Source organism: Pseudomonas putida, from assembly GCA_041071465.1.
Taxonomy (GTDB): domain Bacteria; phylum Pseudomonadota; class Gammaproteobacteria; order Pseudomonadales; family Pseudomonadaceae; genus Aquipseudomonas; species Aquipseudomonas putida_P.
This window is the reverse complement of the sequence record CP163498.1, coordinates 1,846,124-1,902,467: the sequence shown is the minus strand read 5'-3', so window position 1 is coordinate 1,902,467 and position 56,344 is coordinate 1,846,124. Positions and strand designations below refer to the sequence as shown.

Annotated in this window: 51 protein-coding genes and 5 pseudogenes (2 of these 56 cut by a window edge); 31 read left to right on the top strand and 25 right to left on the bottom strand. The window is 62.9% G+C overall.

Annotation, left to right across the window (positions count from 1 at the left end; genetic code table 11):
- Positions 1-1,340, bottom strand: a pseudogene (locus AB5975_08790) (penicillin acylase family protein); it reaches 1,023 nt to the left of the window's first position.
- Between the two features lie 87 nt (positions 1,341-1,427).
- Between AB5975_08790 and AB5975_08785 the strand changes: the two are divergent.
- Positions 1,428-1,994: a sugar O-acetyltransferase gene (locus tag AB5975_08785; protein XDR21902.1), complete on the top strand. Its 567-nt coding sequence runs from the start codon at positions 1,428-1,430 to the stop codon at positions 1,992-1,994.
- Here the strand turns inward: AB5975_08785 and AB5975_08780 are convergent.
- On the bottom strand, positions 1,973-2,542 hold the full coding sequence (locus AB5975_08780; GenBank protein XDR21901.1) for a DUF6436 domain-containing protein: 570 nt from the start codon (positions 2,540-2,542) through the stop codon (positions 1,973-1,975). The genes AB5975_08785 and AB5975_08780 overlap by 22 nt on opposite strands.
- 248 nt (positions 2,543-2,790) lie before the next feature.
- On the opposite strand from AB5975_08780, the gene AB5975_08775 reads away from it, so the two are divergent.
- The gene (locus AB5975_08775) at positions 2,791-3,717 is read left to right on the top strand and encodes an alpha/beta hydrolase (GenBank protein ID XDR21900.1); all 927 of its coding nucleotides are present in this window, start codon (positions 2,791-2,793) and stop codon (positions 3,715-3,717) included.
- Here AB5975_08775 and AB5975_08770 read toward each other — a convergent pair whose 3' ends face one another.
- On the bottom strand, positions 3,718-4,470 hold the full coding sequence (locus AB5975_08770) for a DUF2059 domain-containing protein (protein XDR21899.1): 753 nt from the start codon (positions 4,468-4,470) through the stop codon (positions 3,718-3,720).
- 113 nt (positions 4,471-4,583) lie between these two features.
- Here AB5975_08770 and AB5975_08765 point away from each other — a divergent pair, with 113 nt between their 5' ends.
- Entirely contained in the window at positions 4,584-5,216 is a 633-nt protein-coding gene (locus tag AB5975_08765; GenBank protein XDR22946.1) for a 2OG-Fe(II) oxygenase, read from the top strand.
- Positions 5,203-5,706, top strand: coding sequence for a DUF523 domain-containing protein (locus AB5975_08760; GenBank protein XDR21898.1), 504 nt, complete (start codon positions 5,203-5,205; stop codon positions 5,704-5,706). The genes AB5975_08765 and AB5975_08760 overlap by 14 nt, the downstream gene beginning before the upstream one ends.
- Positions 5,707-5,767: 61 nt before the next feature.
- Here AB5975_08760 and AB5975_08755 read toward each other — a convergent pair whose 3' ends face one another.
- The gene (locus AB5975_08755; GenBank protein ID XDR21897.1) at positions 5,768-6,259 is read right to left on the bottom strand and encodes a transporter substrate-binding domain-containing protein; all 492 of its coding nucleotides are present in this window, start codon (positions 6,257-6,259) and stop codon (positions 5,768-5,770) included.
- 223 nt (positions 6,260-6,482) lie between these two features.
- Here AB5975_08755 and AB5975_08750 point away from each other — a divergent pair, with 223 nt between their 5' ends.
- Positions 6,483-6,959, top strand: a complete 477-nt coding sequence (locus AB5975_08750; protein XDR21896.1) for a DUF4399 domain-containing protein — start codon at positions 6,483-6,485, stop codon at positions 6,957-6,959.
- Between the two features lie 44 nt (positions 6,960-7,003).
- Here the strand turns inward: AB5975_08750 and serA are convergent, their stop codons facing one another.
- Positions 7,004-7,816: a phosphoglycerate dehydrogenase gene (gene serA, locus AB5975_08745; protein ID XDR22945.1), complete on the bottom strand. Its 813-nt coding sequence runs from the start codon at positions 7,814-7,816 to the stop codon at positions 7,004-7,006.
- Between the two features lie 5 nt (positions 7,817-7,821).
- Positions 7,822-8,232 (bottom strand): annotated as a pseudogene (locus AB5975_08740) (phosphoglycerate dehydrogenase).
- A gap of 171 nt (positions 8,233-8,403) precedes the next feature.
- On the opposite strand from AB5975_08740, the gene AB5975_08735 reads away from it, so the two are divergent.
- The 4 genes and pseudogenes from AB5975_08735 to AB5975_08720 all read left to right on the top strand — a co-directional run bounded on the left by AB5975_08735 (position 8,404) and on the right by AB5975_08720 (position 12,579).
- A complete protein-coding gene (locus tag AB5975_08735; GenBank protein ID XDR21895.1) occupies positions 8,404-9,801 on the top strand; it encodes an FAD-binding oxidoreductase in 1,398 nt (465 codons plus the stop codon).
- A 21-nt stretch (positions 9,802-9,822) separates the two neighbouring features.
- Positions 9,823-10,488 carry a fumarylacetoacetate hydrolase family protein gene (locus AB5975_08730; GenBank protein XDR21894.1) on the top strand — a complete coding sequence of 222 codons (666 nt, stop codon included), beginning with the start codon at positions 9,823-9,825 and terminating at the stop codon, positions 10,486-10,488.
- Between the two features lie 181 nt (positions 10,489-10,669).
- Positions 10,670-11,587, top strand: a complete 918-nt coding sequence (locus AB5975_08725; protein ID XDR21893.1) for an SdiA-regulated domain-containing protein — start codon at positions 10,670-10,672, stop codon at positions 11,585-11,587.
- 90 nt (positions 11,588-11,677) lie between these two features.
- Positions 11,678-12,579: pseudogene (locus AB5975_08720) on the top strand (SdiA-regulated domain-containing protein).
- A 115-nt stretch (positions 12,580-12,694) separates the two neighbouring features.
- Here AB5975_08720 and rpiA read toward each other — a convergent pair.
- The gene (gene rpiA, locus AB5975_08715; GenBank protein XDR21892.1) at positions 12,695-13,369 is read right to left on the bottom strand and encodes a ribose-5-phosphate isomerase RpiA; all 675 of its coding nucleotides are present in this window, start codon (positions 13,367-13,369) and stop codon (positions 12,695-12,697) included.
- Between the two features lie 133 nt (positions 13,370-13,502).
- Between rpiA and ilvA the strand changes: the two genes are divergently transcribed.
- Both ilvA and AB5975_08705 read left to right on the top strand, forming a co-directional pair.
- Positions 13,503-15,017, top strand: coding sequence for a threonine ammonia-lyase, biosynthetic (ilvA, locus tag AB5975_08710; protein XDR21891.1), 1,515 nt, complete (start codon positions 13,503-13,505; stop codon positions 15,015-15,017).
- 38 nt (positions 15,018-15,055) lie between these two features.
- A complete protein-coding gene (locus tag AB5975_08705; GenBank protein ID XDR21890.1) occupies positions 15,056-15,481 on the top strand; it encodes a DUF2269 domain-containing protein in 426 nt (141 codons plus the stop codon).
- A 72-nt stretch (positions 15,482-15,553) separates the two neighbouring features.
- Here AB5975_08705 and AB5975_08700 read toward each other — a convergent pair whose 3' ends face one another.
- The gene (locus AB5975_08700; protein XDR21889.1) at positions 15,554-16,210 is read right to left on the bottom strand and encodes an HAD family hydrolase; all 657 of its coding nucleotides are present in this window, start codon (positions 16,208-16,210) and stop codon (positions 15,554-15,556) included.
- Between the two features lie 141 nt (positions 16,211-16,351).
- Between AB5975_08700 and AB5975_08695 the strand changes: the two genes are divergently transcribed.
- Positions 16,352-16,831 (top strand): RNA pyrophosphohydrolase, encoded by a 480-nt coding sequence (locus tag AB5975_08695; protein ID XDR21888.1) that lies wholly within the window; start codon positions 16,352-16,354, stop codon positions 16,829-16,831.
- A gap of 22 nt (positions 16,832-16,853) precedes the next feature.
- Entirely contained in the window at positions 16,854-19,133 is a 2,280-nt protein-coding gene (gene ptsP / locus AB5975_08690; protein ID XDR21887.1) for a phosphoenolpyruvate--protein phosphotransferase, read from the top strand.
- 32 nt (positions 19,134-19,165) lie between these two features.
- Here the strand turns inward: ptsP and AB5975_08685 are convergent, their stop codons facing one another.
- Positions 19,166-19,912, bottom strand: a complete 747-nt coding sequence (locus tag AB5975_08685) for an NRDE family protein (protein ID XDR21886.1) — start codon at positions 19,910-19,912, stop codon at positions 19,166-19,168.
- A 129-nt stretch (positions 19,913-20,041) separates the two neighbouring features.
- Between AB5975_08685 and AB5975_08680 the strand changes: the two genes are divergently transcribed.
- Genes AB5975_08680 through AB5975_08670 form a run of 3 tightly spaced genes read left to right on the top strand, consistent with a single transcriptional unit; the run spans position 20,042 to position 22,670 of the window.
- On the top strand, positions 20,042-20,824 hold the full coding sequence (locus tag AB5975_08680; protein ID XDR21885.1) for a sulfite exporter TauE/SafE family protein: 783 nt from the start codon (positions 20,042-20,044) through the stop codon (positions 20,822-20,824).
- A gap of 16 nt (positions 20,825-20,840) precedes the next feature.
- A complete protein-coding gene (lgt, locus tag AB5975_08675; GenBank protein ID XDR21884.1) occupies positions 20,841-21,647 on the top strand; it encodes a prolipoprotein diacylglyceryl transferase in 807 nt (268 codons plus the stop codon).
- Between the two features lie 51 nt (positions 21,648-21,698).
- The gene (locus tag AB5975_08670) at positions 21,699-22,670 is read left to right on the top strand and encodes a thymidylate synthase (GenBank protein ID XDR21883.1); all 972 of its coding nucleotides are present in this window, start codon (positions 21,699-21,701) and stop codon (positions 22,668-22,670) included.
- 41 nt (positions 22,671-22,711) lie between these two features.
- Here the strand turns inward: AB5975_08670 and cadR are convergent, their stop codons facing one another.
- The gene (gene cadR / locus AB5975_08665; GenBank protein XDR21882.1) at positions 22,712-23,155 is read right to left on the bottom strand and encodes a cadmium resistance transcriptional regulator CadR; all 444 of its coding nucleotides are present in this window, start codon (positions 23,153-23,155) and stop codon (positions 22,712-22,714) included.
- Positions 23,156-23,237: 82 nt separating this feature from the next.
- On the opposite strand from cadR, the gene AB5975_08660 reads away from it, so the two are divergent.
- The 6 genes from AB5975_08660 to AB5975_08635 all read left to right on the top strand — a co-directional run bounded on the left by AB5975_08660 (position 23,238) and on the right by AB5975_08635 (position 31,055).
- Entirely contained in the window at positions 23,238-25,490 is a 2,253-nt protein-coding gene (locus AB5975_08660) for a heavy metal translocating P-type ATPase (GenBank protein XDR21881.1), read from the top strand.
- A gap of 9 nt (positions 25,491-25,499) precedes the next feature.
- Positions 25,500-26,369, top strand: coding sequence for a LysR family transcriptional regulator (locus tag AB5975_08655; protein ID XDR21880.1), 870 nt, complete (start codon positions 25,500-25,502; stop codon positions 26,367-26,369).
- Positions 26,370-26,603: 234 nt separating this feature from the next.
- Entirely contained in the window at positions 26,604-27,662 is a 1,059-nt protein-coding gene (locus AB5975_08650; GenBank protein XDR21879.1) for a putative 2-aminoethylphosphonate ABC transporter ATP-binding protein, read from the top strand.
- 1 nt (position 27,663) lies between these two features.
- Positions 27,664-29,388 (top strand): putative 2-aminoethylphosphonate ABC transporter permease subunit, encoded by a 1,725-nt coding sequence (locus AB5975_08645; GenBank protein XDR21878.1) that lies wholly within the window; start codon positions 27,664-27,666, stop codon positions 29,386-29,388.
- 18 nt (positions 29,389-29,406) lie between these two features.
- On the top strand, positions 29,407-30,432 hold the full coding sequence (locus AB5975_08640) for a putative 2-aminoethylphosphonate ABC transporter substrate-binding protein (protein XDR21877.1): 1,026 nt from the start codon (positions 29,407-29,409) through the stop codon (positions 30,430-30,432).
- A 74-nt stretch (positions 30,433-30,506) separates the two neighbouring features.
- On the top strand, positions 30,507-31,055 hold the full coding sequence (locus AB5975_08635; protein XDR21876.1) for a phosphonate degradation HD-domain oxygenase: 549 nt from the start codon (positions 30,507-30,509) through the stop codon (positions 31,053-31,055).
- Positions 31,056-31,072: 17 nt separating this feature from the next.
- On the opposite strand, the gene AB5975_08630 is transcribed toward AB5975_08635, so the two are convergent.
- On the bottom strand, positions 31,073-32,437 hold the full coding sequence (locus AB5975_08630; GenBank protein XDR21875.1) for a GTPase/DUF3482 domain-containing protein: 1,365 nt from the start codon (positions 32,435-32,437) through the stop codon (positions 31,073-31,075).
- Positions 32,430-33,821 (bottom strand): DUF2868 domain-containing protein, encoded by a 1,392-nt coding sequence (locus AB5975_08625; GenBank protein XDR21874.1) that lies wholly within the window; start codon positions 33,819-33,821, stop codon positions 32,430-32,432. The genes AB5975_08630 and AB5975_08625 overlap by 8 nt, the downstream gene beginning before the upstream one ends.
- 54 nt (positions 33,822-33,875) lie before the next feature.
- On the opposite strand from AB5975_08625, the gene AB5975_08620 reads away from it, so the two are divergent.
- Entirely contained in the window at positions 33,876-34,391 is a 516-nt protein-coding gene (locus tag AB5975_08620) for a dihydrofolate reductase (protein ID XDR21873.1), read from the top strand.
- A 35-nt stretch (positions 34,392-34,426) separates the two neighbouring features.
- Here the strand turns inward: AB5975_08620 and AB5975_08615 are convergent, their stop codons facing one another.
- Positions 34,427-35,818 carry an L-cystine transporter gene (locus tag AB5975_08615; GenBank protein ID XDR21872.1) on the bottom strand — a complete coding sequence of 464 codons (1,392 nt, stop codon included), beginning with the start codon at positions 35,816-35,818 and terminating at the stop codon, positions 34,427-34,429.
- Positions 35,819-36,062: 244 nt separating this feature from the next.
- On the opposite strand from AB5975_08615, the pseudogene AB5975_08610 reads away from it, so the two are divergent.
- From AB5975_08610 to AB5975_08595, 4 genes and pseudogenes are all read left to right on the top strand, one after another.
- Positions 36,063-37,117: pseudogene (locus tag AB5975_08610) on the top strand (haloacid dehalogenase-like hydrolase).
- Positions 37,118-37,177: 60 nt separating this feature from the next.
- Entirely contained in the window at positions 37,178-37,627 is a 450-nt protein-coding gene (locus AB5975_08605; protein ID XDR21871.1) for a DarT ssDNA thymidine ADP-ribosyltransferase family protein, read from the top strand.
- Positions 37,624-38,118 (top strand): annotated as a pseudogene (locus AB5975_08600) (DUF4433 domain-containing protein). Before AB5975_08605 ends, AB5975_08600 begins: the two are co-directional and overlap by 4 nt.
- Positions 38,118-39,215, top strand: a complete 1,098-nt coding sequence (locus tag AB5975_08595; GenBank protein ID XDR21870.1) for a macro domain-containing protein — start codon at positions 38,118-38,120, stop codon at positions 39,213-39,215. Before AB5975_08600 ends, AB5975_08595 begins: the two are co-directional and overlap by 1 nt.
- 51 nt (positions 39,216-39,266) lie before the next feature.
- Here the strand turns inward: AB5975_08595 and ilvD are convergent, their stop codons facing one another.
- Together ilvD and AB5975_08585 are read right to left on the bottom strand one after the other, a co-directional pair.
- On the bottom strand, positions 39,267-41,108 hold the full coding sequence (ilvD, locus tag AB5975_08590) for a dihydroxy-acid dehydratase (GenBank protein XDR21869.1): 1,842 nt from the start codon (positions 41,106-41,108) through the stop codon (positions 39,267-39,269).
- Between the two features lie 271 nt (positions 41,109-41,379).
- Positions 41,380-42,576: a class I SAM-dependent rRNA methyltransferase gene (locus AB5975_08585; protein XDR21868.1), complete on the bottom strand. Its 1,197-nt coding sequence runs from the start codon at positions 42,574-42,576 to the stop codon at positions 41,380-41,382.
- Between the two features lie 182 nt (positions 42,577-42,758).
- Between AB5975_08585 and AB5975_08580 the strand changes: the two genes are divergently transcribed.
- Entirely contained in the window at positions 42,759-43,577 is an 819-nt protein-coding gene (locus AB5975_08580) for an HDOD domain-containing protein (protein ID XDR22944.1), read from the top strand.
- A gap of 3 nt (positions 43,578-43,580) precedes the next feature.
- Positions 43,581-44,393: a bifunctional DNA-formamidopyrimidine glycosylase/DNA-(apurinic or apyrimidinic site) lyase gene (mutM, locus tag AB5975_08575; GenBank protein ID XDR21867.1), complete on the top strand. Its 813-nt coding sequence runs from the start codon at positions 43,581-43,583 to the stop codon at positions 44,391-44,393.
- Between the two features lie 148 nt (positions 44,394-44,541).
- Here the strand turns inward: mutM and AB5975_08570 are convergent, their stop codons facing one another.
- The 5 genes from AB5975_08570 to AB5975_08550 form a co-directional block, all read right to left on the bottom strand.
- A complete protein-coding gene (locus AB5975_08570; protein ID XDR21866.1) occupies positions 44,542-44,793 on the bottom strand; it encodes a YfhL family 4Fe-4S dicluster ferredoxin in 252 nt (83 codons plus the stop codon).
- 107 nt (positions 44,794-44,900) lie between these two features.
- Positions 44,901-45,380 (bottom strand): pantetheine-phosphate adenylyltransferase, encoded by a 480-nt coding sequence (gene coaD / locus AB5975_08565; protein XDR21865.1) that lies wholly within the window; start codon positions 45,378-45,380, stop codon positions 44,901-44,903.
- Between the two features lie 112 nt (positions 45,381-45,492).
- A complete protein-coding gene (locus tag AB5975_08560; protein ID XDR21864.1) occupies positions 45,493-47,091 on the bottom strand; it encodes a GMC family oxidoreductase N-terminal domain-containing protein in 1,599 nt (532 codons plus the stop codon).
- A 20-nt stretch (positions 47,092-47,111) separates the two neighbouring features.
- Positions 47,112-47,597, bottom strand: coding sequence for a twin-arginine translocation pathway signal protein (locus AB5975_08555; GenBank protein ID XDR21863.1), 486 nt, complete (start codon positions 47,595-47,597; stop codon positions 47,112-47,114).
- Between the two features lie 10 nt (positions 47,598-47,607).
- Complete coding sequence (locus tag AB5975_08550) at positions 47,608-49,038, bottom strand: coniferyl aldehyde dehydrogenase (protein XDR21862.1); 1,431 nt, start codon at positions 49,036-49,038, stop codon at positions 47,608-47,610.
- A 151-nt stretch (positions 49,039-49,189) separates the two neighbouring features.
- On the opposite strand from AB5975_08550, the gene AB5975_08545 reads away from it, so the two are divergent.
- Together AB5975_08545 and AB5975_08540 are read left to right on the top strand one after the other, a co-directional pair.
- Entirely contained in the window at positions 49,190-49,855 is a 666-nt protein-coding gene (locus AB5975_08545) for a TetR/AcrR family transcriptional regulator (protein XDR21861.1), read from the top strand.
- Between the two features lie 35 nt (positions 49,856-49,890).
- Positions 49,891-50,745, top strand: a complete 855-nt coding sequence (locus AB5975_08540; GenBank protein XDR21860.1) for a sulfurtransferase — start codon at positions 49,891-49,893, stop codon at positions 50,743-50,745.
- A gap of 12 nt (positions 50,746-50,757) precedes the next feature.
- Here AB5975_08540 and AB5975_08535 read toward each other — a convergent pair whose 3' ends face one another.
- The 5 genes from AB5975_08535 to AB5975_08515 all read right to left on the bottom strand — a co-directional run.
- The gene (locus AB5975_08535; protein ID XDR21859.1) at positions 50,758-51,750 is read right to left on the bottom strand and encodes a hydrolase; all 993 of its coding nucleotides are present in this window, start codon (positions 51,748-51,750) and stop codon (positions 50,758-50,760) included.
- Positions 51,751-51,810: 60 nt separating this feature from the next.
- On the bottom strand, positions 51,811-53,184 hold the full coding sequence (locus AB5975_08530) for a M16 family metallopeptidase (protein XDR21858.1): 1,374 nt from the start codon (positions 53,182-53,184) through the stop codon (positions 51,811-51,813).
- On the bottom strand, positions 53,177-54,478 hold the full coding sequence (locus AB5975_08525; protein ID XDR21857.1) for a M16 family metallopeptidase: 1,302 nt from the start codon (positions 54,476-54,478) through the stop codon (positions 53,177-53,179). The genes AB5975_08530 and AB5975_08525 overlap by 8 nt, the downstream gene beginning before the upstream one ends.
- A gap of 92 nt (positions 54,479-54,570) precedes the next feature.
- Positions 54,571-55,173, bottom strand: coding sequence for a 16S rRNA (guanine(966)-N(2))-methyltransferase RsmD (gene rsmD / locus AB5975_08520; protein XDR21856.1), 603 nt, complete (start codon positions 55,171-55,173; stop codon positions 54,571-54,573).
- On the bottom strand, positions 55,173-56,344 hold the 3' portion of the coding sequence (locus AB5975_08515; protein XDR21855.1) for a M16 family metallopeptidase. The gene runs 319 nt beyond the window's last position; the window shows 1,172 of its 1,491 coding nt (coding positions 320-1,491); the start codon falls outside the window, past its right edge; its stop codon occupies positions 55,173-55,175. Before AB5975_08515 ends, rsmD begins: the two co-directional genes overlap by 1 nt.

The window sequence follows — 56,344 nt, the reverse complement described above, 5'->3', positions numbered from 1 at the left end:
GATCGGTAGCTTTGCCGCCGCCCACCAGCCGATATCGCCACGGGCATTGGCCCAGACAAAGTTAAGCCCAGGGGCGTGGACCTTGGCGGCGGCCTCGCGCATCTTGCCCAGGGTGTCGGCGCGGTTGAGCTGATAGAAGCCGTCGAGGATCGGGTTTTCGGTTTCCAGAAATGCCCACCACATGGCGATGGGCGTGGGGCCGGTAGTGCTGCCCAGTACGTCGTTGACGATCGGGCCATGGGGCGAGCGGCGCAAGTTGATTGTGACCGGCGCTTCGCCTTTGACGGCGATTTGCTGCTCGGTCTTTTCGAGCGTCTGCCATCGGCCATCGATCATTACTTGGTTGGCGTCGGCCGGGTTGGTGCGCTCGGCGATCAGGTCGACGTCATCGTTCTGGAACATGGTCAGGCTCCAGCCGAAGTCACGGTTATGACCGAGCAGCGCAAACGGGTTGAGCGCCTGGAAGTAGCCATACAGGTTGAAGCCGGGCGCTGACAGCTCGGCCTCGTACCACACGGCTGGTACCGCGAAGCTGATGTGCGGGTCGCCGGCCAGCAACGTCTTGCCACTGCGGGTGCGGTTACCCGCTACCGCCCAGGCGTTGCTGCCTTCGAACTGCGGGATACCGGCGTCGCCCAGTGCCTCATGACTGAGGCGGGCGAGGGCTTCAAGGCCGTGCCAGTCGGCGGCGGCCAGCGGCGTGCCCAGAGCGCCCTCGGGTTGCCAGCCTAGGTCGAATATTTTCAGGTATTCAGGGCCCAGCTGGTCGCGGATGTAGGTCAGCGCAGGCTCGGTGCGGAACGCGGCAGCAAAACTGTAGGCCAGGTAGCCGGCGACGCTCAGGGTGTCTTCGGCGGTGAACGGGCGCGGGTGATACCGAGCAGGTCGAATTCCATGGGCTTGGGGTGACTGGCTTGCCAGTTGTTGACCCCGTCGAGGTACGCTTGCAGGGCTTGCCATGCCGGCGACTGCGGGTCCTGTTGCTTGGCCATCAGGGCGGCCTGTTCGCGAATGCGCAGGCTGCGGAACAGGGTATCGGTGGGCAGCAGCTTGTCGCCCAGCACCTCGGCCAGCTCGCCACGGGCCAGGCGACGCAGGATTTCCATCTGGAACAGCCGGTCCTGGGCATGCACGTAGCCCAGCGCACGGTACAGGTCCGGCTCGCTCTGGGCCTGCAGGTGCGGCACGCCGCGGGCATCGTAGCGCACGCTGACCGGTGCTTGCAGGCCGGCAATGGCTACCTCGCCTTCGCGTTGCGGTAGCTTGCCCTGTACGTACCAGTAACCGGCGCCGGCGGCCACGGCAACCACCATGGCCAGCAGGGTCAGGCTGCGCTTCATGCAAGCTCCTTGTGCGTTCAAGCGGAAAATGTGGTCCGATCATCGGCGGATTCGCGAACAGAGCATAGCCCCCGGGAAGGAGATTCCATGTCACTCAGCGAAAAACAGAAGATGCTTACAGGCCAGCTCTACCACGCCGGCTGCCCCGAGCTGCAGGCCGAGCAGATCGCCAACAAGCACTGGATGCACCGTTACAACAACAGTGTCGAACTGCTCAACGATGCGCGCCACGGGCTGCTGCTGGAGCACTTTGGCCAGGTGGGTGAAGGCGCGGTGATCCGCCCGCCGTTCTATTGCGACTATGGCTACAACATCAGTGTTGGCCGCAATACCTTCATGAACTTCAACTGCGTGATCCTCGACGTGGTACCGGTGCGCATCGGCGACGACTGCCAGATCGGCCCTAACGTGCAGATCTACACCGCCGACCATCCTCTCGACCCTGACTTGCGGCGCAGCGGGTTGGAGAGCGGGCGACCGGTGACCATCGGCAACAACGTGTGGATCGGCGGCGCGGCGATCATCCTGCCGGGGGTGACCATTGGCGACAATGCCGTGGTGGGTGCTGGGAGTGTGGTGACCCGGGATGTGCCGGCGGGTGCGACGGTGGTGGGTAACCCGGCGCGGGTACGTCAGCCCGCCCAAGGGCAGTAGCAACCCACTGCCAGGGTATTGGAGGCGCTGACCTGGCGGCCATCGAGCAAGGCCTTGAGGATGGGCTCGATGAAGCTGTTGCTGGCATTGCACACCGCACCTTCGCTGTAGGGGCCGAAGTAGGCCAGGCGCCCTTGCCGGTCCCAGATAGCCACGGCCGGGGAGGCGGGCAGGTGTTCGCTGCCGGGCAGGCTGGCGAGCGGCTTGAGGGCGGAGAGGTTGGCGGGCAACTGGCCGTGGCTGCCGGGCTTTTGCAGCACATGGAAGGTGACGCCCTGGCCGGCGAACTGGCTGACCAGGTCGCCCAGGTGCTGCTGGTTGCCGACGTTGCACGGGCAGGCGGGGTCCCAGAAGTGCACCACGCGGATCGGGCCTGGGCCGGCCAGTTCTGGGGGCAGGTGCAGTTGGCTGCCGTCGAACAGGGTGGTCTGGTTGTCGAACGGGCGCAGGTAGCGGGCCTGGAAGGTGGTGTAGGCCTGCCAGAGGATGGCAACGCCGACCACTAGGGCAAGCACCGTGCACAACGGTTTGATGATTCGGCTACTCATGAAGCGTCGGTGGACCTTTGTGGGAGCGGGCTTGCCCGCGAAGCAGACTACGCGGTGGATGGCACGGGCTATGCCCGTGTTCGCGGGCAAGCCCGCTCCCACAGTGATCGCGCAAATTTCCAGATTTGAGCAAGGCAGTAATCCGACAACCAGATCGGTGCTGGTTGTTCGAGGTGAGCAAGCTTGCCATGACGCCGGCCAGAGCTGAAGATTCCGGATCAATACTTGCGTCAATGTGGATGTACCCGATGCCCGCTGCTTTTCAACCCGACCACCTGCGCACCTGCCTGGCACCGTTGACCGCTTGCCAGCCGTTAACGGCCGAGGCCCAGGGATACCAGCGCTTCTACGGCCTGGACCTGTCGGCACACAGCTGGCTGGGCGGCTTCCAGGCGGCGGGGTTCGACCTGGTCGGGCAGGCCTGGTTACCCGAGCAGCCCATCGCAACGCTGTTCCTGTTGCACGGTTATTACGACCATATGGGCCTCTACCGGCATGTGATCGAATGGGCACTCAAACAGGGTTTCGCTGTGATCAGCTGTGACCTGCCCGGTCATGGCCTGTCCAGTGGCGAGCGGGCCAGCATCAGTGATTTTGCGGTTTACCAGCAGGTGCTGGAGGTGTTGTTCGAACAGGCACGGGCGCTGCAACTGCCGCGCCCGTGGCACCTGTGCGGGCAGAGCACCGGTGGCGCCATTGCCGTGGACCACCTGCTGCACCAAGGCGCGCGCAGCCCCATCGATGGCCAGGTCATCCTCTTGGCACCGTTGGTACGGCCCTGTTCCTGGCGCTGGTCGAAATTGAGTTATCGGGTGTTGCGTCACTTTGTGAGCGGCATCGAGCGCCGCTTCAGCGAGAACACCAACGACCCGGCCTTCCTGCCGTTTCTGGAGGCCGACCCGCTGCAACCGCGCCGCCTGCCAACCGCCTGGGTGGGGGCACTGATCGCATGGGTCAAACGCATAGAGGCCGCGCCACGCAGTTCGCGGCGGCCGTTGATCGTGCAGGGGGAGGCCGATGGCACGGTGGATTGGCCCTACAACCTTGAAGTGCTCAAGGCCAAGTTTGCCGAGCCGCAAATTCTGATGCTGCCCGAGGCCCGTCACCACTTGGCCAACGAGCTGCCGGGCATTCGCCAGCGCTACTTCGACTTCATCGACCAGCGCCTGGGCTGATCACTTCAGCTCGTTGGTACTCTGGCCAACCGCCAGGCCCGCGCGGACAGCGGCCAGGGCCGCCTGGTAGTAGGCCTTGCCGTCAGGGGACTCGGCGAAGGTGGCGAATTCTTCCAGCTCGGCGTCGGACAGGTCGCGGTAGACGTACAACAAGGTGTTGTTGAGGTCTTCGCCGATCTGGTTCATCAGGCGCTGGCGCTGGCCGTCGAGCAGGCCCTGGGCCTGGCCGCCACCGAACAGGCCGGGGATCATCGAACTGAGGCTGTCGGCTGCCACGCCGGCGATGGCCAGGCTGACTTCGGCGCCGGCTTCACGCGCTGGCAGGGCCTGGGCCAGGTGGCCGATGACCAGCAGGCGGTCGTCGCTGGCCTGGATCTTCGGCAGGCCCTTGGCATTCTTGGCCAGTTCGTCCTTGCGAGTGGCCTTGAGTTCCGCTGCCACCACCTTGCGCCCCAGCGGCGACTGGAAGAAAGCCAGGGCCGGCGAGGGGTTGGCCAGGGTGGCGCGCAACTGCGCCTGGGCACGACGGTCTACCGCCTGGGCCTGGAAGCGCTGGTTGCTGTTGTTGACCAGCGCCTGGTACACGGCGGGTGGCAAACTGTTGCGATAGCGCGCCTGGGCGGCGGTCAGGGCATCGTTGAAGTGGGCGCGCTGGTCGGGCCAGCCGGCGGCCTTGTACAGTTGATCCAGGTTGTCTGCCCAGACAGGCGTGGTGCAGATCATCAGCAGAATCAGGGAAAACAGACGGCGCATTCAGGACTCCTGTCGGCAGGTGGCTATTGTCCTTGGCCCAGCGCTGGTTTGTCGAGATATGCGCGTGTTTCTCGGCCAAGTGGCGCTGTGCGGCGACAGGGCGAATGGATATGATGCGCGCCATGCACATCTCCCCTGAACACCCGATGGTTACGGCCGTCGTCGACGATCTGGCCACCCAAGGCTGGTCCCAGCAGGCGCTCTTTCTGCCTGCCGAACTGGTGCGCGCGCTGGCGGCCGAGTGCCGACGCCGTGATGCCGAAGGCGAACTCAACCCTGCGGGGGTTGGGCGTGGTGCTACCCAGGAGGTGCGCGAAGCCATACGCGGCGACCAGATCCAGTGGATCGACCCGGGGCAGGCCGAGGCCTGCGACCAGTACCTGGCGGCCATGGACCAACTGCGGCTGGCGATCAACCAGGGCCTGTTCCTGGGCCTGGAAGACTTCGAATGCCATTTTGCCTTGTACCCACCGGGGGCGTTCTATCGCCGGCACCTGGACCGTTTTCGCGACGATGACCGGCGCATGGTCTCGGCGGTGCTGTACCTGAACGAGGGGTGGCAGTCGGAGGACGGCGGCCAGTTGCGCATGTTCCTGGCTGAGGGTGTCGAGCACGATGTGGAGCCAGTGGCGGGTTGCCTGGTGATATTCCTGTCCGGCGAAGTGCCCCACGAGGTGTTGCCGGCCAGGCGTGAGCGGTTGTCGTTGACCGGCTGGTTCAGGCGGCGTGGCAATGACCCGTTCTGATGTGGCCAAGGTGCTGGTCAGCGCCTGCCTGTTGGGGCAGCCGGTGCGCTATGACGGCCGGGCCAGTGGGCACCCGGGCCTGTTGCAGCAGTGGCAGGCCGAAGGGCGCGTTGTGGCTTTGTGCCCGGAGGTAGCCGGTGGCTTGCCGACCCCGCGCCCGCCAGCGGAGATACCAGGCGGGCAGGGCGGGGCGGTGCTCGATGGCGGCGCGCAGGTGCTCACAGTGACGGGCAGCGATGTCAGTGCCGAGTTTCTGGCTGGGGCGCAGCTGGCGCTGGAACTGGCGCAGCGGCATGGCATCCGCGTGGCGGTGTTGAAGGCGGGTAGCCCTTCGTGTGGTAACCGGTTGACCTATGACGGCACGTTCAGCGGTGTGAAGGTAGCGGGGGAAGGGGTGACCACGGCGCTGTTGCGGCGGGCTGGGGTGCAGGTGTTCAGCGAATTGGAGCTGGAGCAGGCGGCGCAGGCGCTGGCTGAACTGTCACTGTAAGCCTGTACCGGCCTCCTCGCGTGTTCACCCACGAAGAGGCCGGTACAGGCAGCAATAAATCTTACTGCCCGGCCGCAGTCTCCTGCACGCCCTTGAACCACTTCTGCTCCAGCTCGGCAGTGCGTCCGCTTTCTTTCAAGCGCTGCAACGCATTGTTCACCGCGCTTTCGAACGCCGGGTTGTCCTTCTGGAACGGGATCACCAGCTTTTTTTCGCCAATGGGAAGGCTTACATCGAGCGGGCCGTCGTCGCCCTTGAGCGCATCGGTCGATGGCGTGAGCGCGATGTCGTACTTGCCGCTCTCGACACCTGTCAGCACTTCTGTTGCAGGGGCTTCGACGAACTCGGCGCGCAAGTCCAGCTCCCTGGCCAGGTCCTGGCCAAATTCGATGTCGAAACCCGTCAGGTGGTCGTCTTGTTTGAATGCGTACGGCGAATTATCAGCCTGTACGGCAATGCGCAGTTCGCCCCGGTCGGCGATTTCGTCGATCAGCTCCGCCTGGGCCAATGGACTGATCAGTACTGCCAGCAGTACCCCTATGGTCGAACGCATGAATGCCCCTTTTCTTTTAGCAGATTGAATACTGTCGCCACGGCTTTCTTCCTCGCCGTGATCGAACGCAGCCTATGACCTTGAAGCCTCGGCATTGTTTAACCCTGACCGAAATATTTCTGTCGGACAATGTGAACACCTTGGCGAATAATTCAACTAATGTGAACTACCGCCGCCGTCGGATCCCAGGCTGCGGTCAATAAGTGAATCACAGGAGAAGTGAATGAACAGCCTAATTTCGCGTGCTGCCGTTGCCGGTCTGTTGATGGGCGCGTCGGTGTTCGCCAGTGCCGCGGACGCCCTGAAGAGCCAGGAGCCGCCCAAGGATGCCAAGGTCTTCATCGTTTCCCCCGCCGATGGCGCTACGGTCGACAAGACCTTCACCGTCAAGTTCGGCATCGAGGGTATGGCCCTCAAGCCTGCGGGTGATCAGACCCCGCACACCGGGCACCACCACCTGCTGGTGGATGTGGACAAAGAGCCAGTGGCTGACATGCCGCTGCCGACCAGCCTGATGCCGGAGGCTGGCACCGCACTGCCGGCGGGCCCGCAGGTGCTGCACTTCGGCAAGGCGCAGACCGAAACCAGCATCACCCTGACGCCGGGCAAGCACACCTTGCAACTGATCCTGGGGGACCAGTATCACGTGCCGTTCAAGCCAAGCGTGGAATCGAAGAAGATCACGGTTGAAGTGAAATAAAAAAGGGAGGCCCAAGGGCCTCCCTTTTCATGCAGCAAGCAAACTTAGAACAGCACGCGGGAACGGATGGTGCCCTTGACCTGTTGCAGTTTTTCTTGCGCAAGGTCCGAGTACTCGGCGTCAACGTCGATTACCACGTAACCGACTTTCTCGTTGGTCTGCAGGAACTGACCGGAGATGTTGATGCCGTTCTCGGCGAAGACCTTGTTGATCTCGCTGAGTACGCCGGGAATGTTTTCGTGAATGTGCAGCAGGCGGTGCTTGCCTGGGTGCGCCGGCAGGGCCACTTCCGGGAAGTTGACCGAAGATACCGAAGTACCGTTGTCGCTGTACTTGACCAGCTTCTCGGCCACTTCCAGGCCGATGTTGGCCTGGGCTTCGGCGGTGGAACCACCGATGTGCGGGGTCAGGATCACGTTGTCCAGGCCGCGCAGCGGGCTTTCGAACTCTTCGTCGTTGGAGCGCGGCTCGATCGGGAACACGTCGATGGCGGCGCCGATCAGGTGCTTGTCCTTGATGGCAGCGGCCAGGTGGTCCAGTTCGACCACGGTGCCACGGGCGGCGTTGATCAGGATCGCGCCTTTCTTCATCGCGCGGATTTCCTTCTCGCCGATCATCCACTGGGTGGACGGCAGCTCAGGCACGTGCAGCGAGACGATGTCGGCCAGGCCCAGCAGCTCGTTCAGGCTGGTGACCTGCACGGCGTTGCCCAGTGGCAGTTTGGTCAGCGGGTCGTAGAAGTACACCTGCATGCCCAGGTTTTCGGCCAGGACCGACAGTTGGGTACCGATCGAGCCGTAGCCGACGATGCCCAGTTTCTTGCCACGGATTTCGAACGAGTTGGCCGCACTCTTGATCCAGCCACCACGGTGGCAGGAAGCGTTTTCTCTGGGATGCCGCGCAGCAGCAGGATGGCCTCGGCCAGTACCAGCTCGGCGACCGAACGGGTGTTGGAGTATGGCGCGTTGAACACGGCGATACCGCGCTGGCGGGCAGCTTCCAGGTCAACCTGGTTGGTGCCGATGCAGAAGCAGCCAACAGCGACCAGTTTCTTGGCGCAGTCGAAGATCTCTTCGGTAAGCTGGGTGCGTGAACGGATGCCGATAAAGTGGGCATCGGCGATCTTTTCCTTCAGCTCGGCTTCCGGCAACGAACCAGTGAGGTATTCGATGTTGGTGTAGCCGGCAGCCTTGAGGGTATCGACTGCGTTCTGGTGCACACCTTCAAGAAGAAGGAACCGGATCTTGCTCTTGTCGAGAGAAGTCTTGCTCATCTGCGTAAACCTGTATCCCGGAGAAAAAATGGCGAGGGGTGATGCCAGGCGCGAGGGCAGCCTTAGCATGAACAGCGGGAGGGCTATGCTAGCATACGCGACACAATCTGAGCTTATCCCGACAGGTGAAGAGTACTCAGGGTGACTATGAATAAGTCGAGAGTTCCAGCGATGACCCACCCCGCTGTTATTGAAGAACTGATGACCCTTGTCGACCCTGGCAAGGTCCTGACCGACGCGGCTTCCCTCGAAGCCTATGGCAAGGACTGGACCAAGCATTATCCGCCGGCGCCCAGCGCCATCGTCTTTCCCAAGACGGTCGAGCAGGTGCAGGCCATTGTGCGCTGGGCCAATGCGCACCAGGTGGCGCTGGTGCCGTCTGGCGGGCGCACTGGGCTTTCTGCCGGCGCTGTGGCGGCCAATGGCGAGGTTGTCGTTTCCTTCGATTACATGAACCAGATTCTCGGCTTCAATGCCTTCGACCGCACCGTGGTCTGCCAGCCAGGGGTCATCACCCGGCAATTGCAGGCCTACGCCGAAGAGCAGGGCCTGTATTACCCGGTGGACTTCGCTTCCAGCGGTTCTAGCCAGGTTGGCGGCAACATCGGCACCAATGCCGGCGGGATCAAGGTGATTCGCTACGGCATGACCCGCAATTGGGTCGCAGGGCTGAAAGTGGTCACCGGCAAGGGCGAGTTGCTGGAACTGAACAAAGACCTGATCAAGAACGCCACCGGCTACGACCTGCGCCAGCTGTTCATCGGTGCCGAAGGCACGTTGGGTTTCGTGGTCGAGGCCACCATGCGCCTGGACCGGGCGCCGCGCAACCTTACCGCGATGGTGCTGGGTACACCGGACTTCGACTCGATCATGCCGGTGCTGCACGCCTTCCAGGGCAAGCTGGACCTGACCGCCTTCGAGTTCTTCTCAGACAAGGGCTTGGCCAAGATCCTGGCACGCGGTGACGTGCCGGCGCCGTTCGAGACCGATTGCCCGTTCTACGCACTGCTGGAGTTCGAGGCCAGCACCGAAGCGGTGGCCAACGAAGCCTTGGCCACCTTTGAGCACTGCGTCGAGCAGGGTTGGGTGCTGGACGGGGTGATGAGCCAGAGCGAAACCCAGCTGAAAAACCTGTGGAAGCTGCGCGAGTACCTGTCTGAAACCATCTCGCACTGGACCCCGTACAAGAACGACATTTCCGTCACCGTGTCGAAAGTGCCCGCGTTCCTGCGCGATATCGACGCCATCGTCGCGGAGCATTACCCCGATTATGAAGTGGTGTGGTACGGCCATATCGGCGACGGCAACCTGCACCTGAACATCCTCAAGCCCGAGCACATGAGCAAAGACGACTTCTTCGCCTCGTGCACCAAGGTCAACAAGTGGGTGTTCGATATCGTCAAACGCTACAACGGCTCGATCTCCGCCGAGCATGGCGTGGGTATGACCAAGCGCGACTACCTGGGCTACAGCCGCTCGCCGGAAGAAATCGCCTGCATGAAGGCAATAAAGGCCGTGTTCGACCCTAACGGCATCATGAATCCGGGTAAGATCTTCGCTCCCGTATAAAAAGCAGTAGAGGAGTCGGCCATGAGTTACCAGCACCAGTACGTAGACGGCACGCGCATTCACTTCCCGCTGGGCAAGGTGGTGTGCATCGGCCGTAACTATGCCGAGCATGCCAAGGAACTGGACAACCCGATCCCCACCGAACCGCTGCTGTTCATCAAGCCAGGCAGCTGTGTGGTGCCGGCCGAAGGCGGCTTCAAGATCCCGGCCGAGCGGGGTTCGGTGCACTACGAGGCCGAAATTGCCGTGCTGCTGGGCAAGCCGCTGTCGGCCCACCCGAGCGAGGAAGAGGTGCTGGATGCCATTTCCGGCTACGCCCCGGCGCTGGACCTGACCCTGCGCGACGTGCAGGCCAAACTGAAAGAGAAGGGCCTGCCGTGGGAACTGGCCAAGTGCTTTGACGGGGCCTGCGTACTGCCGCCGTTCGTCTCGGCCGCCAGTTTCGAGGATGTCACCGACATCCCGGTGCGCCTGACCGTCAACGGCGAAGTGCGTCAGGACGGCAACAGCGCGATGATGCTTAACCCGATCGTGCCGATGATCCAGTACATGGCGGCGCATTTTTCGCTGCAGGCGGGGGATGTGATCCTCACCGGTACCCCGGCGGGTGTGGGGCCGTTCAATGTCGGTGACGAGCTGGCGCTGGAGCTGCCGGGTGTCAGCCGCTTCGAAAGCCGAGTGTTCTGACTCGAAACCGTGTTGCCTTCTTCGCGGGTAAACCCGCTCCCACAGGTACTGCACAAGGCTTGAGAGCTGTGCAGTACCTGTGGGAGCGGGTTTACCCGCGAAGAGGCCGGACCTGTTTACCGATTTTTCACACCCGATCAGGATAATGCGCGCACCCACGCCCATTTCCCAGGAACCGCGCATGCCATCACCCTCCGCCCCGGCAACACCCAAGCGTCGCTTCTTTCTGCGCTGGCCCTTCGGCCTGGCTGTGGCGGCGGTGATCGGTTATGGCGTATCGGTAGCCATGCACTGGGATGACCGTGGTGCACTGTGGGTAAAGGAGAGCTTCGAAAGCACCGCCGAGCGCAGCGAAAGCGTGTGGCTGCCGGACTATCAGGTGGACATCGACGCCAAACCGCTACCGGGCATGGACGATGACGAAGCCTCGGACGTGGCCTTCAACCCGCATACCCGTACCCTGTTCGCGGTCATGGGCAAGAACCCGATCCTGGTCGAGTTGAGCCTGGAGGGCGATGTTCTGCGCAAGATCCCGCTCAACGGCTGGAGCAACCCGGAGGGTGTCGCCGTGCTGGAAGACGGCAACCTGGCCATTACCGACGAGCGTCTGCACGACCTGACCGTGGTCAAGGTGGACGCGCAGACCACGGCACTGAACCACGGCGACTTCCAGAGCCACGACCTGGGCCAGTCGGTGAAAAGCAACAAGGGTTTCGAGGCCATCGCCTGGGACCCGCTGCGTCAGCGCTTGATCATCGGCGAGGAGCGCCCACCCAAGCTGTACACCTGGAACACCGATGGTCGCAGCCCGCTCCAGGGTGAGAAGCAGCCGCTGCCCAGCGAAGAGCTCGACTTGCGCAACCTCTCTGCCCTGGGCGTTGACCCACGCACCGGCCACTTGCTGGTGCTGTCGGCCGATTCCAACATGCTGCTGGAGCTGGACGAGCAGGGCCAGCAAGTCAGTTTCATGACCCTGCTGGGCGGCTTCAACGGGCTTGAAGACACCATCCCGCGGGCTGAAGGGGTGGCCATGGACGATAAGGGCAACCTGTACATGGTCAGCGAGCCGGCGCTGTTCTATCGCTTCAAGAAGAACTGACAACATCATCAGATTTGCCTGATGCTGGCATTAAGCTTCGTTTCAGCCATTAATGATTAGATTCGCCACCCCTGTGTCGAGTCTGCTCTTATGCGCCGTTTTGTTCGCCTGTTCCTTGTTCTGGTTGCCCTTGGCCTGCTCATGCTTGGCTGGGCCGGGCAGGAGTTTCGCCTGTTCGAGCGTGGCTGGTTCAACCTGAAGACCTGGTGGCACCCTGCCGAGCGGAGCATTGGCCTGGACCGCTACCGGGTAGTGCTGGAGGCGCAGCCGGTCGAAGGGCTGGATGATGACATTTCGGCGCTAACCTACGACCCGACCGCAAAACCCTTTTCACCGTCACCAATGCCCGTTCGGAGCTGATCGAGCTGTCGCTGGACGGCCGCATCCTGCGCCGCGTGCCGCTGACCGGCTTCGGCGACCCGGAGGCTGTGGAGTACGTTGGGCCAAACAGTTATGTGATTACCGACGAGCGTCAGCAACGGCTGATTCGCGTAAGGCTGGAAGACGACACGATGTTCCTCGATGCCGGTGACGCCGAACAGCTCAGCCTGGGCATTGGCCTGAACGGCAACAAGGGATTCGAGGGCCTGGCATACGATTCGGCGGGCAAGCGGCTGTTCGTGGCCAAGGAGCGCGACCCGATGCTGATCTATGAGGTGCATGGCTTCCCGCATGACAACCCGGAAAAGCCCTACGCCGTGCATGTGGTACAGGACCGCAAGCGCGATTCACGGCTGTTTGTAAGGGACCTGTCGAGTTTGCAGTTCGATGAGCGCAGCGGGCACTTGCTGGCGCTGTCGGACGAGTCGCGGCTGGTGCTGGAGCTGGATGTAGAAGGCAGGCCGCTGAGTACCTTGTCGCTGCGCAAGGGGTCGCAGGGGTTGCAGGCGACGGTGCCGCAGGCGGAGGGGATTGCGATGGATGAGGTGGGGACCATTTACCTGGTCAGTGAGCCGAACCTGTTTTATGTGTTCAAGCAGGTAACGGAGTGAGCAGGTGGGGCTGCTTTGCAGCCCATCGCGACACAAGGCCGCTCCTACAGGAGATGGCGTACCCCTGTAGGAGCGGCCTTGTGTCGCGACACGAGGGCGAAGCCCTCGCCGAAGCTTACTCGGCCTTCAGGCTCTTCACACCTTCAGAGGTACCGAGCAGCAGCAGGTCCGCCGGTCGCGCCGCGAACAGGCCGTTGGTGACCACGCCAACGATGGCGTTGATCTGCGCTTCCAGCTCCACCGGGTTGGTGATCTGCAGGTTGTGCACGTCGAGGATCACGTTGCCGTTGTCGGTGACCACGCCTTCGCGGTACACCGGGTCGCCGCCCAGCTTGACCAGCTGGCGCGCCACGTGGCTGCGGGCCATCGGGATCACTTCAACCGGCAGCGGGAAGGCGCCCAGCACGGGCACCAGCTTGCTGCCGTCGGCGATGCAGATGAAGGTCTTGGCTACGGCCGCGACGATCTTCTCGCGGGTCAGGGCTGCGCCGCCGCCCTTGATCAGGTTCAGGTGCGCGTCGCTTTCGTCGGCGCCGTCCACGTAGAACTCAAGCTCGCTGACGCTGTTCAGCTCGTACACCGGGATGCCATGGCCCTTCAGGCGCTGGGCAGTGGCTTCGGAGCTGGCGACTGCGCCGTCGAAGGCGGTCTTGTGCTGAGCCAGGGCGTCGATGAAGAAGTTGGCGGTCGAACCGGTACCGACGCCGACAACGCTCTTTTCATCCAGCTTGGGCAGAATGAAGTCGACAGCGGCCTGGGCGACGGCCTGTTTGAGTTGGTCCTGGGTCATGCGGGCTCCGAAAGGGGCAGGGCGGTTTCAAAGTTGCCTAGTATAACGGCTCGCACGGCTTTGCTGTGGTCGCCCGACGTAGCGCTGGGGTAGACTTCCAGCCCTTGTCCCGCGGCCCAGTGATGCATTCCCGATGCTCGAACAGTACGTCAAGAAGATCCTCACCTCGCGCGTCTATGACGTTGCCGTCGAAACCCCGTTGCAGAGCGCCGGGCAACTGAGCAAGCGGCTGGGCAACCAGATTTTGCTCAAGCGCGAAGACCTGCAGCCGGTGTTCTCGTTCAAGATCCGCGGGGCGTACAACAAGCTGGCCCAGCTGAGCCCAGAGGAACTGGCCCGTGGCGTGGTCACCGCCTCGGCCGGCAACCACGCCCAGGGCCTGGCCCTGGCTGCGCGCGAAATGGGCATCAAGGCCACCATCGTGATGCCCAAGACCACCCCGGAAATCAAGGTCGAGGGCGTGCGCTCACGGGGCGGCAAGGTGGTGTTGCATGGCGACTCGTTCCCCGAGGCGCTGGCCTATTCGCTGAAACTGGTCGACGAAAAGGGCTTTGTCTATGTTCACCCTTACGACGACCCGCACACCATCGCCGGTCAGGGCACCGTGGCCATGGAAATCCTGCGCCAGCACCCTGGCCAGCTGGGCGCGATCTTCGTGCCGGTGGGTGGCGGTGGCCTGATCGCCGGTATTGCCGCCTACGTGAAGTACCTGCGCCCGGAAATCAAGGTAATCGGCGTCGAGCCGGACGACTCCAACTGCCTACAGGCGGCCATGGCCGCCGGTGAGCGCGTGGTGCTGCCGCAGGTCGGGCTGTTCGCCGACGGTGTGGCGGTGGCCCAGATTGGCCAGCACACCTTCGATATCTGCCGCCACCATGTGGACGAAGTCGTCACCGTCAGCACAGACGAGATTTGCGCAGCAATCAAGGATATCTACGACGATACCCGCTCGATCACCGAACCTGCCGGCGCCTTGGGCGTTGCGGGCATCAAGAAGTACGTCGAGCTGTATGGCGTGACCGGGCAGACGCTGGTGGCTATCGACTCTGGTGCCAACGTCAACTTCGACCGCCTGCGCCATGTGGCCGAGCGTGCCGAGTTGGGTGAAAAGCGTGAGGCGATCATCGCCGTGACCATTCCCGAGCGACCGGGCAGCTTCAAGGCCTTCTGCGAGGCCATTGGCAAGCGCCAGATCACCGAGTTCAACTACCGCAAGCACACCTCGGACGAAGCGCATATCTTCGTGGGCGTGCAGACCCACCCGGAAAACGACCCGCGTGCAGCGCTGGTGCAGCAACTGACCGAGCAGGGCTTCCCAGTTACCGACCTGACCGACAACGAGCTTGCCAAGTTGCATATCCGCCATATGGTGGGTGGCCATTCGGCCGGTGCCAGTGACGAAATGGTACTGCGCTTCGAGTTCCCCGAGCGGCCAGGGGCGCTGTTCAACTTCCTCAACAAGTTGGGCGGGCGCTGGAACATCTCGATGTTCCACTACCGCAACCATGGCGCAGCTGACGGGCGTGTGGTGGCAGGCCTGCAGGTGCCGGAGGATGAGCGTCACCTGGTACCGGCGGCGCTGGCCAAGATCGGCTACCCGTACTGGGACGAGACCGAAAACCCCGCTTACAAGCTGTTCCTGGGCTGAGCGGCTAAGCTTGGCTTATCGCTCAAGGATGTGAAGACATGGAACACCTGACCACCCTCAAGACCTTGCACATCATTGCCACCGCACTGCTGCTTTTGGGCGCCTTGGGCTTGGCGGCCTGGACCGTTCGCGCCCGCCGTCAGGGTGATGCCGAGGCTTATGCAAAGCTGCTGCGCCGGCCGTTGGTATTTGTCTGGCTGGTGATGGGCCTGTGCCTGGTGAGCATGCCGCTTACCGGTTGGTGGCTGGTGCATCTGGTGGGCTGGCCGCTGGGGCAGACCTGGGTGCTGGCGTCCAGCGTCATCTATACCTTTGGCGCGTTTGCCGTGTGGTGGCTGCTGGTACGGCTGAACCGGCTGCGCAAGGCCGAAGTGGTAGGGCTGCGGTTTACCCTGGCGCTGGCGGTGTTCAGCGGGGTGTGCTTCCTGTCCATTGCCGGGCTGATGGGTGCCAAGCCAGTTTGAGGCCAGAGGAGGGCTTCGCCCTCCATCGCGACGCAAGGCCGATCCCACAGGGGAGCGCGAATCCCTGTAATCTCAATCCCTCAGCGAAACCACCGGCCACCCGCGCTTCTCGGCCTCGGCCCGCAAGTTCGGGTCCGGGTCCACCGCCACCGCATGCGTCACCCGCTGCAATAGCGGCAGGTCATTCATCGAGTCGCTATAGAAGTAGCTGTCCTCGAGATCAAAGCCGTTCTCCAGCATCCAGCGGTCCAGCCGCGTCACCTTGCCTTCACGGAAACACGGTATATCGGTACTACGCCCGGTATAGCGACCGTCGCGCATCTCGCACTCGGTTGCCAGCAGCACGCGAATGCCAAGACGCCGTGCAATTGGCGCGGTGACGAAGCGGTTGGTAGCGGTAATGATCACCAACTGGTCGCCCGCCTCGCGGTGCTGCTGCAGCAGGGCCAGGGCCTTGGGCAGGATGATCGGTTCGATGCAGTCGCGCATGAAGTCGCGGTGCCATTCGTCGAGCTGGGCCACGGGCGTTGCCGCCAGGATCTCCATGGAAAAGGCCAGGTAGGCCTGCAGGTCCAGGGTGCCGTTGAGGTAGTCCTGGTAGAAACCATCGTTGCGTTGCTTGTAGGCGAGTGGGTCGAGGATGCCACGCTCGCAAAGGTAGTCACCCCAGGCATGGTCGCTGTCGCCACCGAGGAGGGTATTGTCCAGGTCGAATAAAGCCAGGCGCATCGCGGTCACTCGCATCAGCCACAGGGTAGGCCCGCAGAATACGGAGTTTTCACGCTGCTGCACATAAGCTTGGCGGGCGCGTTGCTGCGCTCGCAAGCTTTGTGGAACAATGCGGGGACATGCGTTTGCGAGGTTGCTGCCGTGATCGACCCGGATGGTTTTCGCCCCAATGTCGGGATCATTCTTACGAATGATGCCGGGCAGGTGCTATGGGCTCGACGGATCAACCAGGATGCCTGGCAGTTCCCCCAGGGTGGTATCAACCCTGACGAGACGCCTGAAGATGCCCTGTACCGCGAGCTGAACGAAGAAGTTGGCCTTGAACGCGACGATGTGGAAATTCTTGCCTGCACCCGTGGCTGGTTGCGTTATCGTTTACCGCAGCGACTGGTACGTACCCACAGCCAGCCGCTGTGCATCGGCCAGAAGCAGAAGTGGTTCCTGCTGCGCCTGGTCAGCAACGAACAACGGGTGCGGATGGACCTGACCGGCAAGCCGGAATTCGACGGCTGGCGCTGGGTGAGCTATTGGTATCCGCTGGGCCAGGTTGTGACATTCAAGCGCGAGGTGTACCGACGCGCCCTGAAAGAGCTAGCACCGCGTCTACTGACGCGCGACTGACGACGGAGTTCGACCCCGAGCCATGCTCAATACGCTGCGCAAGATCGTCCAGGAAGTAAACTCCGCCAAAGATCTCAAGTCGGCGTTGGGGATCATTGTCTTGCGCGTCAAGGAAGCCATGGGCAGCCAAGTCTGCTCGGTCTACCTGCTCGACCCGGAAACCAACCGCTTCGTGCTGATGGCTACCGAAGGCCTGAACAAGCGCTCCATCGGCAAGGTCAGCATGGCCCCCAACGAAGGCCTGGTTGGCCTGGTGGGTACCCGGGAAGAGCCGCTGAACCTGGAAAACGCCGCCGACCACCCGCGTTATCGCTACTTTGCCGAAACCGGCGAAGAGAAATTCGCCTCCTTCCTGGGTGCACCGATCATCCACCACCGCCGTGTGGTCGGGGTATTGGTCATTCAGCAAAAGGAGCGCCGCCAGTTCGACGAGGGCGAGGAAGCCTTCCTGGTCACCATGAGCGCCCAGCTCGCCGGGGTAATCGCCCATGCCGAAGCCACGGGCTCGATCCGTGGCCTGGGTCGCCAGGGCAAGGGTATTCAGGAAGCGCGCTTCGTGGGTGTGCCTGGCTCGCCTGGCGCTGCCGTGGGGCGCGCGGTGGTGATGTTGCCGCCGGCCGACCTGGAAGTGGTGCCGGACAAGACTGTCGATGACATCGACGCTGAACTGAAGCTGTTCCAGAACGCCCTTGAAGGCGTGCGCGACGACATGCGCAAGCTGTCGGCCAAGCTGGCCACCCAGCTGCGCCCGGAAGAGCGCGCGCTGTTCGATGTGTACCTGATGATGCTTGAAGACGCAGCCCTGGGCGGTGAGGTGACCGAGGTCATCAAGACCGGCCAATGGGCTCAGGGCGCGCTGCGCCAGGTGGTTGGCGAGCACGTCAACCGCTTCGAGCTGATGGACGATGACTACCTGCGCGAGCGCGCCTCCGACGTCAAGGACCTTGGCCGGCGCCTGCTGGCCTACCTGCAGGAAGCCCGCTCGCAATCGCTGGTGTATGCCGACAACACCATCCTGGTCAGTGAAGAGCTGACGCCGGCCATGCTCGGTGAAGTGCCGGAAGGCAAGCTGGTAGGCCTGGTCTCGGTGCTGGGTTCGGGCAACTCTCACGTTGCCATCCTCGCTCGCGCCATGGGCATTCCCACGGTCATGGGCCTGGTGGACCTGCCGTACTCCAAAGTCGATGGCATTGAACTGATCGTCGACGGTTACAAGGGCGAGGTGTTCACCAACCCCAGCGAAGTGCTGCGCAAGCAGTACAGCGAAGTGGTCGAGGAAGAGCGTCAGCTGGCCCAGGGCCTGGATGCCCTGCGCGAACTGCCATGCGTTACCCCCGATGGCCATCGCATGCCGCTGTGGGTCAACACTGGCCTGCTCGCCGACGTGGCCCGTGCACAGCAACGCGGCGCCGAAGGGGTCGGCCTGTACCGCACTGAAGTGCCGTTCATGATCAACCAGCGCTTCCCCAGCGAGAAAGAGCAGCTGGCCATTTACCGTGAGCAACTGGCGGCCTTCCACCCGCTGCCGGTGACCATGCGTACCCTCGACATTGGGGGTGACAAGGCGCTGTCGTACTTCCCGATCAAGGAAGAAAACCCCTTCCTGGGTTGGCGCGGCATCCGCGTCACCCTCGACCACCCGGAAATCTTCCTGGTACAAACCCGCGCCATGCTCAAGGCCAGCGAGGGCCTGAACAACCTGCGCATCCTGCTACCGATGATTTCCGGCATTCACGAGCTGGAAGAGGCGCTGCACCTGATTCACCGCGCCTGGGGCGAAGTGCGTGACGAAGGCACCGACGTGCCGATGCCGCCGGTGGGTGTGATGGTGGAAATCCCGGCAGCGGTGTACCAGACCAAGGAGCTGGCGCGGCAGGTGGACTTCCTGTCGGTCGGTTCCAACGACCTGACCCAGTACCTGCTGGCGGTTGACCGCAACAACCCGAGGGTCGCCGACCTTTACGACTACCTGCACCCGGCGGTGCTGCAGGCGTTGAACACGGTTGTGCGCGACGCCCATGGCGAAGGCAAGCCAGTGAGCATCTGTGGTGAGATGGCCGGTGACCCAGCGGCGGCGATACTGTTGATGGCCATGGGCTTCGACAGCCTGTCGATGAACGCCACCAACCTGCCGAAGGTGAAGTGGATGCTGCGTCAGGTGAACATGAGCAAGGCCACGGAACTGCTGGCCGAGGCCCTGAGCCATGACAACCCGCAGGTTATCCACAGCTCGCTGCAGTTGGCACTGAAGAACCTTGGGTTGGCGCGGATGATTGGGCCTGGGGCCAATAAAACCCTGTGAAATTCGGGGGCCGCCTTGCGGCCCCATGGCCCTCAGACCGTAAGCTCAACTTCCCCCAAGTGCCCACCAAAAGGCCCGAAGCTGCGCTCAACCAGTCGTCTTTTGCCCTGATCATCCACAATCAGCACCGTACTTGCCCGCGTCCCATAATTCTGGCTGGCAATAAACACACTCGACAGCAACTTCTCGGTCGCTACTCCCACGCCCGTCTCGGGTAGGTCACCCTCAGCCGCAGGCTCGTTATCTGCCAGCAACGCCAGCAACCGATGCGGCTCGGGCGCTTCCAGCAGGCCCTCCAGCCCGCTACGTGCCTTCACCAGCTTCGGCCATGGCGTATCCAGCCCGGCATTGGATAACCCGTACACCCCGGCATGCAGCAGGCGCGGCGTGGCTTCCCGAGCATTCAGATATCCCAGCTGCTGGCCATCACCCACCAGCAGGTTGAACCCCGAATACTGCCCACTTCGGCTGGCCACCTGGCCCAGGTAAGCCTCGACACCCATTTCACCCTGCAGGTACGCCGCCACCAGCTCACCCCGCGAGCGTGGCCCCAGCGCCTGGCCCGGGTCGCGGATGTTGGTCAGCGCGGCAAAGCGCCCCTGCGGGCCCACGCCCAGCCAGGTACCACCGGCTTCCAGGTCTCGCCCGGCGTGTACGCCGGGCGCATCGTCCCAGGCTGCCAGGGGCTGGGTGGGGCGGGCATAGAATTCGTCGCGGTTGGCCGCCACGATCAGCGGCAGGGCGTGCCCCGGCCGCCAGGCAAATACGATCAGGCACATCGGTTGGGCCTCTGTGTTTTCTGCCACTGTACCCACAGCAGCATGGCCGATCCATCCTGTCACAGAGTTCACTAGAGCCCCGAGCCCGGCTTCCGTTACCATGCCGGATTGATTTCTCGGGGACGCCGAATGGAATTCGTGCTCTATCTGCTGTTGGGCGCCTGTGCTGGTGTGCTGGCCGGGCTGTTCGGCGTGGGCGGTGGCATCATCATCGTGCCGGTGCTGGTGTTCAGCTTCACCTTGCAGGGCTTCGATGCCTCGGTGTTGACCCATCTGGCAGTCGGCACGTCACTGGCAACCATCGTATTCACTTCGATCAACGCTGTGCTCGAGCACCACCGAAAGGGTGCCGTGCAATGGCCGATTTTCGCCTGGATGACCCTCGGCATCCTGCTGGGGGCCGGCGTCGGTGCCAAGACCGCCTCGTTGATCCAAGGCCCGTTGCTGCAAAAGATCATCGGTGTGTTTGCCCTGGTCATCGCCGCGCAGATGGCACTGGGCCTCAAACCCAAGGCCAGCCGTGGCATCCCCGGTAAACCTGCATTGGTTGGGGCCGGTGGAATGATCGGCTGGGCTTCGGCCATCTTCGGCATCGGCGGTGGTTCGCTGACCGTGCCGTTCCTGACCTGGCGCAGCCTGCCGATGCAGCAGGCGGTGGCCACGTCCTCGGCCTGTGGCCTGCCGATCGCCCTGGCCAGTGCCCTGAGCTTCATGCTGCTGGGGTGGCACGAAGAGCACCTGCCGGCCCATAGCCTGGGCTACGTGTACCTGCCGGCGATGATCGGCATTGCCGTGACCAGCATGTTTTTCGCCCGCTTTGGCGCGCGTCTGGCGCACAAGCTGTCGCCCCGTTTGTTGAAACGCCTGTTCGCAGCGCTGCTGTTCTGTGTCGGCCTCAGCTTTTTGATTTGAATCGAGAGGAAGTTCCATGCTGCCTTACCCGCAGATAGACCCCGTGGCCCTGGCCATCGGGCCGCTGAAAATCCATTGGTACGGTCTGATGTACCTGATCGGCATCGGCGGTGCCTGGCTGCTGGCCTCGCGCCGGCTGAACCGCTTCGATCCCACCTGGAGCCGCGAGAAGCTTTCCGACCTGGTGTTCTGGCTGTCGATGGGTGTGATTGTCGGCGGGCGCCTGGGCTATGTGCTGTTCTACGACCTGCACGCCTACCTGGCCAACCCGACGCTGATCTTCGAGGTGTGGAAGGGCGGCATGTCGTTCCACGGTGGCTTCATCGGCGTGATGTTGGCGGCCTTGTGGTTCGGCAAGCGCAACAACAAGTCGTTCTTCGAACTGATGGACTTCGTTGCCCCGCTGGTGCCGATCGGCCTGGGTGCCGGGCGTATCGGCAACTTCATCAACGCCGAGCTGTGGGGCAAACCCACCGACGTGCCATGGGCGATGATCTTCCCGCCGTTCAGCGACCCAGCCCAGCTGCCACGCCACCCGTCGCAGCTGTACCAGTTCGCCCTGGAGGGCGTGGCACTGTTCGTCATCCTCTGGCTGTTCTCGCGCAAGCCGCGGCCGACCATGGCGGTATCGGGCATGTTCGCGCTGTTCTACGGCATCTTCCGCTTCATCGTCGAATTCGTGCGGGTGCCGGATGCCCAGCTGGGCTATATCGCCTGGGGCTGGCTGACCATGGGTCAGATTCTGTGCGTGCCGATGATCCTGGCTGGCCTTGGCCTGATCTGGTGGGCTTATAATCGCAAGCCTACGGCGAAACCCGCCTGATTAATCCCACGGCAGGGGCGATCCCCCTGCCGTTTTTGCTACAGGTAAGCCATGAAACAGTATCTGGACCTGGTCCGCGACGTCATCGAAAACGGCACGATGCAGGGCAACCGCACCGGCATTCGCACCATCACACTGCCGGGCGCCATGCTGCGTTTCGACCTGCAAAAGGGCTTTCCGGCCATCACCACGCGCAAACTGGCGTTCAAGTCGGCAATCGGCGAAATGGTCGGTTTTCTGCGGGGCGTGAAAAACGCAGGTGAATTCCGCGAGCTGGGCTGCAAGGTCTGGGACCAGAACGCCAACGAAAACGCTCAGTGGCTGGCCAACCCGTTCCGCCAGGGCCATGACGACCTGGGCGAGATCTACGGCGTGCAATGGCGCCAATGGCCAGGCTACAAGCGCATCCCGCTGAGCAACTCGGCCGCCATCGAAATGGCCGAAAAGGCAGGCTTCCGCCGTATTGCCCAGGACGAAGAGGACGGCGTCGCCTTCGTCATCCTGTACAAGGCCATCGACCAGGTGCGCCAGTGCCTGGACACCATCGCCAACGACCCGGGCAGCCGCCGCATCCTGTTCCACGGCTGGAACTGCGCGCAGCTGGACGAAATGGCCCTGCCGCCGTGCCACCTGCTGTACCAGTTCCACCCAAATGTCGAGACCAAGGAAATTTCCCTGACCCTCTACATCCGCTCCAACGACCTGGGCCTGGGCACACCGTTCAACCTCACCGAAGGCGCGGCGTTGCTGTCGCTGTTCGGCCGCCTGACCGGTTACACCCCGCGCTGGTTCACCTACTTCATCGGTGATGCCCATGTGTATGAAAACCACCTGGACATGCTGCATGAGCAGCTCAAGCGCGAGCCGCTGGAGGCGCCGAAACTGGTGATCAGCGACCGCGTGCCGGCGTTTGCCGAGACGGGTAAGTACGAGCCGGAGTGGCTGGAGAAGATCGAACCGAGTGATTTCTGGTTGGAAGGTTATGAGCACCATGCGCCGATGACAGCGCCGATGGCGGTGTGATTTTCTAGATTGCCGGGGGGCGCAAAGCGCCCCCGGCGATCTCAATGCCCGTGGCTGCGCCCCACATGCGAATGCTCGGTATCCGGCACCGATACCGCCCCGTTCGTCTCCAATCGCTGCAAAATCGCACACTCACTCCCTTGCGCATTGCAGCGCCGCCGCAGCTCTACCAGCTGTTCCTGCAACGCCACCAAACCGTCGATACGCGCCTGCACATGCTCGATATGCTCGTCGATCAGCGCGTTGACACTGCCGCACGAGTCATCCGGGCTGTCGCGTAGGCGTAGCAGGCTGCGAATTTCGTCCAGGGTCATGTCCAGGGTGCGGCAGTTACGGATGAAGGTCAGCCGCTCGACGTGAGCCTGGGTATACAGCCGGTAGTTGCCGTCACTGCGCGCAGGCTCCGGCAGCAGGTTTTCCCGCTCGTAGTAGCGAATGGTTTCCACCGCACAGTCGGTGGCTTTGGCCAGTTCTCCGATTTTCATCACGAATCTCCAGCAATAGGCTTGACCCTATAGTGGCTACAGGGTGTTCACTTGGCAACAGGCTCACTTTAAGGATGACCCCATGAACCAGCCTGTCAGCCACGACCACAAGCACTCGCACGATCACGCCCATGGCGATGACGACCACGGCCATGCTGCCCACGGCCACAGCTGCTGCGGCTCCAAAGCCGCGCCATCGCTGGTGCAACTGAGCGAAACGGCCAGTGCCCAGGCGCAGCTCAGCCGTTTTCGCATCGACGCCATGGACTGCCCCACCGAGCAGACGCTGATCCAGGACAAACTGGGCAAGCTGGCCGGAATCGAGCAGTTGGAATTCAACCTGATCAACCGCGTGCTTGGCGTGCGCCATACCTTGAACGGTACGGCTGAAATCGAGCGGGCCATCGACAGCCTGGGCATGAAGGCCGAGCCGATTGCTGCCGAGAACGACGGCACCACCAGCGTGGCACAACCGGCCAAGACCCGCTGGTGGCCGCTGGCACTGTCGGGTATTGCTGCGATTACCGCCGAAATCGTGCACTTCGCTGCGCTGGCCCCGGAATGGGTGGTAGCGGGGCTGGCGCTGTTGGCGATCCTCGGCTGCGGCCTGGGTACCTACAAGAAGGGCTGGATCGCCCTGAAAAACCGCAACCTCAACATCAATGCCTTGATGAGCATTGCCGTGACCGGTGCGGTGCTGATCGGCCAGTGGCCGGAAGCAGCCATGGTGATGGTGCTGTTCACGGTCGCCGAGCTGATCGAAGCGCGCTCGCTGGACCGTGCGCGCAATGCCATCGGCGGGTTGATGCAGTTGGCCCCGGACATGGCCACGGTGCAGCAGGCCGATGGCCTGTGGCGCGAGCTGGACGTGCGTGAAGTGGCCATCGGTGCGTTGGTGCGGGTGCGCCCCGGCGAACGCATCAGCCTGGACGGTGAAGTGACCAGTGGGCAGTCCAGCGTCGATCAGGCACCGATCACCGGTGAAAGCCTGCCTGTAGAGAAGGCAGTGGGCGACAAACTGTTCGCCGGTACCATCAACCAGGCGGGAGCATTGGAGTTCCGCGTTACCGCTGCTGCCGGGCAGTCTACCCTGGCGCGGATCATCAAGGCCGTGGAGGAGGCACAAGGCGCGCGGGCACCTACCCAGCGCTTCGTCGACCGTTTTTCGCGCATCTACACCCCGGTGGTGTTCGCCATTGCCCTGGCCGTGGCGGTGATCCCGCCGTTGTTCATGGCCGGTGCCTGGTTCGACTGGGTCTACCGTGCTCTGGTATTGCTGGTGGTTGCGTGCCCCTGCGCATTGGTGATCTCGACCCCGGTGACCATCGTCAGCGGCCTGGCGGCTGCCGCGCGCAAAGGCATCCTGATCAAGGGCGGCGTCTATCTGGAGGGCGGCCGCCACCTGGACTTCCTGGCCCTGGACAAGACCGGCACCATCACCCACGGCAAACCGGTACAGACTGACGCCGAAGTGCTGGCGCCGCAGTTCGAAGCCCGCGCTCAAGCCCTGGCCGCCAGCCTGGGCGAGCGCTCGGACCACCCGGTGTCCCGCGCTATCGCTCAGTTCGGCAAGGCGCAAGGGCTGGCTCTAAGTGAAGTGGATGACTTCGCCGCCCTGGCCGGGCGCGGTGTGCGTGGCACCATCGACGGTGAGGTCTACCACTTGGGCAACCACCGCCTGGTCGAAGAGCTGGGCCTGTGCTCGCCAGCGCTGGAAGCCAAACTGGATGCGCTGGAGCGTCAGGGCAAGACCGTGGTGCTGCTGCTCGACCGTTCCGGGCCATTGGCGCTGTTTGCCGTTGCCGACACCGTGAAGGACAGCAGCCGCCAGGCTATCGCCGAGCTGCATGAACTGGGTATCAAGACTGTCATGCTGACCGGTGACAATCCGCATACCGCCCAGGCCATCGCCGCTGTGGTGGGCATCGACCGCGCCGAGGGTAACCTGCTGCCAGCCGACAAGCTGAAAACCATCGAGGCCTTGTACGCAGAAGGCCACCGGGTGGGCATGGTCGGTGATGGTATCAACGACGCGCCAGCTCTGGCCCGCGCCGAGATCGGTTTTGCCATGGCCGCCGCCGGTACCGACACCGCCATCGAGACCGCCGACGTAGCGCTGATGGACGACGACTTGCGGAAAATTCCGGCCTTCGTCAGGCTGTCGCGCCAAAGCGCGGCGATCCTCATGCAGAACATCGTTCTGGCGTTGGGCATCAAGGCGATATTCCTGGCCATCACCTTTGCTGGCATGGCGACCATGTGGATGGCGGTGTTCGCCGACATGGGCGTGAGCCTGCTGGTGGTGTTCAACGGCTTGCGCCTGTTGCGCAAATAGAGGACGTGCATGCTGAGTTCGGAGCTGAAAGCCTTTTACATGGTGGCCCGTCTGGGCAGCATCACCCTGGCGGCGAAGAAGCTTGGGCTCAGCCAGCCCACGGTAACCACGCAGATCCGCAACCTGGAAGGCCAGTACGCCGTGGAGCTGTTCTACCGTGGCGGTCGGCGCCTGGTGCTGAGCGAGGAGGGCGTGCGCCTGTTGCCGATGGTCAAGGCACTGCTGCAGCAGGAGGCCGACATCGAGTTCGAGCTGCGCAACAGCGGCCAGGCGCAGGGCAGCCTGCGCATCGCAGCCACGGCGCCTTACTACATCCTTGACCTGGTGAAAATCTACCGCGAACGGCTGCCTCAGGTAGAAGTGGCGGTGGAGATCGGCAACTCGCAGCAGGTGCTGGAAATGCTCGAAGACTACCGGGTGGATATCGCCGCGTCTTCGCAACTGGTGGAGGATGCGCGGTTGGTGCGGCGGGTACTGGGGACTGATCCGCTGGTGGTGGCGGTGCACCGCAACCACCCATTGGCCCATCGCCAGTCGGTGTCCATCGAGGGGGTAGCCGGGCATTGCCTGCTGATGCGCGAGAAGGGCTCGACCACGCGCAAGCTAACCGAACAGATGATGCAGGAGGCCGGAGTCAAGGCCGGCGCCTTGCTGGAAATCGGCAGCCGCGAGTCGATTCGCGAGGCGGTGCTGCGCAACATCGGCATCAGCGTGATTGCCCGCCATGAGGTGCCGCACAACCCTGAGCTGCGGGTGCTGGCGCTGGAGAATGCGCCGGTGATGCATGAGTATTTGTATTGCCTGAAGGAGCGTCGCCAGGCCCGTTTGCCGGCTGCCTTTCTTGGGGTGGCGCAGGAAGTGGCTGGCTCACACTTCTGATTCAGGAGTACACAGGCACTGTAGGAGTGGCCTTGTGTCGCGATGGGCTGCGCAGCAGCCCCGGGGTTTCAGCTCCGCCGCATGAATTGCCGGGGCTGCTGCGCAGCCCATCGCGACACAAGGCCGCTCCTACAAAATCTGCCTATATCACTATCATCGACTTTTGCCCAAACGCCACAGAACCTTCGCACAGCCTTCCTAGCATGGCCCCCATCTCTTCGATGAGGCCCTGCCATGAACCACACCACCCCCGGCGCACAAATGACCGTGCGCAACATCCACAAGCGCTTCGGTGCCTTCACGGCGCTGAACGATGTCTCGCTGGACATCGCCGCCGGCGAGCTGGTGTGCCTGCTTGGCCCGTCCGGTTGCGGCAAGACCACGCTGTTGCGTTGCATTGCCGGCCTGGAGCGCCAGGACCGCGGTACGCTGTACATCGGCGAACGCGATATTTCCGAGCTGCCGCCCCAGGCCCGTGACTACGGCATCCTGTTCCAGTCCTACGCGCTGTTTCCCAACCTCACCGTCGAAGCCAACATCGCCTACGGCCTGACCGGCAGTGGCCGCGAGCAGGCCCGTCAGCGTGTGGCCGAAATGCTCGAGCTGGTGGGCCTTGCCGGCAGCGAGAAAAAGTACCCCGGCCAGCTTTCCGGTGGTCAGCAGCAACGTGTGGCCCTGGCCCGCGCGTTGGCACCGTCGCCTTCCTTGTTGCTGCTCGACGAGCCGATGTCGGCGCTGGATGCGCGGGTGCGCGAGCACCTGTGCACCGAGCTGCGCCAGCTGCAACGGCAGCTGGGCATCACCACCTTGATGGTGACCCACAACCAGGACGAGGCCATGTTGATGGCCGACCGCATTGCGGTAATGAACAACGGCCAGGTCGAGCAGTACGCCACCCCGCAGGAAATCTACGACCAGCCGGCCACGCCGTTCGTCGCCGAGTTCGTCGGCCAAGGTAACTGGCTGCCGTTTCAGCGCAGCAGCGACAGCCATGCCCAGGTTGGCGGCATGAACATGCGCCTGGCGCCGGGTTCGGCCCAGGCCAGCAGCGGTCGGCTGTTCTGCCGCCCAGAGGCGATCACGGTCAACCCGGTGGTACACGAAGAAAACCTGTTCCCGGCCATGGTTCGCGAAATCACCTTCCTCGGTAACCGCTGTCGCATGAGCTTTGAACTCAAGGCCTTGCCAGGCCATGCCTTGCTGGCTGAACTGGCCCCCGAAGCCATGCCGCGCCTGGGTTCGCAGGACATCTGGGTGGCACTGCCGCCGCAGAGCCTGCAGGTGTTTGCCTGAGATGGCCGCGCCAATGTCCCTGCCACTGGGCCAGGCCAAAGCCGCGCCGCGTGCTGGCGTCGCCCTGGGTGACCGGTTGTTCGTCGTCGGCGGCAAGAGCCTGCTGCTGATCCTGTTGGTGCTGGCCGTGCTGATGCCGCTGCTGGCGATCTTCTGGCGTGGTTTCAGCGGTGAAGCGGGCCAAGGCGGCGGATTGCTGGCGGCCCGTGAACTGTTCGCCAGCGACAACTTCCACTGGTTGCTGGGCAACAGCCTGTCGGTGGCCTTGACGGTTGCGGCCATCGTGGTGCCGCTGGCCTACCTGTTCGCCTATGCCCTGCAACGCACGCTGATTCCGGCCAAGGGCCTGTGGCGGGGGATTTCGCTACTGCCGCTGTTGGCACCGTCGATGCTGCCGGCCATCGCCCTGGTCTACTTGTTCGGCAACCAGGGGCTGCTGCGCGGGTTGCTCAGCGACAACATCTACGGTTTCTGGGGCATCGTGCTGGGCGAGGCTATCTACACCTTCCCGCATGCGCTGATGATCCTGCTGTCGGCGCTGTCGCTGGCCGATGCTCGCCTGTTCGATGCAGCTTCCAGCATGGGTGCCGGCTCGTGGCGGGCGTTCACCAGCATTACCTGGCCGGCCACACGCCAGGCGGTGTTCGCGGCGTTGTGCCTGGTATTCACCCTGACCATCACCGACTTCGGTGTGCCGGTAGTGGTCGGTGGCGACTATCAGGTGCTGGCACTGGAAGCCTACAAGGCGGTGGTCGGCCAGCAACAGTTTGGCCGTGGCGCGTTGATCGGCATGGTGCTGCTGTTGCCGGCGCTGTTCAGCTTTACCGTCGACGCCTGGCTGCGCCGGCGCCAGGGCGAGGCCATGAGCGGCCGTGCCCAGGTGTTCGTACCCAAGCCATCGCGTGGCCGCGATGCCTGCTTCCTGGCCATCGTGCTGCTGGTGTGCGCGGCATTGTTGCTGGTGATCGGTATGGCGGTGTATTCCTCGCTGGTCACCTTCTGGCCATACAACCTCTCGTTGTCACTGCGTCATTACCTGTTCGACGACACCGCAGGTGGCGGCTGGCTGGCCTACCGCAACAGCGTGACCATGGCCATCGGCACCGCGCTGATCGGCAGCATCGTGATCTTCACCGGTGCCTACCTGATGGAGAAAACCCAGGGGCAACGCCTGCTCAACCAGGCGCTGCGCCTGCTCAGCTTCATCCCCATGGCCGTGCCGGGCCTGGTGCTGGGCCTGGGCTACGTTTTCTTCTTCAACCTCAACGGCAACCCGCTGCATGTGCTGTACGGCGGCATGGGGCTGCTGGTGGTGTGCACCATCGCCCATTACCTGACCACCGCGCAGATGACCGCCACCACCGCCCTGCGTCAGCTCGACGGCGAGTTCGAAGCCGCTGCGTTGTCGCTGAAGGCGCCGCTGTACAAGCACTTCCTGCGGGTGACCGTGCCAATCTGCCTGCCGGCGTTGCTGGACATCATCCGCTACCTGTTCGTCTCGGCGATGACCACCGTGTCGGCGGCGATCTTCCTGTACAGCCCCGACACCATTCTGGCTGCCGTTGCCGTGCTGAACATGGACGACGCCGGCAACGTTGGCGGTGCCGCCGCCATGTCCACCCTGATTTTGCTGACCAGTGCCGGCGCTTCGCTGCTGCTGGCCGCAGCCTCACGCGGCCTGCTGCGCCGCTCCCAAGCCTGGCGCCAACGCGCCGCGACCGTCTGACCTGTAAGGAACCTACCCATGTACAAGCACCTTGCACTTGCCGCTGCTGTTTGCGCCGTGTTCAGCCTGCAGGCTTCGGCCGCCAATACCCAGCTGACGGTCTACACCGCGCTGGAAGCCGAGCAATTGAAGAGCTACAAACAAGCCTTCGAAAAAGCCAACCCGGATATCGAGATAAAGTGGGTGCGTGATTCCACCGGCATCATCACCGCCAAGCTGCTGGCCGAGAAAGACCGCCCGCAAGCCGACGCGGTTTGGGGCCTGGCGGCGTCCAGCCTGGCGATTCTCGACCAGAACGGCATGCTTGAAGCCTATGCACCGAAAGACCTGGGCAAGATCTCCGGCAACTACCGGGACGCTGCCAACCCACCGGCTTGGGTGGGCATGGATGTGTGGGCTGCGACCATCTGCTTCAATACCATCGAGGCCGAGAAGCAGGGCCTGAGCAAACCGGTTAGCTGGCAGGACCTGACCAAGCCCGAGTACAAGGGCAAGATCGTCATGCCCAACCCGGCCTCGTCCGGCACCGGTTTCCTTGACGTGAGTGCCTGGTTGCAGACCTTCGGTGAACCGCAAGGCTGGGCCTACATGGACGCGCTGCACCAGAACATCGGCCAGTACGTTCATTCCGGCTCCAAACCGTGCAAGCTGGCAGCGGCAGGCGAGTTCCCGATCGGTATTTCGTTCGAATACCCGGCCGTGCAGCTCAAGCGCCAGGGCGCCCCCCTGGACATCGTGCTGCCGAAGGAAGGCCTGGGTTGGGAGATCGAGGCGACTGCAGTGATCAAGGGCTCGCCCAAGGCGAATGCGGCCAAGCGCCTGGCTGATTTCTCGGCAAGCCCGGCGGCCATGGAGCTGTACAAGGAAAACTTCGCCGTGCTGGCCGCGCCAGGCATTGCCAAGCCGCAGACCGAGTTGCCGGCAGACTATGAGCAGCGCCTGATCAAGAACGACTTTGCCTGGGCTTCGAAAAACCGGGATGAAATCCTGACCGAATGGCGCAAGCGCTATGACGGCAAGTCGGAGAAGGTGGCCCAGCAGTAACCTGTACCGGCCTCTTTGCGGGCACGCCCGCGAAGAGGTCACCGCCGCTATCAAGCCAGGACTACTAGATACCGATGCCTACTCCAGCCCAGATCATCGATAGCACCTTTGCCCTGTACGCGCGCCATGGCAGCGACGACTACATCGGCGAAGCCATCACCCAGCTCGAGCACATGTCCCAAGCCGCGCAACTGGCCATGGCCGAAGGCTTCGACGATGAAGTGGTGCTGGCGGCGTTCTTCCACGACATCGGCCATCTGTGTGGTGGTGACGCCAGCATGGGCGGTTACGGCGTGGTCAGCCATGAACGCATCGGCGCCGAATATTTGCGCCGTTGTGGTTTTGGCGAGCGCATGGCGCGGCTGGTGCAGTATCACGTGGAGGCCAAGCGTTACCTGACTTTGCGTCAAGCGGGGTATTACCAGCGGTTGAGTGAAGCGAGCAGGCGGACCCTGGAGTATCAGGGCGGCATGATGAGCGAGGCCGAGGCGGATGCGTTCGAGCGGGATCCGCTGTTCGAGGTCAGCCTGCGGATGCGGGAATGGGATGAAATGGCCAAGGAAATTGGAATGCCAGTGGTTGATCTGGAGGGATTGAAGCAGAAGGCGCTGGCACTCCTTTGAAAGATGGGCCTGGTTACTCAGATCTGAGTAACCAGCGCCTCAAGCTGTTCTTGCCGTTCAGCCTGGTTCAACTTCGCCCCAGGATTGAGCGTGGACCACTGGGGGTGCGCTCGTGCTTTCACCAGTGCCTCCGGCAACTTGCCCTCGCGCCAGGCTTTCTCATCCACCTCACCCAGACGAATACTGTCCTGTGCCGCATGCCCGCGGCTCTCCAGCGCCATCATCAACTGCTGCTGACGCAGAGCCAGCAAGCGCAACACGGTATCGTCCACGGTCAGCTCGCGTTTGCCCTTGAGCTTGCCCATCAACCGCGAACCATAGTTGCGCGCCGTCTGTAGCGCGCCGCCGGCAATCGCCCCTGCCAACGCCGCCGCACCCAAGGTAAGGCCGCCGACCAGTAGATCCACCCCAGCGCCCGCTGCCGCACCCGCTGCCACACCGCTGCCCAGGCGCACGCCCAGCAACTTCAGGGTTTCGGGGTTGAACAGGTCATCGCCCCAGCGGCCATCGAGCAACGGCAGGTCGCTGGCATGGGCATCCTCGCGGCGGAATGCGTACAGCTTGAGCAAGGCTTCAACGCAACGCTGCTCACGTTGGCGTATGTCTTGACGCAGGGCTTCCATCGCCCGGGCTTCGGCCGCCGGTTCGGCTTCGACGCTGCGCCGGCAGGCGGCGCAGTCCAGCAGCAGTTCGGCAATCAGCCGCTTGCCACTGTGCCGGCGGGCCAGGCGTTGCGCTTGCTGGTCGTCGATCAGCCGCTGCAGGGCTGGGCGGGCGTCCTCCAGCAGTAGGGCAAGGCTCTCGTACAAACGGCGCTCGCCATCCTCGGGCGGGGCCACGCTGTCGAACCGCACCAACGCGTGAAGGCCAAGCCGGGCAAGGGCTTCACGCCATTGCGGCTCGCGGTGCTGGTGGCTGGCGACGAAGTTGAGCACCGGCAGCAACGGCTTGCCGCAGCTGGCGAGTACTTCCAGTTCGTCGCGGTATTTGGCCAGCACCGGCTCGCGCGCATCGATCACATACAGGCCGGCATTGCTGGCCTGCAGTTGACGCAGCACTTTGGCTTCTTGCTCGAAACGCTGGCGCGCTTCGCTGCCCTGCAGAAAACGCTCCAGGCGGGCCGGGCCGTCCAGACGCTCGCCGGGGCGCTCCAAGCGTTCGAGGTAGTCGAGCAGGGCGATGGCATCTTCCAGGCCTGGGGTGTCGTACAGCTCCAGCAAGGGTTCGCCGTCCACCGACAGCCGCGCACCCTCGACATGGCGAGTGGTGCTGGGGCGATGGGATACCTCACCAAAGCCCACGTCGCGGGTCAGGGTGCGCAGCAACGAAGTCTTGCCGACGTTGGTGTGGCCGACCACGGCCAGTTTAAGTGGCTCAGTCATGGCCATGCTCCAGCCAGGTCAAAGGCGAGGTGTCGGCGTGTGCCAGGCCAAGGCGGTCGAGGGCTTCGTGCCAGTCGCCCAGGCGCTGAGCATCCAGGGCCTGGCCGGGGGCGGCCTGGAGCAGCCAGATGCGCGTTGCGCCGGCATTGCGCGCCAGTTCTGCAAGCAACGCCAGGCTGCCGCGGTCGGGTGAGCGGCGTGGGTCGCAGGCAATGGCGAGGCGTGCCGGGGGGAAGCGGCTGAGTTGCTCGAGCAGGCGGTTGCGCGATTCACGGCTGTCGAGCACGCCGGCATCGATCACGTTTTTCGGCAGGGCGGGTGGCCAGGGGCGCTGGTCGTCCAGCTCCAGGCCGACCAGCAGGGCACCGCTGCTACCGCTTTCCAACTGGCCTGCGGCAAATTGCGGCAAGGCTTCGGGGGCGGCGTCCTGTACGCCGATTCGCTCGCTACGCGGCATCAGTGCTTCACGCAACTGCGCATAGCCGGGCAGGCTCAGGTCCAGCGCCAGGCGTTCGCGGCCCTGGCGCCAGCGCCACAGGCACAACCCGGCCAGCAGCAGGCGCGGCAGCAGGCCATACACCAACACCACGCCGAGCAGCCAACTGGCCCAAGCCTGGCGTGCCAGCTCCAGGGCAGGCTGGCTGTCGCCGCTGGCGCGAATCATGGCCTCATCGGGCACGGCGAAGCCCAGCAACGAGGGCAGGGCGCCCAGCGCCTGGGTCAGGTGAATGAACGGGTCGGCGGCAAGCAGGGTGGTTTCCCAGACAAAGCCGTAGCGCCGGGTGGCCAGCAAGGCCAGCAGCATGCCCAGGGCGGTGAGCATCGCCAGCAGCCATAGGCCATGCACCAACAGGCCGAGCAGCCAGCGGTTGAGGCGCTGGCGCTGCAGCAGCACCAGCAACGCCGGCGCCAGGTGCGCGGCCTTGGCATCGCGGGCGAAGCGTTCGCTCAACCACAGCCACAAGCGGCCCAGCCCCGCGCCATGTTCGCCGCTCAGGGCAAAACCGATGGCCCAGCCCAGCAACATCAACAGGTTCAGCCCAAGCAGGCTGCCCAAGGCCCAGAATACGTTAACCGGTCGCTGCCCGTCGCCCAGGGCGGCCAATGCCAGGCCGGCACCGCTGAGCACGGCCATCAGCAGCAAGGCCAGCAGCGCCAGGCGCGCGCCTTGCTTCCAGTGGCGCAGGGCGGCGCTCATGCCGTCGCGTTCGGCCAGAAACAGCGCCCGATTTTCGATGCGCGTCGCCAGGTCGCCGCCGAGCTGGCGAGCATGGCGGTTGGCTTCCTGGTCATCCAGCAGGCCGGCGTGTTCCTCGCGCAGGCGTACCGCTTCGGTGAGCCAGCGCTTGTCCAGTGGCGTGGGTGCAGTCACAAGGTCTTCCATTGCACAGGTCAAGGCAGAAGCATAACCCACACGCCCGGTGCTATCCTCGCTGGCATGAATACATCACTCCCCCTCAGCCTGATCGCGGCTTACGCCGAGAACCGCGTGATCGGCATCGACAACTCCATGCCCTGGCATTTGCCGGGGGACTTCAGGTACTTCAAGGCCACCACCCTGGGCAAGCCGATCATCATGGGGCGCAAGACCTGGGATTCGCTGGGCCGGCCGCTGCCTGGGCGGTTGAATATCGTGGTCAGCCGCCAGGCTGGGCTTGAACTGGTGGGTGCCGAGGTGTTCGCCTCGCTTGAAGAAGCGCTGGTGCGGGCCGAACAGTGGGCGCGCGAGCAGGGCGTTGAGGAACTGATGCTGATTGGCGGGGCGCAGTTGTATGGCCAGGCGCTGGAGAAAGGGCTGGTCAGCCGCATGTACCTGACGCGGGTGGAAATGGCGCCGGAAGGGGATGCCTGGTTCCCGGAGTTCGATCAGGGGCAGTGGAAGCGGGTGTCGAGCGAGGCACAGGCTGAGGAAGGCAAGCCGGTTTATCACTTCGAGGTTTGGGACAAGGTTTGAAATTGCCGGGGGCGCGTTGCGCCCCCGGCAAACTGTCAGGTATGGCTCAGTTCGGCATGCTCATCGCCCGCCAGCACATCCTTGTCGGTCTCTTTCAACAGCTGGCTGGTCACCACGCCGGCCGTCATCGAACCATTCACGTTCAACGCCGTACGCCCCATGTCGATCAGCGGCTCCACCGAAATCAGCAATGCCACCAGTTCCACCGGCAAGCCCATGGCCGGCAGCACGATCAGCGCGGCGAAGGTGGCACCGCCGCCCACGCCAGCAACCCCAGCCGAACTCAACGTGACAATGGCTACCAGAGTAGCGATCCACAGCGGGTCGAAGGTATCGATGCCCACCGCTGGCGCCACCATCACCGCCAGCATTGCGGGATAGAGGCCGGCGCAGCCGTTCTGGCCAATGGTGGTGCCGAACGATGCGCTGAAGCTGGCGATCGACTGCGGCACACCCAGGCGGCGGGTTTGCGCTTCGATGTTCAGCGGAATGCTGGCGGCGCTGGAGCGGCTGGTAAAGGCGAAGGTCAGTACTGGCCACACCTTGCGGAAGAAGCGCAGTGGGCTCACGCCAGTGGCGGCGAGGATGATGCCGTGTACCACGAACATCAGCGCCAGGCCCAGATAAGACACCACCACGAAGCTGCCCAGCTTGAGGATGTCTTCCATGTTGGAGCTGGCCACCACCTTGGTCATCAACGCCAGCACGCCATACGGGGTCAGCTTCATCACCACCCGCACCAGGCGCATCACCCAGGCCTGCAGGGTATCGATGGCCGACAGCGCGCGTTCGCCCTTCTCGGCATCGTCCTTGATCAGTTGTAGCGCCGCCAGGCCGATGAACACGGCGAAGATCACCACGCTGATGATCGAAGTCGGCTTTGCACGCGCCAGGTCACCCACCGGGTTGCTGGGGATGAACGACAGCAGCAGTTGCGGGATGTTGAGGTCGGCGACCTTGCCGGCATAGTCGCTGTGGATAACTTGCATGCGTGCGCTTTCCTGGGCACCGGCCACCAGGCCCTCGGCGCTGAGGCTGAACAGGTTGGTCAGCACGATGCCGATCAGCGCGGCAATGGCGGTGGTCAGCAGCAGGGTGCCGATGCTCAGCACGCTGATGCGGCCCAGCGAAGAGGCATTGTGCAGGCGTGCCACGGCGCTTAGGATCGAGGCGAAGATCAGCGGCATGACGATCATCTGCAGCAGGCCGACGTAGCCGTTGCCGACCAGGTCAAGCCAGGCGATGGTGGCCTTGAGCACGGGGTGGCCCGCGCCATAGATCGTGTGCAACACGAGGCCGAAGACTACGCCCAGCACCAGGCCCAGCAGTACTTTCTTGGCCAGGCTCCAGTCGGTGCGGCGGGTTTGTGCCAGGCCCAGCAACAGGGCCAGGAACGCCAGCAGGTTAAGAGACAGCGGCAGGTTCATTGAAGCTCCAGCATAAAAAGCAAAGGAAGCATCGCCTCTTGTGAGCGATTGCGAACGGAAATGCTAACAGCCTGAAAACAAACGAATTTATACCCAAATGGAATGTGCATAGTCGTTTATGGAATAACGGCGTGTCGCGGATTGCAATGAACACGGCGTTTGCAGCTGTCTGGAGGTCGTTATCGAGGGTTGTCGTTAGGGATTGTTGCACTAGCGTTTCTGGGTCATTTCAGGAGATTCGTACATGAAGCGCGCCCCGAAAGCCGTGGCCCTCGGCCTGTCCCTGCTGTTCAGTATCGAAACCTTCGCCACCGAGCTCAAGCACTGGCCTGCCGACGCCGCCAAGCAGCTCGACAGCATGATCGCCGCCAATGCCAACAAGGGTAACTACGCGGTGTTCGACATGGACAACACCAGTTACCGCTATGACCTGGAAGAAGCCTTGCTGCCGTTCATGGAAAACAAGGGCCTGCTGAGCCGCGAGAAGCTCGACCCGTCGTTGAAGCTGATGCCATTCAAGGACACCGCCGAGCACAAGGAAAGCCTGTTCAGCTACTACTACCGCCTGTGTGAAGTCGACGACATGGTCTGCTACCCGTGGGTGGCCCAGGTGTTCTCCGGTTTTACCCTGAAGGAATTGAAGGTGCAGGTGGATGAGCTGATGGCCTCCAGCAAGCCAATCCCCAGCACGTATTACGAAGGCGACCAGGTCAAGGCCATCGAGGTGCAGCCGCCCAAGGTGTTCAAGGGCCAGGCCGAGCTGTACAACAAGTTGATGGAGAACGGCATCGAGGTGTACGTGATTTCGGCGGCCTCCGAAGAGCTGGTGCGCATGGTCGCCTCGGACCCCAAGTACGGTTACAACGTGAAACCGCAGAACGTGATTGGCGTCAGCCTGCTGCTCAAGGACCGCGTCAGCGGCCAACTGACCACCGCGCGCAAGCAGATCGGCGCCGGGCACTACGATGCCAAGGCTAACGAGGGCCTGGAGCTGACGCCCTACCTGTGGACCCGGCCACCTGGATGGCGGGCAAGCAGGCGGCGATCCTGACCTATATCGATGAATGGAAGAAACCGGTGCTGGTGGGCGGCGACACGCCGACCAGCGATGGCTACATGCAGTTTCACGGGGTGGATGTGGGCAAAGGTGGCATCCACTTGTGGATAAACCGCAAGGCCAAGTACATGGACCAACTGAACGGGATGATTGCGAAGAATGCGGCGGCGCAGGCCAAGGAAGGGTTGCCGGTGACGGCGGACAAGAACTGGGTGATCGTGACGCCGGAGCAAATTCAGTAAGGGTTAGGTTTATTTGAGCCGGCTGCGCCCTGGCAGATGTGGATCCAATGACTATGTTTGATGGCATATGGATATCATTTTTGCCAGAGGTTGCCAGTGGCTATTCGAGATCAGCAGTTCATCTACCACCTAACAAGTATCGACAATGTCCCTTCCATCGTACGAAGGGGCTTGCTTCCAAGAGCCCATCTGGATGCGGGTTTCACCGATATCGCTGATCCTGAAATTATCGAAGGCCGGCGGGGAGAGGCCCTGGAACAGTTTGTGCCATTTCACTGGTTTGCGAAAAACCCCTTCGATGGCAGAGTGCATCAGGACCGACCGGGCGAGCGTTTTGTGTTGATTGCCGTGGCCCGAAGCCACGCTCGGCAGTCCAACTGGCGGGTGATACCAAAGCATCCATTGGCCGGTGGTGCTCCTGAGTTACTGGACTATGACGCAGGGATTGGAGCGATTGACTGGGACATGATGGAGCGACGAGAGTATCGTGATCCTTTGTGCAAACACTGATCAGCAAGCGAGCGCAACGCCACGTGCCCATAGAGCCCAATGGGACGCTGGCAGATTATGTGCCGTTTTACTTCACCCCATTCTCCGTGATGATGAAGAACATCCATTCGGGGTGGGGCGTTTCTCAGCGGCGGAATGAAGAGATCGTGATTCTTGTCTCCAGCCTGTACCATGCGCAGTCGCTGGGTCTGCGGTTTATCTTCACGGACGCACATGCCTACCCGCATTGGGCCGGTTACTACAGCGACCTTACGCAGCTCGACAAAATAGATTGGGAGGTTTTGCAGCGCAGGGACTTCAAGCGTGACCCTGATGACCCCCGAAAAATGGAGCGCTATCAGGCTGAGGCCCTTATCCATGGACATGTCCCGGTCGCTGGCCTTCTGGGAATAGTCTGCTACAACGAAGCTTTGAAGCGTCGTATCGACAAGGAGGTTCAGCAACGTCAGCTGAATCTTGCCGTATATGCTCGCCCTGGGTGGTACTTCTGATGATTCGCTTTATGCAAGGTAACCTGCTGGAGGCAAAAGCCGAAGCGCTGGTTAATACAGTCAACACAGTAGGGGTGATGGGGAAAGGCATTGCGCTGATGTTCAAGGAGCGTTTTGCCGAAAACTATCGCCTGTATGCTGCTGCCTGCAAAGCGAAAGAAGTCGTTACCGGGAAGATGTTTGTTACTGAGGTGCGTGAGCTGGATGGTCCGCGCTGGATTGTGAATTTTCCCACCAAGCGGCATTGGCGCTCACCTTCGCAAATTGGCTGGATCGTCGATGGTCTCCATGATTTGCGGAACTTCATCCTCGAGAACCAAGTAGCATCGATTGCAGTCCCGCCACTTGGCGCTGGCAACGGAGGGTTGCCTTGGGCTGCGGTACGAGAACAGATTGAGAGTGTTCTAGGTGATCTGGATGCGGATATTCTCGTTTTCGAGCCTACGGCAAATTATCAGAACGTTTCCAAGCGCAGTGGTGTTGAGAATTTAACCCCGGCTCGAGCCTTGATCGCAGAGCTGGTGCGCCGCTACTGGGTGCTGGGAATGGAGTGCAGCTTGCTCGAAGTCCAGAAGCTTGCCTGGTTTCTGGAGCGATCAATCGAGCGGTTCACGCCAGGTTCCAACCCATTGGAGTTGAAGTTTGTCGCTCATAAGTATGGTCCTTACGCCAACCGGCTTGAACATCTGCTAGATAATCTGGATGGCAGCTATTTGCACTGCGGAAAGCGGATCAGCGATGCAGGCCCTCTGGACGTGATCTGGTTTGATGAGGGGCGCAAGTCATTTGTACAGGCGTATTTGAACAGTGAAGCCAAGGCCTATTTGCCGGCGTTGGAGTTCACTGCCGAATTGATTGATGGTTTCGAGTCTCCGTTTGGTATGGAGCTACTGGCCACCGTTGATTGGCTATTACATGAAGAGGGTGTTGAGCCGACGATTCGCGCAATTCGCGAACATCTGAAAAGTTGGTCTGGAGGGGCAGGTGCCGCTGCTCGAAAAAGCAAATTGTTCGATGACGAGTCACTTGGAATCGCTCTCCAAAAGCTGTCAATGTTTCAAACGGACCCGTCACCTCGCTTCATTGACCGTCAATGAGCAATAAAAAGAACCGGCGCTCAAGGCGCCGGTTTTTATGCAGCCAGAGCTTCAGAGCCCTTCCAGCATCGCCTTGTTACGCACAGCACCCTTGTCGGCACTGGTCGCCAGCAGGGCATAGGCCTTCAGCGCGGTGGTCACCTTGCGTGGGCGTACTTCCGCAGGCTTCCAGCCCTTCTTGTCCTGTTCGACGCGGCGCTCGGCCAGTTCTTCATCGCTGACCAGCAGGTTGATCGAACGGTTGGGGATGTCGATCAACACCTTGTCGCCGTCGCGCACCAGGCCGATGGCGCCGCCAGCAGCGGCTTCCGGCGAGGCGTGGCCGATCGACAGGCCCGAGGTGCCGCCCGAGAAGCGGCCGTCGGTGAGCAGGGCGCAAGCCTTGCCCAGGCCTTTGGACTTCAGGTACGAGGTCGGGTACAGCATTTCCTGCATGCCCGGGCCGCCTTTTGGGCCTTCGTAGCGGATGATCACGATGTCGCCCGCCTTCACCTCGTCGGCGAGGATGCCGCGCACCGCGCTGTCCTGGCTCTCGAAGATCTTGGCATTGCCTTCGAATACGTGGATCGATTCGTCCACGCCAGCGGTTTTCACCACGCAGCCATCCAGGGCGATGTTGCCGTACAGCACGGCCAGGCCGCCCTCTTGCGAGTAGGCGTGCTCGAAGCTGCGGATGCAGCCGTTTTCACGGTCGTCGTCGAGGGTTTCCCAACGGGTCGACTGGCTGAACGCGGTCTGCGTCGGGATACCGGCAGGGCCGGCCTTGAAGAAGGTGTGCACGGCTTCGTCATCGGTCTGGGTGATGTCCCATTTGGCGATGGCTTCTTCCATGCTGCGGCTGTGCACGGTCGGCAGGTCGGTGTGCAGCAGGCCGCCACGGGCCAGCGAACCGAGGATGCTGAAGATGCCGCCGGCGCGGTGCACGTCTTCCATGTGATACTTCTGGATGTTCGGCGCCACTTTGCACAGCTGCGGCACTTTGCGCGACAGGCGATCGATGTCACGCAGATCGAATTCGACTTCGCCTTCCTGGGCTGCGGCCAGCAGGTGCAGGATGGTGTTGGTCGAACCGCCCATGGCGATGTCGAGCATCATGGCGTTTTCGAACGCCTTGAAGTTGGCGATGCTGCGTGGCAGTACCGACTCGTCGTTCTCGCCGTAGTAGCGTTTGCACAGCTCGACGATGGTGCGGCCGGCGGTGAGGAACAACTGCTCGCGGTCGGCGTGGGTGGCCAGGGTCGAGCCGTTGCCCGGCAGGGCCAGGCCCAGGGCTTCGGTCAGGCAGTTCATCGAGTTGGCGGTGAACATGCCGGAGCACGAACCGCAGGTCGGGCAGGCGCTGCGCTCGTATTCGGCGACTTTTTCATCGGAAGCCGAGGAGTCGGCAGCGATCACCATGGCATCGACCAGGTCCAGGCCGTGGCTGGCCAGCTTGGTCTTGCCGGCTTCCATCGGGCCACCGGACACGAAGATCACCGGGATGTTCAGGCGCAGGGCGGCCATCAGCATGCCGGGGGTGATCTTGTCGCAGTTGGAGATACAGACGATGGCGTCGGCGCAGTGGGCGTTGACCATGTATTCCACGGCGTCGGCAATGATCTCGCGGCTTGGCAGCGAGTACAGCATGCCGTCGTGGCCCATGGCGATGCCGTCATCGACCGCGATGGTGTTGAATTCCTTGGCCACGCCACCGGCGCGTTCGATTTCGCGGGCAACCAGCTGGCCCAGGTCCTTCAGGTGCACGTGGCCCGGGACGAACTGGGTGAACGAGTTGGCGATGGCGATGATCGGTTTCTTGAAGTCTTCGTCCTTCATCCCGGTGGCGCGCCACAGGGCACGGGCGCCGGCCATGTTGCGGCCTTGGGTGGAAGTCTTGGAACGATAATCAGGCATGAAACACTCCTGGCGGCTTAATCAGGTCACAAATAGGGGAGTGAGCTTCTCTTGTCCTTTGCGCCGCAGGCCGGTTGCCACTGGCACGGATGGGGCCGAAGACCGCGCGGGATCGCCGCGTGCTTGGCCAGAGCTCATAAACCCGCCGGGGATGACTGGCGATGAATAGGCCGATTCTACACCGCTGGCGCGGCGAGGGAATGCGCATGTGGATGGTTGGCGGGGGGATTGCGGCAGGAAAGGGCCGCTGGGCGGCCCTTTTTAGCAGATATCAGCTGTTGGGCAGCAACCGGCAGGTGATGCTCTTGATATAGCGGGTTTCGGCGATGGCCGGGTGCACCGGGTGGTCCGGGCCCTGGCCGCCGCGTTCGAGCAGTTGCAGGTTGCGGTCCAGGTGGCGGGCGCTGGTCAGCAGGATGTTGTTCAGATCGTCCTCGGGCAAGTGCATCGAGCACGAGGCGCTGACGAGGATGCCGTCCTTGTTCAGCATGCGCATGGCCTGTTCATTCAGGCGACGGTAGGCCGCTTCGCCGTTTTTCAGGTCCTTCTTGCGCTTGATGAAGGCGGGTGGGTCGGCAATGATCACGTCGAAGCGTTCTTCGGCAGCCTTGAGCTCGCGCAGGGCTTCGAACACGTCGCCTTCGATGCAGGTCAGCTTCTCGCTGATGCCGTTGAGTGCGGCGTTACGCTCCACGCCATCCAGGGCAAACCCCGAAGCATCGACGCAGAACACTTCGCTGGCGCCGAAGGCGCCGGCCTGCACGCCCCAGCCACCGATGTAGCTGAACAGGTCGAGTACACGCTTGCCTTTCACGTACGGAGCCAGGCGCGCACGGTTCATGCGGTGGTCGTAGAACCAGCCGGTTTTCTGGCCTTCGCGCACCGGGGCTTCGAACTTGACGCCGTTCTCTTCCAGCGGCACCCAATCCGGTACTTCGCCGTAGACGGTCTCGACGTAGCGTTGCAGGCCTTCGGCGTCACGCGCGGCGGAGTCGTTCTTGAACAGGATGCCGCTGGGCTTGAGCACCTGCACCAGGGCGGCGATCACGTCGTCCTTGTGCGCTTCCATGGTAGCCGAGGCCAATTGCACCACCAGGATATCGAAGAAGCGGTCGACCACCAGGCCCGGCAGCAGGTCGGAGTCGCCATAGACCAAGCGGTAGCACGGCTGGTCGAACAGGCGCTCGCGCAGCGACAGGGCAACGTTCAGGCGGTGGACCAGCAGCGACTTGTCCAGCGGCAGCTTGATGTCGCGCGACAGCAGGCGGGCGCAGATCAGGTTGTTCGGGCTCAGCGCGACGATGCCCAGCGGCTTGCCGTTGGCGGCCTCGAGAATGGCCTGCTGACCGGCCTGAAAGCCTTGCAGTGGGGTCGCGCTGACATCGACTTCGTTGCTGTAGACCCACAGGTGGCCGGCGCGCAGGCGGCGGTCGGCATTGGCTTTGAGGCGAAGGCTGGGCAGGGACATGACGTCGCTCCGGGAAAAAAGAGCGGGAGTATAACCTGTTGGCCTTTCGATCGGTGCAGGCCTCGACAAAGGGCGGCAAGGCTGCGCCTGCCGGGTTAGAATCCCCCGTCCTAAACGAGTGTGCACGTATGTCCCAAGAACTCAGCGCCGAACAGATCCAGCAAGCCTTGCAAGGCATCACCATCCCGCCGCAACCGCAGATCATGGTCGACCTGCAGTTCGAGCAGTACATGCCTGACCCGGACCTGGAAACCATCGCCAAGCTGATTTCCCAGGACCCGGGCCTCTCTGGCGCCTTGCTCAAACTGGTCAATTCCCCGCATTTCGGCCTGTCCAACAAGATCGGCTCGATCCAGCGCGCGGTGAACCTGCTGGGTAGCCGTTCGATCATCAACCTGATCAACGCCCAGTCGATCAAGGGCGAGATGTGCGACGAAACCATCGTTACCCTCAACCGCTTCTGGGACACCGCCCAGGATGTGGCGATGACCTGCCTGACGCTGGCCAAGCGAACCGGTATCCAGGCAGCGGACGAGGCCTACACCCTTGGTTTGTTCCATGATTGTGGCGTGCCGCTGATGCTCAAGCGCTTTCCCAATTACATGGATGTGCTGGAAGAGGCATACGCCAAGGCCGACGAAGCAACGCGCGTGGTCGACACCGAAAACCGCACGTTCAACACCAACCATTCGGTGGTTGGCTATTTCACCGCCAAGTCCTGGCGTTTGCCCGAGCACCTCAGCGGGGCCATCGCCAACCACCACAACGCCCTGGCTGTGTTCCGCGACGACACCTCGCGCAATACCCAGAGCCAGCTGAAGAACCTGCTGGCGGTACTGAAGATGGCCGAGCACATTTGCGCGTCCTACCGGGTATTGGGCAACCAGGCGGTGGACCACGAATGGAATGTAGTCGGCCCACTGGTGCTCGATTACATTGGCTTGTCGGAATACGATTTCGAAAACCTCAAGCAGAACATTCGCGAGCTGGGCGGGCACTGACACATGCCGGAATTGCCAGAAGTAGAAACCACCCGGCGCGGTATCGCACCGCACCTGGAAGGCCAACGCGTCAGCCGTGTGGTGGTGCGTGACCGGCGCCTACGCTGGCCGATTCCGGAAGACCTCGATGTGCGCCTGTCAGGGCAGCGTATCGTCAGCGTCGAACGACGCGCCAAGTACCTGTTGATCAATGCCGAGGTCGGTACGCTGATCAGCCACCTGGGCATGTCGGGCAACCTGCGTCTGGTCGAGTTGGGCTTGCCGGCGGCCAAGCATGAGCACGTCGACATCGAGCTGGAGTCGGGGCTGATGCTGCGCTACACCGACCCGCGCCGCTTTGGTGCCATGTTGTGGAGCCTGGACCCGCTCAACCACGAACTGCTGCTGCGCCTGGGGCCGGAGCCGCTGACCGACCTGTTCGACGGTGAGCGCCTGTTCCAGCTGTCCCGCGGGCGATCGATGGCGGTCAAACCGTTCATCATGGACAACGCGGTGGTGGTGGGGGTGGGCAACATCTACGCCACCGAGGCACTGTTCGCTGCGGGTATCGACCCACGTCGGGAGGCGGGCGGGATTTCCCGCGCGCGCTATTTGAAGCTGGCGATCGAGATCAAGCGGGTGCTGGCGGCGGCAATCGAGCAGGGCGGTACTACCCTGCGCGACTTTATCGGTGGCGATGGGCAGCCGGGGTACTTCCAGCAGGAATTGTTCGTCTACGGGCGGGGCGGGCAGCCGTGCAAGGTGTGCGGCACGGCGCTGCGCGAGGTGAAGCTGGGGCAACGGGCGAGCGTGTACTGCCCGCGCTGCCAGCGCTAAGCCTTACATGTAGGAGCGGCCTTGTGTCGCGATGGGGTGCGAAGCGCCCCCAAAAATTTCAGCTCTGCTGCAGAAATTGCCGGGGCCGCTGCGCGGCCCATCGCGACACAAGGCCGCTCCTACAGGGACCCAGCAGGCTTGAGGGGGCTCAGGCTTTGCCGGTAATGCGGCGATACTTGGCCATCAGCTGTTCTTCGGTTTCCGGGTGCGCTTCATCCAGTGGGATGCAGTCGACCGGGCACACCTGCTGGCACTGCGGCTCGTCGTAGTGGCCCACGCACTGGGTGCACAGGTTAGGGTCGATCACGTAGATCTCTTCGCCTTGGGAGATAGCCTCGTTCGGGCACTCGGGTTCGCAGACGTCGCAGTTGATGCAATCGTCGGTGATGATCAGGGACATGGGGACTCCGGCCGGGGCGCTTCGCCCGGGCATGTTCAACGCAATGGGCACAATTGTGCCGCATTCGCGCCCGCAGTGCACGCGGGCGCGACAATCAGGCGTCAGGCTTACTTCTTGAAGCGTTCAGTCAGCGCGTCGGCCACCACCGGGTGGACGAACTTGGTGATATCACCGCCCAGCGCCGCAATTTCCCGGACCAGGGTCGAGGAGATGAACGAATAACGTTCCGATGGCGTCAGGAACAGGCTCTCCACATCGGGGGCCAGTTGCCGGTTCATGTTCGCCAACTGGAACTCGTACTCGAAGTCGGACACCGCACGCAGGCCACGCAGGAAGACGTTGGCGCCCTGTTCCTTGGCGAAATGCGCCAACAGGGAAGAAAAGCCGATGACTTCGACATTGGGCAGGTGCTTGGTGACCTCACGGGCGAGCGCCACCCGTTGTTCCAGCGGGAACAGCGGGTTTTTCTTGGGGCTGGCCGCCACCGCGATGATGACGTGGTCGAACAAGCGCGAGGCGCGCTCGACCAGGTCGCCATGGCCTTTGGTAATGGGGTCGAAAGTACCCGGGTACAACACTCGGTTCATCGCGTCATCCTGGCTGGAGTGCGTTGGGGAGTCGGATGGTAGCGCAGCGACGGCGCCTCGGCCAAGTCATGCGGCCGGCTGATGGCACTATAGACAGCGGGCGTATTCGTTGTCATGCGCTGTGTGCCAGGCGGGCGACCAGCGCTTCGCTGAGCTTGGCGCTGATGGCATACACCGACAGCTGTGGGTTGGCACCGATGCTGGTGGGGAACAGCGAGCCGTCGTGAATCGACAGGTTTTCCAGCTGGTGATGACGGCCCAGGCTGTCGCACACCGCCTGGCGCGGGTCTTCGCCGAGGGCACAGCCTCCCATCACATGGGCGCTGCCCAGGCGCGTGCGGAAGGGCTCCAGGCGCAGCGTATCGATCATGGCCAGGGCCTGCTCCAGGTTGGATGCGGCACTGGCGTCGCTGTGCACGGGGGTTACCTGGATGGCGCCAGCGGCGAATTGGACTTGCGCCATGCTGCGGTAGGCCCGGCGCAAGCCGTCACGCAGGTAGTCGGTGACCGGGTAATCGAGCACGGGCGAGCCATCCCCGCGCAGTTCCACCGCCCCACCTTGGCTTTCGGGGTGAAAGCCGTCGCGCAGCAGCGCCAGCATCACATGGGTATGCGGCAGCTCGGCCATGCGCTGGGCATTCTCGTGGCCGTGCCCGCCCAGCAGGGTGCTGGCCAGGGCCGGGTGCAGCGGCGGTACTTCCAGCTTGTAGCCAACCGGGCCGTCCGCACCGCCTTGCCACTGGAAGTGGTCGCTGTAGATCGACTGCGGGGCGCCATAGTAGGGGTCGATACGCTCGCTGAAGCGTGCCGCGCTGAAGTTGACCAGGTGCAGGAAGGTGCGCTTGCCCAGGCGGCCATGCGGGTCGGGCGCGGCAGAGCGCAGCAGCAGGGCTGGGCTGTTGATGCCACCCCCGGCGAGCAGGTAATGGCGTGCCCGCACGCTGACCTGCTTGCCGGTGGGCTGTATGCCTTGGGCGTCCAGGGCCTGGCAGGTCAGGCTCTGGACGCGCGCTCCGTTGTGCGTGAAACGCTCGGCCCGGGCCAGGTACAGCAGCTCACCGCCTTGCTCGAGGGTGGCAGGAATACGGGTTACCAGCATCGATTGCTTGGCGTTTACCGGGCAGCCCATGCCGCAGTAGCCCAGGTTCCAGCAACCGCGCACATTGCGCGGGATCACCGCCCAGCGGTAGCCGAGCTGTTCGCAGCCACGGCGCAGTACGTCATTATTGGCATTTGGCGGCAAAGCCCAGGGCGTTATGCCCAGCTCCTGCTCCATGCGCTCGAACCAGGGGCGCAGGTCCTCCTCGCCCAAGCCGCTCACGCCGTGGGCCGAAGCCCAATGCGTCAGGGTTTGCGGCGGGGTACGAAAGCTCGAGGTCCAGTTCACCAGTGTGGTACCGCCCACGGCGCGGCCCTGCAGGATGGTAATGGCGCCATCCTTGCTCATGCGCCCCAGGCCTTCCTGGTACAGGCTGGCGTAGGCTTCGCTCTCCAGCAGGTGGAAATCGCTGCTGGTCTTCAGCGGGCCTTCTTCGATCAGCAGTACCTTGAAACCGGCAGCACTGAGCATCTGCGCGCTGGTGGCACCACCGGCGCCACTGCCGATCACGGCAATGTCGGCCTCCAGGCTCAGATCGTGCTCCAGGCGTGAGGCGTCGTGGGTGATCCAGCCGCGTTCGAGGCCTTGGCGAAACGGGTCGGGTACAGGCATTGGCGATGCTCTTGTTGTTTTCAGATTTTCGGTGGCCCTGGGTAACCGCAGGCGGCCCAGGATTCGGGGCGTTCGTACCAGGCCATCTGCAGCAGTTGCAGCAACGAGGCGTGCCCCATGCGCAGCAGGTTCAGCGAGCTGTCCTGCCAGCGCTGCAGGAAGGCTGTGACCTGCCGGGGGTCAGCTTGCCCCCAACTGCCCCAGATACCGGTCAGCGGGCCGCGAGTCAGCGGCAGGCTGAGTACGTCGAACAATTGCCGGGTCAGCTTGAGCATTTCCGGCGACAGCGCCGCCAGCTTGTGGTCGAGGCTACGCAACACCAGCGTCTCGGTGGCTTGTGCACCGGCCAGTACCACAGGGATCAGCGCACGCAGCAGTGGCAGGTCATCGTCGCGCAGGGCTTGATAGCCGGTCGCGGCTGTTTGCGCGCTACAGCCAATCAGGCTGGCGCTTGCCAGAAAGGCGCTGGCGCCAAGGCTCAAGCGCAGCAGGTCGCGGCGTTGCATAGGCTGGCCCTCAGCGGATGAAAAGCTTGTAGACCAGGCGCTGCAAGGCTTTGCCATAAGGCGGGTAGATCAGCCGGGCGGCGTTGAGGCGTTGTTTGGCCAGTACCGCCTTGGCTTTGCTGAAGGTCAGGAAGCCTTCATGGCCGTGGTAATGGCCCATGCCTGAAGGGCCGATGCCGCCGAATGGCAGGTCGTCCTGCGCCACGTGCAACAAGGTGTCGTTCAGGCATACGCCACCGGAATGGCTGTACTGCAGGACATGCTGCTGTTCGCTGCGATCGTAGCCGAAGTAGTACAGCGCCAGTGGTCGCGGGCGCTGGTTGATGTAGGCGAGCGCGTCATCGAGGGTGGAATAAGGCACCAGCGGCAGCAGCGGGCCGAAGATTTCATCCTGCATCACCTGCATGCTGTCGTTCACCTTGGTCAGCAGGTGTGGCGGCAGGCGTCGGCCTTGGCGCGGTTCGTCGGGGTACAGGTCCACCACCTGCGCCCCCTTGCTGCGAGCATCATCCAGCAGATGCTCCAGGCGCTGGAGCTGCCGTGGGTTGATGATGGCGCTGTAGTCTGGGTTGTCGGCGATGCGTGGGTACATGCGCCTTACGACGTTGCGGTAGGCATCGACGAAATCGTTCAGACGCTCGCGTGGCACCAGCACGTAGTCGGGGGCGACGCAGGTCTGGCCGGCGTTGAGCGTCTTGCCGAAGGCAATGCGCTCGGCGGCAACCTCCAGCGGTACATTGGCCGAAACGATGGCGGGAGACTTGCCGCCCAGTTCCAGAGTCACCGGCGTCAGGTTTTGTGCGGCAGCCAGCATGACCTGGCGGCCGATGCTGGTGGCGCCGGTGAACAGCAGGTGATCGAAGGGCAGGCGAGCGAACGCCTGGCCCACTTCGACTTCGCCAAGGACCACGCTGACCAGGTCCTCGGGGAATACCCGTTGCAGCAGTGCTTTAAGGGCCAGGCCAGTGGCCGGGGTCGCTTCGCTAAGCTTGAGCATGACCCGGTTGCCGGCGGCAAGGGCGCAGGTCAGTGGGCCGATGGCGAGGAACAACGGGTAGTTCCACGGCACGATGATGCCAACCACGCCCAAGGGCTGGTACAGCACCCGCGCGCTGGCCGGTTGGAACGCCAGGCCCACAGCCCGCTTGGCCGGGCGCATCCAGCGCCGCAGGTGGCGTTCGGCGTGACGGATGCCTTGCACCGACGGTAGTAACTCGGCCAGCAAGGTCTCATCGGCACTGCGCCCGCCGAAGTCGGCATCGATCGCCTTGATCAACTGCTGTTGGTCTGCAAGCAGCGCTTCGCAAAGGCTTTTCAGCCACTGCCGCCGCTGCGCCGCAGGGGGCATGGGGTTGCCGGCAAAGGCCTTGCGCTGGGCGGCGAACGTGGCGTCGAGGTTGGTGTCGGAATACACAGCAGGCAAGGCAATGGGCGAGGTCAAGGCGGTCTCCCGGCTGAGCTTGAAATCTCTAGAGCCTATACTCTAATTTGTACCATGGTGCGACTATTTTCACAGCACAGAACGGTGCACCCGTGAGGTGAATCGCCGTAAGATGGCCCTTTATTGAAAGCCCGCGAACTGGAAGCTGAGCATGGCCCCGCGCATGAAGACCCGAGAGCGCATCGTGCAGAACAGCCTGGAGCTGTTCAACCTGCAGGGCGAACGCAGCGTCAGTACCAACCACATCGCCGCGCACATGGAAATCTCGCCCGGCAACCTGTATTACCACTTCCCCAACAAGCAGGCGATCATTGCCCTGTTGTTCAGCCAGTACGAAGCGCTGGTGGACAGCTTCCTGCGCCCGCCGCAAGGGCGCGCGGCCACCGTGGAGGACAAGCGCTTCTACCTCAAGGCCTTGCTGGCGGCGATGTGGAACTACCGCTTCCTGCACCGAGACCTTGAGCACCTGCTGGACAGCGATGCCGAACTGGCCGCCCGTTATCGGCGTTTTTCCGAGCGCTGCCTGCGCCAGGGCCAGGCGATCTACCGCGGTTTCGTCGAGGCGGGCATCCTGGCCATGGCGCCGGCGCAGATCGAATCGCTGACCATCAACGCCTGGATCGTGCTGACATCGTGGGTCCGTTTTCTCAGCACCACGCGTGAACATTCCGCGCACCTGGGTGAAGAAGCCTTCAAGCGCGGCGTTTATCAGGTGCTGGTGCTGGAACTCGGCTTCGTCACTGACAGCGCCCGCACTGCCGTGGACGCGCTGTGCCAGGAATTCCATGTACCGTTCAACCAGGCCCTGGAGCATTAGCCCAGGGCACGAGTGCCATCGATCAGGAGATTGTCATGCCCCTTGCGCAATTGATCACCCCGCAGCAGTTGGCCGAGCGTCTGGACTCGCCCAAGTTGGTGATCCTCGACTGCCGCTTTGCCCTCGAAGATGTGGACTATGGCCAACGCAGCTATGCCCAGGGGCATATTGCCGGGGCGCATTTTGCCGACCTGGACCGCGACCTCAGCGGGCCGGTGAGCAAAGGGCGTACCGGGCGCCACCCCTTGCCCGATGCGCAGCGGCTGGTCGCGCGCCTGCGTGAGTGGGGGCTGGACAATGACAGCGAGGTGGTGCTGTACGACGACGGCCCTGGCGCTTTTGCTGCCCGTGCGTGGTGGCTGCTGGCCTGGCTGGGCAAGCGCAGTGGTGTGGCGATCCTCGACGGTGGCTTGAAGGCCTGGCATGCGGCGCACCTGCCGCTGAGCCTGGACCCTGCGCCCAAGCGTGAAGGCACCTTCAGTGGTGAACCTGACGCGAAACTGTTGATCGATGCCGAGCACCTGGGCAAGCGCCTGGGCAGTACCGACCTGACCTTGATCGATGCGCGTGCGTTACCGCGTTTTCGCGGCGAGGTGGAACCGATCGACCCGGTGGCAGGGCATATTCCCGGGGCCCTGTGCGCAGCGTTTACCGACAACCTGGGGGCTGATGGGCGCTTTTTGCCGGCGGACCAGCTCAAGCAGCGCTTTGCCGAAAAGCTCGCTGGGCGGGCACCGGAGCAGTTGGTGTCTTACTGCGGGTCTGGGGTAACGGCTTGCCATAACCTGTTTGCGATGGCATTGGCGGGGTACCCGCTGGGCAAGCTGTACGCCGGGTCGTGGAGCGAGTGGATCAATGATCCTAAGCATGGTGTAGCCACCGGCGAGTAAGCGCTCAACGCTTTATTGGCCGCCCACCAGCCATTGCGGAATCCGCCGCTCCAGGTAGTACCCCGGATTTCGCAGGCTGCCATCGACAAAGCCCACATGGCCACCGCGGCTGTGCAGTTCGAATCGGCTCTGTGGTGCCAGTTCACGGGCGGTTGGCAGGCTATGGCCGGACACGAATGGGTCGTCGCTTGAATGGATGATCAGCGTTGGCGTGCGGTTCTGGCCAAGGAAATAGTGACTCGATGAACGGCGATAGTAGTCATGCGCGTCGCGAAAGCCGTTGAGCGGTGCCGTGACTTTGCCGTCGAAGTCCCAGAATGTGCGCAAGTGGGTCAGTTGGCCCAGGCGTTCCAGTGCCGCCAGCCGCTCATGCTGGCCCTGGTCGTGGAAGTGCCGCTGCTTGAGCTGAACATAGGCCCGCATTTCGCGCATGAAATGCGCCTGATACACCTTGGAGAACCCCTGGCCGATACGGTCGGCGCAGTGGTCCAGGCGAAATGGCACCGACACTGCAACCGCGGCTTCCAGTTGGCTGGCAACGCCGCTCTCGCCCAGGTATTTCAAAAGTACGTTGCCACCCAGCGAGTAACCCACCGCATACAGCGGTGCCAACGGGCGTTGGGCGCGCAGGTGGCTGATGATTTCCGCCAGGTCTTCGCTGGCGCCGGAATGGTAGCTGCGCGGCAACAGGTTGGGCTCGCCTGAGCAACCACGCCAGTTCACCGCCACGCTGGCCCAGCCGCGACCTTGCAACGCTTGCTGCAAGCCTTTCACGTAAGGCGAGTGAGACGAGCCGGTCAACCCATGCAGCACGAGCACCAGTGGCGCATGGGGCTGGTGCGGGCCGTGCCAGTCCAGGTCGATGAAGTCGCCGTCGGCCAGCCACAGCCGCTCGCGGTTGCGCTGTAGTTCAGGCAGCTTGCGCCACAGTGGCCCCCACAGCGTTTGCAGGTGGGGATTGGACAGGCCGATGGCCGGACGGAAGGTGGCGCTGAGGCTGGGCATGCTGGGCGACTCGTGATGTGCCTGCCTAGAGTGCCATGAAACAGCGCCACAGTACCTGCGCTATTGGTCGAGATCTGGCAGAGGCTGCTGGTCGGCCGATGGGCCGACACTGACCAGTACCTTTTCGGCCAGGTGCAGCCTGCGCCGCATGACGGCGCAGACATCGGCCGGTGTCAGCGCGCGGAGACGTTCGACGTAGGTGTCGAGATGATCGGCGGGCTGGCGCTGATCGGTTATGACGGTCAGCAAGGCTGCCATGCTCTCGTTCTGCGCCACAGCGCGCAATAACTGCCCTGCCAACTTTATCCGTGCCAGTTGCAGCTCGGCCTGGGTTGGCCCTTGCTCGATGAAGTCGCTTAGCACGGCTTCAACCAGACGAGCAGAACTTTCCACATACATCGGAGCAATTTCCCAGGTGATGGTGAACAGGCCGCCAGCACTCATGGGTTTCACATCGGTAGCGATGCCGTAGGTCAAGCCGCGACGTTGGCGCAGTTCCCTCATCAAGCGAGATTCGATACCGGCTCCCAGCACTTCGCTGGCCAACACCAAGGCCGGGTACTCTGGCTCATTGGCTGGCACATTCATGGGTAGCGCAAGCAGGACGGCACTGCTGGTACCGGACTGCTCGACGTTGATCGCTGCACGGGTCGCTGGTGGAACGATGGGGAGTTCAGTGGCGCTCCAGCCTTGGGGCAATGCCTGGCTGATGCGTTGTGAAATTGCTTGGGCGTGCGCCAGGGAAAGGTCCCCAACCACCACCATCTCCAGGTTGCTGGCGCAATAACCACGCTGATGAAAACGCTTCAAGTCGGCAGGGGCGATGCCTTCGATACCTTCGCGGGTGCTCCCGAGTGGGTTGCCGTAGGGGTGGCTGTGGAACAAATGCCGGTAGGCCTCGCTTATCATTCTGAAAGAGGGCTGTCGCTCGCGAGTTGCGTTGTTCAGGATCAGTTGCTGCTTCATGTTCTCCAGGGCCGAAGGCGGGAACGTGGGGCATGCGACAAGGTCAATGAGCAGCTCCAACGCCGGCTCGAGCAGCGCGCTCGCGCTGAGGCTACGCAGGCTCAGGGTCGCGTGCTCCAGGCGTACCTGCTTGTCCACGATCGCGCCCAGGCGCTCTAGCTGATCGGCCTGCTCGGTGGCGGTGAAATGCTGGCTACCCTCATCGAGCATGTACAACGTCAGGGCCGCCAAGCCGGGTTGCACGGTGTCCTGGGCCGTGCCGGCCTTGAACCGCAAAATGATGTCCACGATCGGCAGCCCGCGGGCCTCGACGAATTTCACCCCTGCACCGCCTTCGGTGGTCCAGGCATGCACAGGCGTTTGAAGGGATTCGAACTGTTCCAGGTCAAGCCCTTGGGCTGAGACCAGGTTGCCAGGAATGCTGTTGGCTGCAGCGAGCTGCTGCGCCCCTGCGTCTGAATTATTCATCGGCACTTTCCTTGTGATGCATGAAGGTGATTGCTGTGCGCGCCTCGGTGAGGAATGCATGCGCGGTCTCTGCGACCTGCTCGGCTGTCACGGCTTCGATGGCTTGACGCTCATCCTCCAGCGCAACCGGGTCCAGGCCGCAGGTGGCCTGCATGCCAATGAAATGTGCCTGTTTTGCGATGTCATCGCGTTCGAACACCTGCCGGGCTATCAAGCGCGCTTTGGCGCGCTTGAGGTCTGCGGTGGCCGGCACCGACTGGCGGAACGTTTCGATTTCGAGCGTAAGCCTTTCGGCGGCGGCCTCCGGCGTTACCTGCGGGCTGCAGAACGCGTAAAGGGTCAACAGGCTGTCACCGCGCCGCCAGGGTTCATATCTCGACGTCAAACTTTGCAGAAGCGGTTCATTCAGCACCAGGTTGCGCTGCAGGATGCTGGCATAGCCTTGGGCAAGCATTTCGGGAAGCAAACGCAGTGCATAGGCTTGGCTGCTAGAGCTGGCGGTGCATTGGCTGGGGAGGTTGAAACTGATGATCACGGCCGTGTTCAGACCTTGCAAATGCAGGGTCTGGCAGCGCCGGACCTGCCCAGAGGGCGTAGTAGGTACTTGCTGTACAGGCAGGCGATGAGCGGGGATCGCTGCAAAGTGCCGCGCCACCAGCGTTTGCAGCTGTGGCAGGGTAACGTTGCCGGCCACCGCGAGCGTAGCATTGTTGGGGTGGTACCAGGTTTGGTACCAGGTGCGTGCGGCAGCCAGGGTCATATGGCCGAGATCGGTAGCGTGGCCGATCACCGGGGTGCCATAACCGTTGTTGCCATAGGCCAGCAACAGGTGATGTTCCATTGCCAGTGCCAAAGGGTTGTTGTCGACATCCTCTCGTCGTTCTGCCATGACCACTGCCAGCTCTCGAGCGAAAGGAGAAGCGCTGAGCGTGGCGCTGGCCATGATGTCGGCCATTGCCTCCAGGGCGATTTCCAGGCGACTGGCAGGCAGTGTCAGTGGAAAGACGGTAGCCTCGGCGCCGGTGAACGCATTCGGCTCTCCTCCCAAAAGGGTCATCAGGGCTGAATACTGGCCAGCAGCCAGTTTGCTGCTGCCCTCGAACAGCAAGTGCTCCAGGGCATGGGAAAGGCCAGTGTGGCCTTCTGGCTCGTAGCTGGAGCCGACGTGATACCACAACTGCGCGCTGACCAGCGGCGCGCGGTGGTCTTCGCGTAGATAGACGCGCAGGCCATTGGCAAGGGTGAACGCACTTACCGAGCTTGCCGGCAAGGGTGGGGAGGGGCGTTCGGTCATGGTTGAAGTGCTCCTTCGGGAAACAAAGGCGCAGCTTCAACCAGAGCCTGGACGGGGTTGCGGTAACTAAATACACCCAACCCGTCAGGGGGTCAGCCCCGCTGCCAGAGTGCGTAGTGCACTTGGCCGGTCTTCTTCTCGCGGTGCAGGCGCCAGTTGCCGGGCAGTTGCAAGGTCGATGGTGCGGCTTCGCTCTCGGTGTACACCCATGCCTGCTCGTTCAGCCACTGGTTCTGTTCCAGCAGGTCACAGGTATTGGCCAGCAGGTCCTGATGGAACGGCGGGTCGAGGAACACCACATCGAATTGCTGCTTGGCCTGGCCTTGCAGGTAGCGCAGGGCGTCGGTTTGCAGAATTTGCCCGCGCGGGCAGCGCAGGATCTCAAGGTTGTTCTTCAGGTTGGCGATGGCCGCCGGGTTGCTGTCCAGCGCCACAGCGTCCTCGGCCCCGCGTGACAGGGCTTCGAGCACCAGGGCGCCACTGCCGGTGAAGGCGTCCAGCACGTGGGCACCTTCGATGTAGGGTGCCAGCCAGTTGAATACGGTTTCCCGCACGCGGTCAGGCGTTGGCCGCAGGCCTTCGCCTTCCGGCACCGCCAGGCGGCGGCTGCGCCACTCGCCGGCGATGATGCGCAGGTGGCCCTGGCCCTTGCTTTGGCCCGCTTGCGGGCGGGCGGGAGGGGTGGATCTTGGCATTAGTGCTCCGGTACCCCGAGCGGTTGCTCGGAGGGCTTTTCAGTGGGTGCTGGCAGCGGTTTTTGTGGCACTTTCGGGCCAACGGTGACGATCACCAGTTTATCGGCTGACAGGTGTTTGTTCATGGCCGCCTTGACCTGTTCGACGGTGAGGGCCTGGGACTGCTGCATGAAGTCCTCCAGCCAGGTCAGCGGCAAGTTGTAAAAGCCGATTGCGCCCAGTTGGCCGACGATGCTGGCGTTGCTGGCATTGGACAGTGGGAAACTGCCGGCCAGCTCGCGCTTGGCATCGTCCAGCTCCTGCTGGGTAGGGCCATTCTTGAGGTAGTCGGCAAGAATGTCCTGCACCAGCTTGAGCGTGCCCTCGCTGAGCTCGGCGCGGGTTTGCAGGTTGATCATGAACGGGCCGCGTACCTGCATCGGGCTGAACACCGAGTAGACGCCGTAGGTCAGGCCACGTTTTTCACGCACCTCGCTCATCAGGCGGGTTCCGAAGGCGCCACCGCCGAGTATCTGGTTGCCCAGCGACAGGGCTGGCCAGTCCGGGTCCTGGCGGTCGATACCCAGCTCGGCCAGCATCAGGTGAGTCTGCTTGGACGGGAAGTCGATGTGGGTCAGGCCGGCTTTGGCATCAGCGGGCTGGGCCGGTGCGGGCAGCGCCGGGCCTTTGGGCAGGCCGGCGGATACCTGGGCGGCGATGGCTTCGGCTTCGGCACGGCTGAGGTCGCCAACCAGTGCGATCACCGCGTTGCCGCCGGTGTAGGCCTTGGCGTGGAAGGCACGCAGCTGTGCCAGGCTGATGGCCGTGATGCTTTCGGCGGTGCCGTCGCTTGGGTGAGCGTAGGGGTGGTCGCCATAAAGATTGCCGAACAGGGCCTTGCCGGCGATCTTGCCGGGGTTTTGCTTCTCGTATTCAAAACCGGCCAGCATCTGGTTCTTGATGCGTTTGAGCGCGTCTTCGGGGAACGTCGGCTTGCCCGCCACTTCGGTAAACAGCTTGAGGGCCGGCTCGCGCTTGTCCTTGGTGCTGAGGCTGCGCAACGAGGCCACGGCCATGTCCCGGTAAGAGCCGTTGCCAAAGTCCGCACCCAGGCCTTCGAAGCCTTCGGCGATGGCAGTCACGTCCTTGCCGGCCACGCCCTCGTTGAGCATGGCGTTGGTCAGCGCGGCCA

Coding starts and splice junctions, on each gene's coding strand:
- AB5975_08785 (XDR21902.1), top strand. CDS start 1,428: ATGTCACTCAGCGAAAAACAGAAGATGCTTACAGGCCAGCTCTACCAC.
- AB5975_08780 (XDR21901.1), bottom strand. CDS start 2,542: ATGAGTAGCCGAATCATCAAACCGTTGTGCACGGTGCTTGCCCTAGTG.
- AB5975_08775 (XDR21900.1), top strand. CDS start 2,791: ATGCCCGCTGCTTTTCAACCCGACCACCTGCGCACCTGCCTGGCACCG.
- AB5975_08770 (XDR21899.1), bottom strand. CDS start 4,470: ATGCGCCGTCTGTTTTCCCTGATTCTGCTGATGATCTGCACCACGCCT.
- AB5975_08765 (XDR22946.1), top strand. CDS start 4,584: ATGCGCGCCATGCACATCTCCCCTGAACACCCGATGGTTACGGCCGTC.
- AB5975_08760 (XDR21898.1), top strand. CDS start 5,203: ATGACCCGTTCTGATGTGGCCAAGGTGCTGGTCAGCGCCTGCCTGTTG.
- AB5975_08755 (XDR21897.1), bottom strand. CDS start 6,259: ATGCGTTCGACCATAGGGGTACTGCTGGCAGTACTGATCAGTCCATTG.
- AB5975_08750 (XDR21896.1), top strand. CDS start 6,483: ATGAACAGCCTAATTTCGCGTGCTGCCGTTGCCGGTCTGTTGATGGGC.
- AB5975_08735 (XDR21895.1), top strand. CDS start 8,404: ATGACCCACCCCGCTGTTATTGAAGAACTGATGACCCTTGTCGACCCT.
- AB5975_08730 (XDR21894.1), top strand. CDS start 9,823: ATGAGTTACCAGCACCAGTACGTAGACGGCACGCGCATTCACTTCCCG.
- AB5975_08725 (XDR21893.1), top strand. CDS start 10,670: ATGCCATCACCCTCCGCCCCGGCAACACCCAAGCGTCGCTTCTTTCTG.
- rpiA (XDR21892.1), bottom strand. CDS start 13,369: ATGACCCAGGACCAACTCAAACAGGCCGTCGCCCAGGCCGCTGTCGAC.
- ilvA (XDR21891.1), top strand. CDS start 13,503: ATGCTCGAACAGTACGTCAAGAAGATCCTCACCTCGCGCGTCTATGAC.
- AB5975_08705 (XDR21890.1), top strand. CDS start 15,056: ATGGAACACCTGACCACCCTCAAGACCTTGCACATCATTGCCACCGCA.
- AB5975_08700 (XDR21889.1), bottom strand. CDS start 16,210: ATGCGCCTGGCTTTATTCGACCTGGACAATACCCTCCTCGGTGGCGAC.
- ptsP (XDR21887.1), top strand. CDS start 16,854: ATGCTCAATACGCTGCGCAAGATCGTCCAGGAAGTAAACTCCGCCAAA.
- AB5975_08685 (XDR21886.1), bottom strand. CDS start 19,912: ATGTGCCTGATCGTATTTGCCTGGCGGCCGGGGCACGCCCTGCCGCTG.
- AB5975_08680 (XDR21885.1), top strand. CDS start 20,042: ATGGAATTCGTGCTCTATCTGCTGTTGGGCGCCTGTGCTGGTGTGCTG.
- lgt (XDR21884.1), top strand. CDS start 20,841: ATGCTGCCTTACCCGCAGATAGACCCCGTGGCCCTGGCCATCGGGCCG.
- AB5975_08670 (XDR21883.1), top strand. CDS start 21,699: ATGAAACAGTATCTGGACCTGGTCCGCGACGTCATCGAAAACGGCACG.
- cadR (XDR21882.1), bottom strand. CDS start 23,155: ATGAAAATCGGAGAACTGGCCAAAGCCACCGACTGTGCGGTGGAAACC.
- AB5975_08660 (XDR21881.1), top strand. CDS start 23,238: ATGAACCAGCCTGTCAGCCACGACCACAAGCACTCGCACGATCACGCC.
- AB5975_08655 (XDR21880.1), top strand. CDS start 25,500: ATGCTGAGTTCGGAGCTGAAAGCCTTTTACATGGTGGCCCGTCTGGGC.
- AB5975_08650 (XDR21879.1), top strand. CDS start 26,604: ATGAACCACACCACCCCCGGCGCACAAATGACCGTGCGCAACATCCAC.
- AB5975_08645 (XDR21878.1), top strand. CDS start 27,664: ATGGCCGCGCCAATGTCCCTGCCACTGGGCCAGGCCAAAGCCGCGCCG.
- AB5975_08640 (XDR21877.1), top strand. CDS start 29,407: ATGTACAAGCACCTTGCACTTGCCGCTGCTGTTTGCGCCGTGTTCAGC.
- AB5975_08635 (XDR21876.1), top strand. CDS start 30,507: ATGCCTACTCCAGCCCAGATCATCGATAGCACCTTTGCCCTGTACGCG.
- AB5975_08630 (XDR21875.1), bottom strand. CDS start 32,437: ATGACTGAGCCACTTAAACTGGCCGTGGTCGGCCACACCAACGTCGGC.
- AB5975_08625 (XDR21874.1), bottom strand. CDS start 33,821: ATGGAAGACCTTGTGACTGCACCCACGCCACTGGACAAGCGCTGGCTC.
- AB5975_08620 (XDR21873.1), top strand. CDS start 33,876: ATGAATACATCACTCCCCCTCAGCCTGATCGCGGCTTACGCCGAGAAC.
- AB5975_08615 (XDR21872.1), bottom strand. CDS start 35,818: ATGAACCTGCCGCTGTCTCTTAACCTGCTGGCGTTCCTGGCCCTGTTG.
- AB5975_08605 (XDR21871.1), top strand. CDS start 37,178: ATGGCATATGGATATCATTTTTGCCAGAGGTTGCCAGTGGCTATTCGA.
- AB5975_08595 (XDR21870.1), top strand. CDS start 38,118: ATGATTCGCTTTATGCAAGGTAACCTGCTGGAGGCAAAAGCCGAAGCG.
- ilvD (XDR21869.1), bottom strand. CDS start 41,108: ATGCCTGATTATCGTTCCAAGACTTCCACCCAAGGCCGCAACATGGCC.
- AB5975_08585 (XDR21868.1), bottom strand. CDS start 42,576: ATGTCCCTGCCCAGCCTTCGCCTCAAAGCCAATGCCGACCGCCGCCTG.
- mutM (XDR21867.1), top strand. CDS start 43,581: ATGCCGGAATTGCCAGAAGTAGAAACCACCCGGCGCGGTATCGCACCG.
- AB5975_08570 (XDR21866.1), bottom strand. CDS start 44,793: ATGTCCCTGATCATCACCGACGATTGCATCAACTGCGACGTCTGCGAA.
- coaD (XDR21865.1), bottom strand. CDS start 45,380: ATGAACCGAGTGTTGTACCCGGGTACTTTCGACCCCATTACCAAAGGC.
- AB5975_08560 (XDR21864.1), bottom strand. CDS start 47,091: ATGCCTGTACCCGACCCGTTTCGCCAAGGCCTCGAACGCGGCTGGATC.
- AB5975_08555 (XDR21863.1), bottom strand. CDS start 47,597: ATGCAACGCCGCGACCTGCTGCGCTTGAGCCTTGGCGCCAGCGCCTTT.
- AB5975_08545 (XDR21861.1), top strand. CDS start 49,190: ATGGCCCCGCGCATGAAGACCCGAGAGCGCATCGTGCAGAACAGCCTG.
- AB5975_08540 (XDR21860.1), top strand. CDS start 49,891: ATGCCCCTTGCGCAATTGATCACCCCGCAGCAGTTGGCCGAGCGTCTG.
- AB5975_08535 (XDR21859.1), bottom strand. CDS start 51,750: ATGCCCAGCCTCAGCGCCACCTTCCGTCCGGCCATCGGCCTGTCCAAT.
- AB5975_08530 (XDR21858.1), bottom strand. CDS start 53,184: ATGAATAATTCAGACGCAGGGGCGCAGCAGCTCGCTGCAGCCAACAGC.
- AB5975_08525 (XDR21857.1), bottom strand. CDS start 54,478: ATGACCGAACGCCCCTCCCCACCCTTGCCGGCAAGCTCGGTAAGTGCG.
- rsmD (XDR21856.1), bottom strand. CDS start 55,173: ATGCCAAGATCCACCCCTCCCGCCCGCCCGCAAGCGGGCCAAAGCAAG.